Origin of the sequence: Aestuariivivens sp. NBU2969 (assembly GCF_019931125.1) — a bacterium.
Taxonomy (GTDB): Bacteria; Bacteroidota; Bacteroidia; order Flavobacteriales; family Flavobacteriaceae; genus Aestuariivivens; species Aestuariivivens marinum.
The window spans coordinates 230,687-288,357 of sequence record NZ_JAIOUU010000001.1 but is presented as its reverse complement, the minus strand read 5'-3'; the positions used below and the strand labels follow the sequence as shown (position 1 = coordinate 288,357).

Here is a 57,671-nt window from a genome sequence, read left to right as displayed (position 1 = left end):
AAATTTTTGCCAATTGTTCTCCTTCTGCCCATCTATGATGATCTTTTGTTGCCCCTTCCACACCACCTTCCAAAGCAATTCTGGTAGGAAAACCAGCCAATGTACCTTTTGTTCCTTGAATTAAGTTGTGACGTGAATATGGTCTTGGACTAGTTTCGTCCCATTGTACCATAATGGTTCTTCCCAAATTGGTCTTTACAATAGACGTATTTAAATCTCCGCCTTTGTAATCTAACTGGTTCCATTTATGATCAGCTGGATAATTTTTTTCAGCATAAGCTTTCCTTCCTAAAGCTGGGGTAGAAAAAGACACTATACTATTAAAGTTATCTTCTCCCCTAGCTAAATTCATATATTGGGCAACAGGACCTAAACCATGTGTTGGATACAGATTTCCGTTTCTCTTTGCATAATGATATGTCCTCCATGAACCCGTGCCTCTTTTTTGCTCTTCCATTTGAAAACGCAATTCGTGAATATATGCTGCTTCAGCATGTAATAATTCACCTATCACGCCTTGACGACACATGTTTAAATATAAAAGCTCTTCTCTTCCATAATTCACATTCTCCATCATCATACAATGCTTCTGTGTTTGTTCTGATGTAAAGACAATATCCCACATTTCATCTAGAGTAAGCGCTAAAGGTACTTCAACAAAAGCATGAGCACCTTGCTTCATAGCCTCAATTGCCATAGGGGCATGGTTTTTCCAATTGGTAGAAATAAAGACTGCATCTGGTCTTACTTCTTGAAGCATCTGTTTCCATTTATTTTCACCACCATGGTATACAGCTATATTCATATGCCTAGAACCTTTTCCTATTTTAGAGCATCTATCGGCAGATCTTTTGGCTAAATCCTCGTACAAATCACTTATAGCGACTATTTCAGTGCCTTCAATAGTAGCCAGTTGCGTAGCGTGACCACTACCACGGGCTCCCACTCCAATCATAGCGATGCGTACTTTATCTAGTTTAGGGGCTTTAAAATCTCCCATATATTTATCGTTATTTTCAAAAAAAGGAATGGTTTTAGTTTGGGAAGATAATAAACCACTACTAAGCGAAACCGCTACACCAGAAAGTGTGGTTTTCTTTATAAAGTCCCTGCGATCAAATTTTTTCATACGCTAATATTTTATAGTTACCTGAAAATTTATACACATTCAGAATAGGCAAAAAAAATAAATTATAGTCTTATTTCCAAACTTTAAATTTATTACTTTTTAAGTATAACCTATAATACATTTTTGATAAATACACATAAGTTAAATGCTTATTTTCTTTTGAAAGCTAATAGGTTATTTTTTTATGTGTTATTATAAATTACTAAACAACTGATAATCATTTGTTAAAAAGAAATATTTGCTTTTGGCACGTTGTTTGTATTTGGAAAACTGTATTCACAAATTAAAGCTTAGATTATGAAAAAATTAGCATTTCTTTTAGCGGGTTTATTATTAACAGGTTTTACTGTTAATGCTATAAATACAAATGACATAAACGACAATATTTTAAAAACAATCTATAGAGGTTATGGTAATTCTTTCATATTTATTGAAGGTGGTATCGAATTCTCTGTTTTTCCTGATGGGCAATTTGATTTTAATATTTTAAGAAACAATTCACACTTAGGTGTGTCTATAGGTACCCCTAATGTTAGCATAAGCTTTAATTCTGGTTACGATTATAATGCTTTTGTACAGTACGATGAATTTGGTGCCGTAATTCAAATAGAAAATGTACCTATTTATTATGATTTTTATGGCCGTATAAGTCAAGCTGGCAATGTGAATATTTACTATAACAATTATGGATATGTTTCCCGTTTAGGTGGTCTGTACGTACACTATAACCGTCGCCATGTTTTTAGTCACTGTACGGGATTTATAAATATTTACAATAGACATTATGTGTATAGACCATGGCATCGATACTATAGCATTCCAGCCTTCGACTATTGCGTAGTATACAATAGACCATACAGACAATATTATACGCCTGTTCGATATGTTTACAGCAGTCCTTTTTACAACAATTATAGGCCAAGAACATCTGTTGCCACCAGAAGAGGAAGTATAATTACAAGAAACAGAAACTTTGCCACTGCTAATAGAAGCTCTAGAAACATTACTTCAGTAAATAGAAGTACAACCAACAGAAGAGATTACAGTAACAGTAAAGTACGTAGAGGCAATAACAAAGATATAGCTTCCAGAAGAAACTATACGGATACCAAAGCCCGAAGAAATAATGATCGTGATATAACTTCCAATAACAGGAATTATAATGATAGTCGTGTTACCTCACTTTTAAATAGAAGCAGTACACAATCGACAAGGCGTGATGTTCAACGAAATAATGGGCAAACCACACATACTAAACGAAACGAAAATAACGTTACAAGAACAACAAGAACTAGTGTAAATAACAGGTCTAGAACTAACGTAGAAAGTAGAGCAAGAAAAAATTCGGTTGCCCGAAAACCACAGAGCTATAATTCTCGTACATATACTAGTAATAGGTCAACAAAACGGCCTCAAGTTGCGAATAGTACGCCACAAAGTAAATCTAGAACTGTAAGACAAACAGCCTCTAGAACAGATAGAATTAATGCTTCTAGAGCGACTCAAAATATTAGAAGTTCAAGCTCTAAAAACAAAGATACAAGATCTACCAGAAGAAGATCTTAACCGTTTTGGTTGGTTAGTTGGAAAGCCCTGCGATAAGTTTGCCTCAAAGCAACATCGTGGGGTTTTCTCTTTTTAAAACTTTACAAACCTTTTAATAATTGAAGTTACATCATCTGAAAGTTTAAAATAATATACCCAAAAAAGATAAAGGACACATATAATAGTAGACTTTAAAAAAATGTTAATAATTGGATGCAGTGGAAAATCCCAAAAATAAAACAAACAAAACAAGAGGATTATAAGAATACTAACTTTAAGCGTATTGGTAGTAAATGGTAAAATGTTAAACCAGTACTTTACAAAAATTATTTTACAGCTATTATAAAGTAATATGGAAATAAATGTGGCGTAAGCAGCACCAATAGTTCCGTATTTGGGTATAAATATGGCGTTTAAGATTATGGTAATAATAACCAATCCAAAACCCAACACTAAAACCATTCTGTAATGGTCACTATTGAACAATATAGCATTGTTATTTCCCAGTACATTATCAAAAAGTTTTGCCAATCCTATTAGAAACACAACGACAATGCCTCCACTATACTTTTCAGGTATTAACTCATAGAGCTCACTAATATTCAATATAATTAATAAGAATATTAAACCGCTAACCACAAAAAGCGTAAGGGAACTTTTTTGATACAACAGTTTCAATTCCTCCTTGTTTTTTTCATTAAGTAATTTAGCTGTTAAAGGACTTGTGATTTGGTGCATGGCTCGAGAGGGAACTCCAATAACACTTGCTATGTATATAGCTACTGCATAATAGGCTACATTTTCAATTTTTACATAATGTCCTATCATAAATTTATCAATTTCTAAAATGACATTAGCTATTGAACCTGCAATTATGATTAGAGCAGAATATTTTAAAATTGAAGAAGTGTTAGGCAATTTACTAAGATTTATTATTGGTAACTTTAAACTAAAAGCATACAGCGCCATAATCACCACTCGTATTAAATATACCAAAACCAAGGCATAAATCAATTCTGCAGGAGTAAGTAAATCATAATATAAAGCAAATAATAAAATAGTTGAACAAATTCTATGGAAAACCTCCTTCATAAAATTACCAAACACACTTCGCATTTGTACTTTACTCCAAGCATAAAACACTTCAAAATAGGCAAAAAAGACCGCCGAAATATAAATTATCCATATATAATCCTTAATGATCTCATTTTCGGAAGTTAACCAGGAACTAATAGCATCAAAGCATAAATACCCTATTAATCCAATGGGTATAGCCATGAGCATCGGCATAATCAACATTAATGTTAAAAAACTATTCTGTGACTGACGTGTTTTAAATAATGAATAAAACTTAACCAAGGTGTTATGCACTCCAAAGGCCATCAGTGGCATCATAACGGCTGCTGTTGAAAAAATATATTGAATAAGTCCAAAATAGGCATCACTTAAAAAGTTGGTATATAAAAACAAAATGTTAACCCCTCCTATTATAAAGCCCACATAGGTGGCTAATGTGTTTTTAATAGATTGTGACACAACTATACCCATTATATTATTTTAAATAACGATTCGGTTAATGATTTTCTACTGTATTTTTTCAAACCTATGGCATATGCTTGTAGATTCCCTTTTTTATAGGCTTCATAGTGACTAAAAATAATTTTTTTAAGAGCTTCATAATCCGAATATAAAAAATAATAGCCCGTATTCGTTTCCTTAATGATTTGTTTAACATCCGAATCTTTTGGCCCCAAGGCTATTATGGGTCTATTTGAAACTATGTATTCAAATAATTTTCCTGGTATAATACATTTTGTTTCTTGGGAATCTATTTCTACCAATAACAATATTTGTGATTGTTTTTGAATCTTAACTGATTCTTTATGTGCAACATAACCTACCTTATTTACATATTCACTTAACCCATGCCTTTTTATCGATACCAACACTTCATCACTTACAGCACCAACCAAATTCAGCTGAAAATCCTTAGCAAACGATTCATTTTCCTTAATTAAGTCATTTAGCACTTGCCAAAGCACTTTTGGATTTCGCCTCGACAATAGAGAACCTATATGCGATAAGGTAAACTTAGTATCCAAAGTAAAATCAGTTATAGGTTCATAATCATAGCCATTGGTAATAACTTCAACTGGTTTCTTGGTTAAGTTTTTAAATTCAGTCTTAGTTGTATTGCTGGTAACTATAATTTGATCGGCTGTATTTAGAACTTCATTTTCAAATTGTTTGTGCTTTTCCAGAGATGTTTTAGTAAGCTTTAACTGCTTATGGTAACCTATAGAGGTCCACGGATCCCTAAAATCAGCCAACCACTTCAGTTCTAACTTTTTTTTAAGCTGAAGACCAATAAGATGCATGCTGTGCGGTGGCCCTGTGGTAATAACCGTTTCAATGTTGTTTTCTTTTATGAAATTTAAAAGAAACTTCACTGATGGTTTAACCCAACCTACCCTAGCATCTGGAACAAAATAGTTACCACGAATATAGAGCATCAAACGTTCTATGAGGCTTTGTTTTTTCTTTTCAGAAATAATACCCCTACTAACCATTTTTGAAGTTTTTCTAGAAAAAACATTAGCTAATTTATAAGGCTCCTTAATGGGCTGTTTTAATATGGTCAAATCTTTTGAAACTTCTGCACTTAAGCTTTCATCAATTAAAGGATAACTAGGGTTTTCGGGAATATAAACAATAGGTTCAATATTAAAATCTGGCAGATATTTTACAAACTTTAACCAACGCTGCACCCCTGGCCCTCCAGCCGGTGGCCAATAATAAGTGATAATTAATACTTTTTTTTTGCTCATTCCAGTTATTCTTGCAAAGACAGAATTTCACTTAAATATTTTATATTTGAATAATGTTTTTCCTACTTGAGCAGGAATGAGGCCTAATGTTTTCTAAATAGATAAAACAATCCGCCTAAAAGCAATAATCCAAACACTATAGAACTTCCCAAAGTGATTTTAGCACCCGTTTTCACTACTTCAGGATCGAACTTAATCTCAATGGTATGGGTTCCTGCAGGAATTTCCATACCACGCAACGTATAGTTCACACGAATATGATGGCTTGGTTCGCCATCGATAAAGGTTTTCCACCCATTACCATAATACACTTCAGAAAACACAGCAAAACCGTCATGGTTATTATTGGATTGGTATTTTAGATAGTTTGGCTTATGTTTAATTAAATCAATGGAAGCAGTCGATTCCTTTTCAAACGATTTAAAGCCCCTACTTTCCTTTAATAAATATTTAGGCTTCTTGATGTAAGTATAAACTGCATTATTCTTTGTATCCAAACTATCCAAAGCTAAAATTTCATCATTTGCTGAATCCAATCGCTCTAAAGACTCAACAAACCATGCATTACCATTGGCCTCATCATTTAAATAACTTACCACAGCTCCTTTTTCATCTTGTGCAATGATGTATTTGGTATTTAACATGTTTAAAACATTCATGTTGTTTTGGGTTACATAGAAATCAAAAACATCTTCATAACGTCTTAGTTTAGCCGCATGATAACCATTTAATGAATTATGGAAATAGGAAGCTCTAGCCCCAGAGGAAGTCACATCAAAAACTCTAAAATGCGTCGTGTCCCTAACAATATCTTTATCAGCTTCATTCATTTGGTATGGGTTGTTCACTTGATAAGACGACACAAAATCATCATTATTCACATAACGCCTGTCTACGCCAACCAAGTCAAATAAAATAAGAGCGCCAAAACCAATAAATACCCATTTTTCCTTTACTTTATTTTTCAAAAAGCCGTAAATAAGTCCTGCAGAAATTAAAACCAAAATAAGCGAACGCAAAATATCTGTAGTGAAAACAGCTTTTCTATCAGCTTTAATCGCATCAATAAAGCCTTGTCCATAATTTTGACGATAAAACCCATCATTGACACTAGTAAAACTAAATGACGATTTAAATAACAATAATAAAACAGCTACACCAACGGTAATAACAGTAGCGTACTTTAACGCTTTCCATTTTTCATCTTTATTTTCACATCCACTTAACAACTTAATCAAGGCAAAAATCCCTAACACAGGAACGCATAATTCCAAAATAACCTGAATAGAGCTAACCGCTCTAAATTTATTGTACAGCGGCACATAATCAATAAAGAAATCGGTTAAAAAACCTAGGTTTTTTCCGTAAGAAAGCAAAAGCGAAAGTATTGTACCCCCTACTAGCCACCATTTCAAGCGCCCTTTAACCAAAAACAACCCTAACACAAATATAAAGACTATAACTGCTCCTACATAAGCGGGCGCTTCTACAATGGGTTGATCTCCCCAATACAAAGGTGCGTGTTTCGATGCCTCCAAAGCCTGACTTGGTGACGCCCCCAACTTTCGATAAGCATCGTAGGTATTGGATTCCTTGCCCAAATTTTCGCCATTTCCTCCACCTGTAAGCCTAGGAACAAATAGATTTAACGACTCAAAAATTCCATAACTAAATTGGGTAATATATTCTTTGTCTAATCCACTAGACCCCTGTTTTGGCGAACCATCTGGGTTTATGGTTAATTCACTTTTACCTCTTGTGCTTTCTTTTACATACTCTTGGGTTGCCAAAATCCCCGTAGCATTTAAGGCAATTGAAAGCAAAACAGCCAAAATCAACACCCCAATCGATTTAAAATAATGAGGCAATACTTGTTTTTTGTAGGCGTCCACCAAATAGGCAATTCCCAAAACGATAACCAACAGCAACAAATAATAGGTCATTTGAAAGTGGTTGGCCACCAATTCCAATCCCATGGCTACTGCTGTTAGCAAAAAACCTAAAATGTATTTTCTTTGAAAGGTTAATATAATACCACTTAATACCAACGGCATATAGGCTATGGCATGGGCCTTACTGTTATGACCTACACCCAGAATAATGATTAAATAGGTTGAAAAACCAAAGGCCAATGCCCCAAGTATGGCGAACTTATAATTGACTTTAAGCACCAACATAAGTACATAGAAACCTAAGAGATAAAGAAATAGATAATCGGCTGGGCGCGGTAAAAAACGGAGTGCCAGATCCAGTTTTTTAATGTAATTATGTGGATATTTTGCTCCGAGTTGATAGGTGGGCATACCTCCAAAAGCACTATTCGTCCAATAGGTTTCTTCGCCTGTTGCTTCCCTAAAGTCATTTTGCTGTTTAGACATCCCAATATATTGCATGATGTCGCTTTGAAAAATGGCTTTTCCTTTTAAAACTGGACTAAAATAAGCTAGAGAAATAACAACGAAACCTATTATCACTAATAGGTGCGGCACAATTTTTTTAAAAGAAAATGGCATAAACAGGTTTTAAAAACTATGAGGTTTGAAAATTAATCAATTTCTTCGTAATCCACATAGTCGCCAACATCTTTATTGGATGTTTTCATATTGGGCATTTTATCAATAGTCACATCACCTTCCTTTTTAGGTTTTTCTTGGGGAGCGCGTCTTTGAAATTGTCCAAATTGCTTACCAAATCGTTGTTCAGCTTTTTTAGAAACATACTTTATTAAAAAAGGAGTAAGTAAACGTGATATTATTTTTATTCCGAAATAGATTAATAGAATAATAAGTATCATTCTAACCAATCCAGTTGCAGAAGCGAGTTGAAGCATAAACTTGATTTTTAGCAAAAATACAATTCTAAGGACTTAAAAAGCGTTTATAAATGATAAAAAAACTATAAAATATCTATATTTGAGAACCTTTTACATAAAAAAATCAACCTATTTACCACTGGTTTTAATCTAATTAATAAGCTATGAAGTCTGTCCGATCTACCATAACTCTAATATGTTTAACCTTAAGCACATTAGCTTTTGCCCAATATACTGAAGTAATAAATTCTAATAGACCAGGCGTTTCGAGAAGTGCTTTTTCTGTTGGAACGAACGTTTTACAATTTGAAGTTGGACCTTATATAACAAACGAAGAACGAACTCCGGCTTTAGGAAATAAAGTGTCTGGCTTTGGGGTTGATTTTGCTGCTCGCTATGGTTTGCTGTGGGAAGAATTGGAATTTAATGTCGAAGGCACCTATCAGAATGACACAAAAACCTATTATTCCAGTGTTCCATTTGAGGAAGACCGATCTAACTTTAAATATGTTTCAGTTGGCGCTAAATATTTAGTATATGATCCTTATAAAAATGCAGACAATAAGCCAAATCTTTATAGTTGGAAGGCTAATCACCGTTTTAAATGGAGCTCTTTAATACCTGCCGTATCGGTTTATGCTGGAGTTAATTATGACACTAAAAACAATCCCTACACAGCTGCAGACATCTCTGGGTTTAGTCCTAAAATTATGATAGCCACACAAAATAATTTTGCTGGTGGATGGGTGTTTGTTATGAATTTAATTAAGGATAGGATTGGTACAGATCAATCCGATTTTCAATACATCCTTACCTTAACACATTCGTTTAATCCTCAATGGGTTATATTTGGTGAAACCCAAGGTATTAAAAGTGATTTTTATGCTGATAATTTATTCCGGTTTGGCGGAGCCTATCTTTGGAACCAAAACTTTCAATTGGATACTGCCCTAACGTTCAACACCAAGGATACCCCAGCTGTTTTTGGTGTTAATTTTGGTGCTTCATATCGTTTTGATTTTCATAAAGACAAAGAAATAGATATAGATAATGGTGGATCTGCAAAAGAAGAAGGCAAACGACAAGCAAGACGTAATAAAACAAAAGGCTCCAGTTCAAAAACAAGAAAGCAAAAAAGAAACATGATTGATTTTAATTAATATGGTTACACTGAAAGAAGTAAAAACTAAAGCAGACTTAAAAACATTTGTAAAGTTTCCTTTTAAACTCTACAAAGACTCAAAATATTGGGTACCACCAATTATAAGTCAGGAATTAAAGACTTTCGACAAAATGGAAAATCCTGTTTTTAATGATGCTGAGGCGGTTTTGTATCTAGCCTATAAGGATGGTGAAATTGTAGGAAGAATAGCGGCTATTATTAATTGGATTGAGGTAAAAGGACAAAATCAAAGAAAAATGCGTTTTGGCTGGTTTGATTTTATAAACGACCTAAACGTATCCCAAACCCTTTTAAACAAGGTAGAAGAAATAGGAAAAGCTCACAATCTCGAATATGTAGAAGGTCCGGTTGGGTTTTCAAATTTAGATAAAGTAGGCGTCCTTACAGAAGGATTTGATTCCATAGGCTCCATGATTACATGGTATAACCATCCCTATTATGTCAAACATTATGAAGCGGCTAATTACAAGATCGAGAAAGGATATATAGAAAGTAGATTTGATTTTAAAAATGTAAACCCGGACACCTTTTCCAAAGCTAATGAGCTTATAAAAAGACGCTATCAACTTAAGGCGTTAAACTTTACAAAAACTAATGAAGTTATGCCTTATGCTGATAAGATGTTCGACCTATTTAATGAATCCTATGCTGCTTTATCGTCCTTTGTGGCCATTAACGATATACAAAAGGCTTATTTTAAGAAGAAATTTATAAGTTTTGTAAATCCAGAATACATCAAGTTTATTACAGACAAAGAAGACAACTTAATAGGTTTTGCTATCGTTATGCCTTCTTTTGCTAAAACCTTACAAAAGATAAAAGGTAAATTATTTCCTTTTGGATTTACTAAAATTCTAAAAGCAAAAAAGTATAGTAAAGATGTTGTTTTTTATTTGATTGGTATTCGCCCGGATTACCAACACAAAGGTGTACATGCTGTTATTTTTAATGAGTATTATAAAGTATTTACAGAAAAAGGTATTCAAACCTGTTACAGAACCCCAGAGCTTGAAGATAATATTGCAATACAACAAATATGGAAGCATTTCAGACCCGAAATATACAAGCGCCGAAAAACATTTAGAAAAGATATTGTTTAAAAAGAAAACCGATTCAATATTGAATCGGTTTTTATATTAAAAAACTTATAAATTAATTATTCCCCCATCGAGGCCATAACGGCTGCAGACAAACGCTTATAAGTACCATTATCTAAACGTTCCCGTATAGCATCAAAAGCATCTAAGGTTTCCTCAACATCCTGTAAGGTATGGGTAGCCGTTGGAATCATTCTTAGTAAAATTAATCCTTTAGGTATAACAGGGTAAACTACTATGGAACAGAATATTCCATAATTTTCTCTTAAGTCTTTTACTAGAGCCATAGCTTCCGGTATACTACCTTTTAAGTATACAGGGGTGACACAACTTTGTGTGGTACCAATATCAAAACCACGAGTCTTTAACCCAGATTGTAAAGCATTAACAATAGCCCATAAGTTTTGCTTTAACTCTGGCATATTTCTAAGCATATCTAAACGCTTTAATGCGCCAACAACCAATTGCATTTGTAAAGATTTGGCAAACATTTGAGATCGTAAGTTGTATTTCAAGTAGTCAATGATTTCTTGATCACCCGCAATAAAAGCACCTGTACTTGCCATAGATTTAGCAAAAGTGGCAAAATAAACGTCAATATCGTCTTGAACCCCTTGCTCCTCACCTGCTCCAGCTCCTGTGGCCCCTAGGGTGCCAAATCCATGTGCATCATCAACAAACAATCTAAACTTGTATTTATTTTTTAAGGCTGCAATTTCTTTTAAACGGCCTTGCTCGCCACGCATACCAAAAACACCTTCAGAAATCACCAAAATGCCACCACCAGTCTGTTCTGCCATTTTTGTAGCGCGTTCTAGGTTTTTCTCTAAACTTTCCACATCGTTGTGCTTATAGGTAAACCGTTTACCCATGTGCAGTCGAACTCCATCTATAATACAGGCATGCGCATCAACATCATATACTATGATATCATCTTTAGACACTAAAGCGTCAATGGTAGATACCATACCTTGATATCCAAAATTTAAAAGATAAGATGCTTCTTTCTTAACGAAGGCCGCTAATTCATCCTGAAGTTTTTCGTGTAAATCGGTATGACCAGACATCATTCTTGCTCCCATGGGATAAGCCGAACCGTATTGAGCTGCTGCCTCTGCATCTACTTTTCTAACTTCAGGGTGATTGGCCAATCCTAGATAGTCATTGATACTCCATGTTATGACATCCTTTCCTTGAAACTTCATGCGATTTGATATTTCACCTTCCAATTTTGGAAACACAAAATACCCTTCTGCCTGTGAAGCCCATTTCCCTAATGGTCCTTTATCCTTATAAATCTTATCAAATAAATCTTTCATTTATTCCAACTATTAGTGCTATTAATTTAAGGCAAAGCTAATCATACTTTATAGTATGAAATAATAAAACTTAAAACCTTAGTTCAATCTGCAAAATTAAATATTTAAATGGTTTGAGCATAATTTTTTAATAGACAATTACGAACAGAACAAAAAAAGAGGCAACCTATTGCAAATACAATAAAGTTGCCTCTTTTAAGGTTAAAAAACTTTGACTATTTTATGTATTGAATGTTTTCGGCAGCTTCATTGACATTATCAAAAAAGCCTTGCTCATTCATCCACTTGTCACTATATATTTTGCTCATGTAACGTGAACCATGATCTGGAAAAATCACAACAACACAGTCTCCTTTTTTAAATTTTCCTTGCTCGTTCAATTGTTTAACCGCCTGCATAACAGCTCCCGACGTATATCCAACAAACAAACCTTCTGTTTTAGCAATTGCCCGAGCTGTATGGGCGCTATCTTCATCGGTAACTTTAATAAATTCATTAATAATATCGAAATCCGTAGCCGATGGTATTAAATTCTTTCCTAAACCTTCAATTCGGTAGGGATAAATCTCTTTTTCATCAAACTCTTTGGTTTCATGGTATTTTTTTATCACCGAACCAAAGGCATCAACTCCAAAAACTTTGATGTTAGGATTTTGCTCTTTTAAATATCTTGCTGTACCAGAAATGGTTCCTCCAGTTCCACTACAGGCAACCAAATGTGTAATTTCACCTTGAGTTTGTTCCCAAATTTCAGGGCCTGTGCTCTGATAATGTGCATCAATATTTAATTCATTAAAATACTGATTAATGTATACCGAACCTTTTATCTCCTCATGTAGACGTTGGGCTACCTGATAATAAGATCTAGGGTCATCGGCACTAACATGGGCAGGACACACATAAACTTTTGCTCCCATGGTCTTTAGCATATCAATCTTATCGGCCGAAGATTTTGAACTTACAGCTAAAACACATTCGTAACCTTTGATAATACTAACCATAGCAATACTAAAACCAGTGTTTCCAGAAGTGGTCTCAATAATGGTATCACCAGGTTTTAAAATACCTTGCTTTTCAGCTTGTTCAATAATATAAAGTGCTATTCTGTCTTTTGATGAGTTCCCGGGGTTGAAAGATTCAACTTTAGCGAAGTAACTCCCTTTGAAGTTCGTCGTAAATTTATTAAGTCTTACAAGAGGTGTTTGACCTACTAAATCTAAGACGCTATCAAAAACTTGGTTGTTATGTTTCATAAACGCTTTTTAAGAGCCAATTTATTTATAGGAAATAAATATAACCTAAAACCTTGCAAAAATAGTATATTTTTTTTTATTAGTTATGAATTCCTTCTAAATCCAGCAAAAAAGCATATTCCAATGCCACCTCCTTTAAACTTTCAAATCGTCCTGAAGCCCCACCATGGCCTGAGTCCATATCAGTATGCAACAACAATATATTGCTGTCGGTTTTAAGCTCCCTTAATTTTGCTACCCATTTGGCAGGCTCCCAATACTGCACCTGCGAATCGTGCAGTCCAGTTGTAACCAACATATTCGGATAATCCTTGGCTTCAACATTATCATAAGGGGAATAGGATTTCATATAATGATAAAATTCCTCTTCATTAGGATTGCCCCATTCGTCATATTCACCCGTGGTCAACGGGATAGAATCATCTAACATAGTTGTTACCACATCCACAAAAGGAACAGCCGCCAAAACACCATTGTATAATTCTGGGTTCATATTAATAACTACTCCTATAAGCAAACCGCCAGCTGAACCACCATAGGCGTATAAATGCTTTGCTGAAGTGTACTTTTGCTCAATTAAATATTTGGAGCAATCAATAAAATCATTAAAAGTATTTTTCTTGATTAATAATTTTCCGTTTTCATACCATTCCCTTCCTAAATATTCCCCACCACGAATATGTGCTATGGCATAAATAAATCCTCGATCCAATAGGCTTAATCTAATACTTGAAAACGAAGGGTCGATAGTAGAACCATAAGAGCCATAAGCATATTGCAATAATGGTGTCTGACCGTTTAGTTTGGTTCCTCTATTATAAACCAGGGATATTGGTATTTTTACTCCATCTCTTGCTGTTGCCCAAACACGTTTGGACTCGTAATTTTCCTTTTTAAATTTCCCTCCTAAAACTTGTTGCTCTTTTTTAATATCGCTTTGCTTGGTCTTTAGGTTATAATCAATAACTGTACTTGGAGAGGTTAAAGAGTTGAACCCATAACGCAACATATCACTATCAAAATCGGGATTGTTACCTATGTAGGCTGTATAAGTTTCACTATTAAATGGCAAATAGTAATCTTCTTTACCTTTCCAACTTATAATACGCAAACGGTTAAGCCCATTTTCACGTTCATTCACTACCAAATAGTTTTTAAAAATTTCAATATCTTCAATCAAAACAGCTTCTCTATGTGGCAAAACCTCTTGCCAATGCTCTATTTCAGTATGTAGTTCACTGGTTTTTAAAAGCTTAAAATTGGTAGCGTCATCGCAATTGGCAATAATATAGAAGCTGTCATCATAATGTGAGATACTATAATCCAGTTCCTTGGTTCGTTTTTGAAAAACTTTAAATTCCTCATGAGGGGTGTTGGCATTCAAAAATCTATATTCTGTTGTTAATGTACTTGATGAGCCTATAACAATATACTTTCTAGATTTAGTCTTGTACACAAACGTATTATAGGTTTCATCTTCTTCATGGTAAACCACAAGATCTTTATCTTCAATGGTATTTAATATATGCTTATAAATTTTGAACGAACGAAGTGTTATTTCATCTTTACGAGAATAAAACAGGGTTCTATTATCATTAGCCCATGTAGCACTTCCCGTTGTATTGGTAATTTTATCGGGATAGATTTCCCCCGTTATTAAATTTTTAATTTGAATGACGTACTGTCTTCTGCTAACAACATCAGTAGAAAAAGCAGCCATGGTGTTATCCGGACTTATGGAAATACCTCCCAGGTTGAAATAGGCAAGGTCTTTGGCCATAGCATTACAATCAAACAGGATTTCCTCTGGAGCTTTTAAGGTTCCCTTTTTTCTAACATATATTGGGTAGTCCTTTCCTTTTTCATAGCGTGTTAAATACCAATAGCCATTTAATTTATAAGGCACAGTGGTATCGTCCTCCTTAATCCTACCCTTCATTTCTTCGAAGAGCACCTTTTGAAACGCTTCTGTATGCTTCATCATACACTTGGTATAATCATTCTCTGCGTTCAAATAGTCTATTACATCATTATTTTCCCTATCATTTAACCAATAATAATTATCTATCCTAACATCATCATGAATCATTAATTGTTTTGGTTTCTTAGGGGCGGTCGGTGTTTTGGCTTCAATCATTTGTTGGCTTATAGATTTGTCCTTTTTACAAGAAACGGCAAAAATAAAACTTAGAGATATAATAATTAAGCTGTTTTTCAATTTTCCTTGTAAATTACAATCAATTTCCCCTTAAATTGTAATAAATTTGCCCTTTTAACACTTAAAAAAAGGAATATGTTTGGAGATATGATGAACATGATGGGGAAACTTAAGGAAACCCAAAAAAAAGTTGAAGACACAAAAAAAAGATTGGATACGGTTTTAATTGACGAGTCAAGTAATGACAATAAACTAAAAATAACGTTAACGGCCAATAGAACCATTAAAGCTATTACAATTGATGACGAACTCTTAGATAATAAAGAACAGCTTGAAGATTATTTAATTCTTACCCTAAATAAAGCCATAGAAAAAGCAACTGGCGTAAATGAAGCCGAACTTTCTGCTGTTGCTAAAGAAGGCTTACCCAACATACCAGGAATGGATATGTTTAAATAGTTTTAGTTGTTAGTCAAATTTTGTTTCTTTTAACACCTGCATTAGCCTTTCATGCATTTCATTGTTATAATCCATATGAGTGACCATACGCAACTTTCTACCACCCATGCCAATGATTTGAATGTTTTTATTTGCTAATTTTTTAACAAATCCTATTTCATTTATATCGGTATTCAATTCAAAAATAACAATGTTAGTTTCAATAGGTTCAATGGTTCTGATAATTGATAGTTTTGCTAAGGTCTCACCTATTTCTTTTGCTTTTTTATGATCTTCAGCCAATCTTTCAATATTGTTATCCAAAGCATATAAAGCTGCTGCTGCCAAATAACCTGCTTGTCTCATATTGCCTCCAAAAATCTTACGAATTCTAATGGCATTTTTCATAATAGCCCCGTCTCCAACCAACACCGAACCAACAGGACAACCCAAACCTTTACTCAAACATACAGAGATAGTATCAAAAACCTCACCATACTGTTTGGTAGTTTCATTTTTGGCCACTATAGCATTCCATATACGAGCACCATCCAAATGAAATCCTAGCTCATGGTTAACACATACTTTCCTTATTTTTAAAATTTCATTGAAGTCCCAACAAGAACCACCTCCTTTGTTAGTAGTATTCTCAATCTCTACCAAACTCGTTTTGGCATACCAGTAGTCAGGAGGATTTATGGATTCCAACACCTGTTCAGCTGTAAACATTCCTTTATTGCCATCAATCAATTTGCATGAAACCCCACTATTAAATGAAGCCCCACCAGATTCATAATTGTAGATATGTGCAAATTTATCACATATAACCTGTTCTCCAGGAATGGTGTGCAACTTAATGGCTGTTTGGTTTGCCATAGTGCCGCTCGGAAAAAACAAGGCTTTTTCTTTACCAAACATGGTTGCTATACGCTGTTCCAATTGTTTTACCATTGGGTCTTCTCCAAACACATCATCACCTACCCGAGCCTGCATCATGGCATCCAACATTTGAGGACAAGGTTTAGTTACTGTATCACTTCTAAGATCTATTATCATGGTTGAAAATTTGATGGTTAAAGCTATAAAATTATGTTCATATTATTTTCTGCTGAATGAAGAAATTCTATTTTTGTGCTACAATATATTAAAGAGGTTATTGATCTTTTTTATAAGAATTATGCGTAATGAATTAATTAACTTCAATAACTTTATAACCCTATAACTAATAACTTAGTATGATTACTTCCGATCAAATTAAAGATCTTAATACCCGCCTTGATAAACTAAGGCACTATCTTTGACATAGATACCAAGCTTATAGAAATACAAAACGAAGAAGAACAAACTTTCGACCCCAAATTCTGGAACGACCCAAAGGTTGCCGAAGCCGTAATGAAATCTCTTCGGGTCAAAAAAAAATGGGTAGAAGATTACAATACTGTTAAAGCCCTTATTGAAGATTTAGATGTGCTTTTCCAGTTTTTCAAAGAAGGCGAATCTACCCTTGAAGAAGTAGAAAACCAGCATAAAAAAGCTGAAACCTTAATTGAAGATATAGAATTTAAAAACATGCTCTCTGATGAAGGAGATGGTCTTAGTGCTGTACTTCAAATCACTGCTGGTGCTGGCGGTACCGAAAGCTGTGATTGGGCCAGTATGCTCATGCGCATGTACTTAATGTATGCCGAAAAAAGTGGGTTTAAGGTTAAAGAACTTAACTTTCAAGAAGGCGATGTAGCTGGTATAAAAACCGTCACGCTTGAAATTGAAGGCGACTTTGCTTTTGGTTGGTTAAAAGGAGAGAATGGTGTTCATAGGTTAGTGCGCATCTCCCCTTTTGACAGCAATGCCAAACGCCATACCAGCTTTGCATCAGTTTATGTGTATCCCCTGGTTGATGATACCATTGAAATAGAAATCAATCCAGCTGATATTGAAATTACCACAGCACGCTCCAGTGGCGCTGGTGGTCAAAACGTTAACAAGGTTGAAACCAAAGTGCAGTTAACACATAAACCTACTGGAATTCAAATATCTTGTTCAGAAACTCGTTCACAGCATGATAACCGAGCACGTGCATTGCAAATGTTAAAATCACAATTGTATGAAATTGAGTTACAGAAACAAATGGAACAACGTGACGATATTGAAGCAAGTAAAATGAAAATTGAATGGGGAAGCCAAATACGCAACTATGTGATGCATCCTTATAAATTAGTAAAAGATGTTAGAACAAGTTATGAAACGGGGAATGTAGATGCGGTTATGAATGGCGACATCAACCCATTTTTAAAGGCGTATTTAATGATGATGGGACAAAAACAAGAGGATAATGGCTCACTATAGATGACAAAAATAAACGCTATTATATTTGACCTTGGTGGGGTTTTGATCGATTGGAATCCTGAGTATGTATTTCTTGATGTTTTTAATCACGATAGGGATAAAATGAAGTGGTTTTTCGATCATGTTTGTACCAGTGATTGGAATGAAAATCAAGATGCTGGCTATCCTATTGCAAAAGCCACTGAAGAAAGGGTGGCTTTGTTTCCTGAATACGAAAATGAAATACGAATGTTCTATGGCAAATGGGTAGATATGCTGGGTGATGCCATTGAGGGAACAGTTGAAATTTTAAAACAATTATTGGATTCAGGGAAATATAAAGTAATTGCCTTAACCAATTGGAGTTCAGAAACTTTCCCAATTGCCCTTGAAAAATTTGATTTTCTCCATTGGTTTGAAGGAATTATCGTTTCGGGGAAGGAAAACACTAGAAAACCTTTTAAGGCTATTTATGATATAACTTTAAACCGCTTTAACCTAACCCCTGAAAATTCAGTGTTCATAGATGATAATTTAAGGAACATTGAAGCGGCAAAAGCATTGGGCATCAATAGCATTCACTTTAAAAGCCCCGAGCAATTAAAACAAATATTAACGCAATATAATATTCAGTTGCCATGATAACCATTTATCACAATCCGCGATGCACAAAATCCAGACAGGGTTTGGAAATAGTAGAAAACTCAGATAAACCTTTTCAAATTATAAAATACCTTGACGAAAAACTTTCGACTAAACAATTAAACATAATTGTTAAAGCTCTAGGTATTAAACCAATAGAATTAGTTAGGAAAAACGAAACGATTTGGAAAGAAAATTTTAAAGGAAAAGATTTATCCGATATTGAGATTATTAATGCCATGGTGGCAAACCCTAAACTCATTGAACGTCCCATTGTTATTAATGGCAACAAAGCAGTGATTGGCAGGCCACCTGAACGTATATTTTCCATTATTTAATTTTAAAAATAGTATTTCTTTTAACAAATTATTAACCAATACCCCTTAAACCATAGTCTATTTTTGTGGTCAAATTTGTTAAAAACTATATATGTATAGATTGTCCTTGGCCATGATAGTACTATTAGCCTTTTCGGTAGTATTATATGCCCAACATAAAAACCCAGTAGAAACTACATATAATATAAAAAAAGTAGAAGTATCCGGTAAAGTTATCGAAGATGAAACCAAGCAACCACTTGAATATGCTACAGTTTCTTTTTATAGCCATAAAGAAAAAAAGATTATTGATGGCACAATTACGGATATTAATGGTGATTTTCAAATAAAAATTTCAGACGGTATTTATGATATTAAAATCGAATACATTTCATATAAATCCCACGAATTAAAAAACCAGAACATTCAATCCGACATAAATTTAGGAACCATTTCTTTAGAATTGGATATAGCAGCTTTGGATGCCGTGGAGGTTATTGCCGAAAAAACGACTGTAGAAATACGATTAGACAAAAAAATCTATAATGTTGGTAAAGACCTTACCGTAAGTGGAGGAACTGTAAGTGATGTACTGGATAATGTACCATCGGTCTCAGTTGATATTGAGGGTAACGTAGCTCTAAGAGGCAATAATAATGTCCGTATATTAATTAACGGTAAACCTTCAGGGTTAGTTGGCCTAAACTCTACAGACGCTCTAAGACAACTTCCCGCTGAAGCTATTGAAAAAGTAGAGGTGATTACTTCTCCCTCTGCGAGATATGAAGCACAAGGAACTGCTGGAATATTAAATATCATTTTACGAAGGAGCAAACTACAGGGGTTTAATGGAGCAATAACCGCTAATGGTGGCCATCCAACTTCTGGTGGTATTTCAGGAAATACCAACTTTAGGACAAAAGATCTAAACTTTTTCAATACTTCAGCATATAATTACAATACATCCATAGGCCATTCCTATAATTATACCAGATATAATAACACAGGAAATTATGCAGATGAAATAAGGGATTGGGAAAACACAAGAAAAGGTTTGACTACAAATTTTGGCATAGAATGGTATATCAATGATTCTGCTTCTTTAACAACTTCTGTGGTTTATCGTGATAGTGATAATGAGCAAAATTCAACAAATGTATTAACACAGTTTGATGAAAACAGGGATTTAATAGGTGAAACTATTCGTTTAGATCCCGAATTTAGTGGTTCGAAAACCATACAATATGCAACAAATTTTACAAAAAACTTTGAAGAGGAAGGACATAAATTTACACTTGATTTTCAATATGAAGAAAACAACAACGATAAGTTATCATTGATTTTGACTGATGGTCTTAACACAGATAATCTTTCCACCATAGAAGATCAATCATCTATTTTATTACAAACCGATTATGTATTACCCATTGGTGAGAACAGTCAATTCGAATTGGGATACAGAGGGGATTTCAGTACAAAATCGACGGACTATGAAGTGGAAATACTCAATAACCAAGGACAATTCGAAATAGATAACAACCTATCCAATTTGTTCAACTTTAAACTTTATATTAATGCATTATATGCACAATATGGAAGCAAAATTGATAAATTCTCCTATTTATTGGGGTTGAGAATGGAGAACACTCAAACAACGATAGACCAACCTACGACAGGTGATTTTAAGAAGAAAAATATCACTGGATTATTTCCTACAATAAATTTAAGCTACGAATTTAGTGAAAAAGAAAGTTTAACACTTGGCTACAGTAGGCGTATTGAAAGACCACGTTCTTATCATTTAAATCCATTCCCATCCAGGACTAGTTTAACTAATATATTTCAAGGTAATCCAGATTTGGATCCTAGTTATTCATCTCTATACGATTTAGGTTATTTAAATCGACTTGACAAATTAACTCTTAGTTCCTCTATATATTTACAGCGTGAAAAAAATGAAAGCAATTGGATAAGCTATGAAACTGGAGAAATTGTAAATGTTAACGGACAAGATTTACCTGTGATTGCAAGATCTCCAGTAAATTTTGCAACAGAAAAAAGATATGGCTTTGAATTTAATGTAAGCTATACCCCTAACCGAAAATGGCGCATTAATACAGATTTCAACCTTTATAATAACATTTTGAAAGGCGAATTTAATGGTGTGAATTTTGATAATGAAAACTTAACTTGGAGAACAAGGTTAACCAATAAATATACTTTGCCAGGGAACATCGATTGGCAAACAAACCTTAATTATAGAGGTCCAAGCCAGGATAGCCAAAACAAAAGAGACGCTATTTTTTCGGCAGATTTGGCTTTTAGTAAGGATTTATTTAAGGAAAAAGCATCTGTTGTTGTTAATATAAGCGACATATTAAACAGTAGAAGATATAAAGGAGATATAAATACCGAAACTTTTTCAAGTAAAAGAGATTTGCAGTTTAGAGGTGGTAGAATTTTAAAAGTATCGTTTACTTATAGGTTCAATCAAAAAAAGAAACCGGAAAGATCTGGAGATGGTTTTGGTGGTGTAGACATGGAAATGTAACATAAAATCGTTTAGTAAAAATCATAAAAAAAGGGGGCTAAATTTTTTAGTCCCCTTTTTATATAATTAAAATACGTTTAAGAATTTAATCTCTTTGCTTTCTTTTCCTCCCTTATTTCCTTTAATCTTTCAATTAATGAACCTCCAATCCAGTAAGGAATTACAAAGGTTAATAAAAATATCATCAACCAAAAACCAATAGTTAATATGGTTAAAAATGCTAAAAAGCCTAAATATTGATCAAATTCGAACATAACTGTTAATATCTTTTTAATATGCCGCAAAGATAACGCAAAGCAATGTGTTTTACAATATCAAACTAAAATTTATTAACAGAGTTTTTCACTAGTTTAAATTAGGCTGTGGTGTTAATCGCAAATAAGGTTTAACTTCTTTAAAGCCTTTTGGAAATAAATCGGGTATGTCTTCTGTAGCCACGGCAGGCACAACAACACAATCATCACCATTATTCCAATTGGCTGGTGTCGCAACCTTATGGTATGCAGTTAATTGCAATGAGTCAATGACTCTCAATAATTCATCAAAATTCCTTCCAGTTGATGCTGGATAAGTAATAATTAACTTAACGGTTTTGTCAGGAGCTATAACAAACACCGAACGTACAGTTAATTGACTATCTGCATTTGGATGGATCATATCATACAACACAGACACCTTTCTATCCTCATCCGCTATGATTGGAAAATTTACAGTTGTTCCCTGTGTCTCATTAATATCATTTATCCAACCGTTATGAGATTCTATGCCATCAACACTTAAGGCCACAACCTTAACATTTCTTTTATCGAACTCTGTTTTGTACTTTGCTACAGTACCTAGTTCTGTGGTGCAAACAGGTGTATAATCTGCTGGATGCGAAAATAAAACACCCCAGCTGTTACCAAGCCAATCATGGAAATTAATATTCCCTTCTGTAGATTTTGCATCAAAATTCGGTGCTACATCCCCTAATCTAATTGTTGCCATAACGTAAATATTTATGCTAATTTTTATTCCTACTAAATTAGTATATTTTAAAAGATTGACAAAAATATTGTTGTTATATATGTGTTAAAACTCAACTAAAAAAACTAACAGATATCATAAAACAAAACGCATTAAAACAATTAACTTTGCAATTCAAAACTTAATCATTTTAACAATGAATTATAGAATAGAAAAAGACACAATGGGTGAGGTAAAAGTGCCTGCAGATAAACTTTGGGGAGCTCAAACAGAACGCTCTAGGAATAACTTTAAAATTGGAGCTTCAGCTTCAATGCCGTTAGAAATAATTTATGGCTTTGCCTATCTTAAAAAGGCAGCGGCATTTACTAATTGTGAGTTAGGTGTTTTACCAATTGAAAAACGCGATTTAATTGCTAAAGTCTGTGATGAAATATTAGCTGGCAAACACGATGACCAATTTCCATTGGTCATATGGCAGACTGGTTCTGGCACCCAAAGTAATATGAATGTAAATGAAGTAATAGCCAATAGGGCCCAACAACTAGCAGGTAAAGTAATTGGTGAAGGTGAAAAAGTAATACAGCCCAACGACGATGTTAATAAGTCACAGTCATCAAACGACACGTTCCCTACAGGAATGCATATTGCAGCCTATAAAAAAATAGTTGAAACTACCATTCCGGGTGTAAAACAATTGCGAGACACCTTAATGAAAAAATCAGAATCCTTTAATAATGTAGTTAAGATTGGACGCACTCATTTAATGGATGCTACCCCTTTAACTTTAGGACAAGAACTTTCTGGATATGTAGCCCAATTAGATCATGGCTTAAAAGCTTTACATAATACCTTGCCTCATTTAAGTGAGTTAGCTTTAGGTGGCACAGCTGTTGGCACAGGTTTAAATACCCCTAAGGGTTACAGCAAGCGAGTTGCTGAATATATTGCAAAATTTACAGCACTACCTTTTGTAACAGCCCCTAATAAATTTGAAGCTTTAGCTGCCCATGATGCTTTGGTTGAAACACATGGTGCATTAAAGCAATTAGCAGTTTCCTTAAATAAAATAGCCAACGACATTCGCTTAATGGCTTCTGGACCACGTTCTGGCATTGGGGAAATTATTATTCCTGCTAATGAACCAGGAAGTTCCATTATGCCTGGAAAAGTCAATCCCACCCAATGTGAAGCCTTAACTATGGTTTGCGCCCAGATTATGGGTAACGATGTTGCTGTGTCTGTAGGGGGGTTACAAGGTCATTACGAACTCAATGTCTTTAAACCTGTAATGGCCGCAAATGTTTTACAATCTGCACAGTTATTAGGAGACGCATGTGTTAGTTTTGATGTTAATTGTGCGATAGGTATAGAGCCAAATTATGATATGATTAAAAAGCTAGTTAATAATTCCTTAATGTTGGTAACTGCATTAAATACCAAGATTGGATACTATAAAGCTGCTGAAATTGCCAATACAGCCCATAAAAATGGTACTACACTTAAAGAGGAAGCCATTAATTTAGGTTACGTCACAGAGGAAGAATATGATGCTTGGGTTAAACCCGAAGACATGGTTGGTAGTTTAAAATAATTTTGTGTGAAAAATAAAAAACAGGCATTACTCAAGTCGATATTGCCTGTTTTTTTTGGTTGGTTAGCTATCAATCCTTTTAATCATAAAAAGAAATCGGGTTAAATTTATAGTTTAAAAAACACATTCTTGTTAACAAATGTTAATCCGTGTCAATTTTTTTTCTAATTCTGCTCAACTGTACTGGTGTAATCCCAAGGAAAGAAGCGATATGGTACTGAGGAATAATAGTATCTAAATTGGGTATTTGTTTACGCAACGCCAAATAGCGGCCTTTGGCATCCAATGAAATAAGTTCAACCAAACGTTTTTCATATTTTGTATAAACAACTTCCAAAACTTTTGCATAAAGTGCAGTGAGTTGAATGTTGTTTTTACATAATGTCATTAGTTTAGCATATTCTATTTCATATATTTTGCAATCTCCAAGGGTTTCAAAAACAAATAAGGAAGGTTTTTTTTTGATTAGGGCTGTTAATGAAGCGACAAAACATATTGGTAAATAAAAACTCTTATTATACTCTTTACCTTCTTCAGTTATTAAATAACATCGAATTAAACCAGAAACTAACATGTATATTTTAGTAGGAACTTCACTAAGTTTTACTAGCTGTGTGCCTCCAGAAACCTCCCTAAACTCAGAAATACTTTTTAGTTCTTCAAAAATATCTTCAGAAATATCAGTAATGGAATTTAAAAAGTCAAAGTTTTTGTTACTCATGAGTCCTGTTGAAAGTATTAAAACAACCTTTTAGATATTTATCTATACATTAGTTAAAGTTAGTGAAATTATTATATTGTTCCTAAATTTGAACTATTATTGATAGTTTTAAAATTAAAACATATAACACTATAAAATAACTACTCTAAATATCAATTAATGAAATTACTTATTGCTAATATAAAAGAACTTCTACAAGTTAGGGATAAATCCATAGAAATTTTATGTGGAAAAGATATGGGTATACTTCCTACAATAAAAAATGCCTATATATTAATTGTAAACGATCGTATTGTAAAATATGGTCCTATGTCTGAATGCCATAACATAGAAACAGACAAAACAATTGATGCAACTGGTAAACTTGTTCTGCCAACATGGTGCGATTCACATAGCCATATCGTTTATGCTGGTAATCGTGAACAGGAATTTGTAGACAGGATTAATGGATTAAGTTATGAAGAAATTGCAAATCGTGGTGGTGGTATCCTAAATTCTGCCAAAATATTAGGAAACACTAGCGAAAATGATTTGTTCGAGCAATCCATAAAAAGGGTAAATCAGGTTATTAAAATGGGAACGGGAGCCTTGGAAATTAAATCTGGCTATGGACTTTCTTTGGAATCCGAATTAAAAATGCTTAGGGTTATTAGAAAAATAAAGGATAGTGTTCCCATAAAAATAAAAGCTACTTTTTTAGGAGCTCACGCCCTTCCAAAAAAATTCAAGAATGATAAAAAAGGTTATCTACAACATATTGTAAGTGATATGCTTCCTGTGGTTAAGGAAGAAGGCTTAGCAGATTATATTGATGCTTTTTGTGAAAAGGGCTATTTTTCTTTGGAAGATACAGAACAAATAATGGTCGCGGGAAAAAATTACGAACTCATTCCTAAAATACATGTTAACCAATTTAACGCTTTTGGTGGTGTAGCACTTGCTGTTAAATACGGGGCACTTAGTGTTGACCATCTTGAAGAATTGAATGATGAAGATATTGAAGCCTTGAAAGGTTCAAAAACCATGCCTGTAGCATTACCTTCCTGCTCTTATTTCTTAAGCATTCCATACACTCCTGCAAGAAAAATAATTGATGCTGGTTTACCTTTGGCTTTAGCAACCGATTACAATCCAGGATCTACTCCAAGCGGTAATATGAATTTTGTAGTTAGCACTGCTTGTATTAAAATGAAAATGACCCCAGAGGAAGCTATTAATGCTGCCACAATTAATGGAGCCTATGCTATGGGATGTTCAACAGATTATGGTAGTATTAGCATTGGAAAAAAAGCCAACATAATAATCACCAAAGAAGTACCTAGCTATAACTATTTACCTTATGCATTTGGTGAAAACCATATTGATAAAGTTATTATTAACGGAATAGTTATGTAAAACCAAATTGTGTAACCACTTTAAATAAATAATACCCAAATTAAATAATATCGCTTATTAATATCATTTTACACTTAAAATAAAACTTACTAGTAAAATATGAGAAAAGAACAACGTCGAAAAGGCTGGAACGAAATCAAAACAAATGATTCTTGGGCTATTTTTAAAATTATGGGAGAATTTGTAAATGGTTTTGAAAAAATGAGTCAAATAGGTCCTTGCATTTCTATTTTTGGTTCTGCTCGCACAAAACCTGAACATAAATACTACAAATTAGCTGAGAAAGTGGCTAGAAAAATTGTAGAGTCTGGCTATGGAATCATTACCGGAGGTGGTCCCGGTATTATGGAAGCTGGAAACAAAGGAGCTCATTTAGGAGAAGGTACATCAGTTGGATTAAACATTGAATTACCTTTTGAACAGCATAATAACGCTTATATAGATCATGACAAAAGTCTGGATTTCGATTATTTTTTTGTTAGAAAAGTAATGTTTGTTAAATACTCGCAAGGGTTTGTGGTTATGCCTGGTGGTTTTGGCACATTAGACGAATTGTTTGAAGCTATGACGCTTATTCAAACTAAAAAAATTGAAAAGTTTCCAATAATATTGGTTGGCTCTGAATTTTGGGAAGGTCTAATACAATGGATCAAAGAAACATTACTTTTAAAATTTTCAAATATAAGTGTTACAGATTTGGATTTAATACACCTTGTGGACAATGAAAATGAAGTTATTGAAATATTGGATTCATTCTACAAAGAGTATCGCTTGAGTCCAAACTTCTAAGGTTTCAATTCTCTATAGTTTTATTGAATTAATAACACTAGAAGATATATTTCGCTATATTGCAATGCCTTGAAACAAATCGTTTACAGCCCAAATTTTAAAAAAAATTGAAACAAGATTTTCCTAGAATACTATTATTGTTTTTGCTTCCCTTTTTAGCGCTTTGTCAAAACAAAATTGATATAAAGGCTAAATTTGATGTTGAAAACAGACAAATATCCATAAAGCAACAAATTACCTATACCAACACTTCAAAAGACACTCTAAAGACCATTTTTTTAAATGATTGGAACAATAGTTATGCCACAAAAAAAACAGCCCTAGCGACAAGAATAGCAGATGAATATATAAATGATTTTCATTTGGCAAAAAATGAAGATCGAGGTTATTCTGTAATAACTTCTATAAAACAAAACAATCAAAACATAACCTATCAACAGTTAAAAGGACAAATAGATGTCGTTAAAGTAGATCTTAAAAAACCTTTATATCCACAGACATCCTATACTATAACCCTGCAATATCTAGTAAGAATTCCAAATGATAAATTTACTAATTACGGTATAACACCAGAAGGCGACATAAACCTAAAGTATTGGTATATCACACCTGCAATTTACGATGGAAAATGGCACTATTTTAGCAATAAGAACCTGGATGATTTATACATTCCAAAATCTAATCTCAGTTTAGAGATAGAATTCCCAAAAGCATATTATTTAACATCAGAACTAAATATTGACAATATACTGGAAGACACTGAGAAGAACCGTATAGTCAAGCTAAGCGGAAGTGATAGAATAAACACAAGGCTTTATTTAAATAAGACTAAAATTTTTGACAAAATTGAATCTAATGGGTTTTCACTAATTTCCAGTATTGATGATGAAGGTCTTGAATCTATAGATAAAGCAATTATAACAGATAAAGTTACCGAGTTTATCATCAAAAATTTAGGGGATTATCCACACGAGAAACTAATTGTTTCACAAATCGACTTTATAAAAGATCCTATTTACGGCCTAAACTTTTTACCAAAATTCATAAAACCCTATCCCAATCATTTTCAATATGAATTAAACCTATTAAAAATAGCTTTACATAATTATTTAGAAAACACATTACTTGTAAATCCTAGAAAAGATCAATGGCTATTGGACGCTATACAGATTTATTATTTAATGAAATATGTTGATGACCATTATCCCAACATGAAGTTTTTGGGCTCAATTTCAGGTTTTTGGGGTATCCGATCGTTTCATGCAGCTAATATGAAATTTAATGAAAAATATATGTTTGCATATATGCTTATGGCTAGAACCAATAGAGATCAGCCGTTAACAATGGCAAAAGATTCATTATTAAAATTCAATAAAAATATTGCTAATAAATATAAAGCAGGGGTTGGCTTAAAGTATTTAGATGATTTCATAAATTCCAATATAGTAGAAGAAGGCTTAACCGCTTTTTTAAATGAAACGAAACTAAAACCAACAACAACAAAGGCCTTTGAAACGCACATAAGATCTAGAACTACAAAAGATATCGATTGGTTTTTTACAGACTATTTAAATACACGAAAAAAAATAGATTTTAGAATTAAGAATGTCAAAAATAGTGATGATTCGATAACTCTTACTATTAAGAACAAACGTCATAACAGTATGCCTGTATCACTTTACTCGCTTAATAACGACAGTATTATTTCTAAAATATGGGTTGAAAACATTAGTGAAAGTAAAACCATTTCAATACCCAAACAAAACGTCAACAAATTGGTCTTAAACTATGAAAAAACTATCCCTGAAATTAATTTAAGAGATAATTGGAAATCATTGAAGGGGTTTTTCTTCAACAATAAACCGCTTCAGTTTAGATTAATTAAGGATGTTGAAGACCCACATTACAACCAAGTATTTCTACTACCACTTGCCGAGTTTAATAATATATACGACGGAATTACATTAGGTATGCGATTCTACAATACTGCATTATTAAGAAAGCGTTTTAATTATAAGATCGCGCCTAAATATTCATTTAGATCAAAATCTCTTACTGGAGCTGCCGCCATATCTATGGAACATTATTTTGAGAATAATAATTTATATTTATTAAACTACGGTGTTAGAAGTGGTTACACTTCTTATGCTGAAGACTTATTTGTTAGACAATTTATTCCCTCGGTTACACTAATGTTTAGGCAAAAAAACGATTTTAGGTCAAATAAAAGACAAGCTCTAATCTTTAGGTATGTAGATATAAACAGGGACAATGATCCAAATAACACATTAAGTTCATCAGAGCCAAATTACAGTATCTTTAATACAAAATACATCCATTCAAACGATAATTTAGTTCATTTCAACAAATGGTTTGTCGATTTTCAGGCTGCAAAGCACTTTAGCAAGCTATCTTTTAATTATGAATACAGGAAGCTGTTTGAGAGCAATAGGCAATTAAATTTGAATTTTTTTGCAGGAACTTTTATAACTAACAATAACGACCCCTCATCAGACTATTTTAGTTTTGCACTTGACAGGCCAACAGATTATTTGTTTGATTATGCATACTTGGGTAGGTCTGAAAGTTCAGGGATTTTTAGTCAACAGTACATTGATGCAGAAGGAAGGTTTAAATCGAAATTGGACACTCCTTTTGCTAACCAATGGATTACAACATTAAATTCCAGTACTACATTGTGGAATTATATTTTGGCTTATGGCGACATTGGGTTAGTAAAAAATAAGGGAAATACCCCAAAATTTGTTTACGATTCGGGTATTAGAGTCAATCTTGTAACCGATTATTTTGAAGTTTATTTTCCAATATACTCCAATTTGGGTTGGGAAATTGGACAACCTAACTATGATCAAAGAATAAGGTTTAAGTTTACTGTGGATCCGCAGGTCTTATTAGGTTTGTTTAGAAGACGGTGGTATTAGAATCTTTCAAAAATTGAATTATTATCTTTATTAATGATATTTTTTTAATAATTTTAAAAATAATAAGTAAAAATATTTAATTTTTTTATTATATTGATAATTATTTAACATGTCCAATAATTGCAAAAACAACAAACTTTAACTACATTTGCAACGCACTAGAACCAATATCTATGGACATCATTCCTGATTTAAAAAGCAACATTACTTTTGATGATTTTAAAGCTGAAGTTTTAAGTGATTATGCCATTGCTCTTAGAAGTAGAGAATGTAGTTTATTAGGTCGTCGAGAGGTTTTAACTGGTAAGGCAAAGTTTGGAATTTTTGGTGATGGAAAGGAAGTGCCTCAATTAGCAATGGCCAAGGCCTTCGAGAAAGGGGATTGGCGTTCGGGGTATTACAGAGATCAAACTTTTATGATGGCTATTGGTGAATTTACGGTAGAGCATTTCTTTGCCGGATTATATGCCAATACAGACCTAAACCTTGAACCCATGTCTGCAGGTCGGCAAATGGGGGGCCACTTTGTAACCCATAGTCTGGATGAAAATGGACAATGGAAAGACCTAACCAAACAATACAATTCTAGTGCCGATATATCCCCTACTGCTGGACAAATGCCTAGGTTATTGGGTTTGGCACAAGCTTCAAAAATCTATAAAGCCCTTACGGATATTGATACCTGCAAATTTTCAAATAACGGCAGGGAGGTCGCTTGGGGTACTATAGGTAATGCTAGTACTAGTGAAGGTTTATTTTTTGAAACCATCAATGCTGCAGGTGTATTACAAGTTCCAATGGTTATTAGTATTTGGGATGATGAATTTGGTATTTCGGTTCCTGCAAAATATCAAACTACTAAAGAGAATATTTCGGAAATACTTAAAGGGTTTCAACGTGATAAGAACAACAAAGGTTACGAGATTTTACGTGTAAAGGGATGGGACTACCCCAACCTTATTGAGACCTATCAAGAAGCGGCCAATATAGCACGAGAAGAACACGTACCTGTTATTGTTCATGTACAGGAATTAACACAACCTCAAGGACATTCTACTTCTGGTTCCCATGAGCGATACAAAACCAAAGAGCGATTGGAATGGGAAGTTGCATATGATTGTAACAGTAAAATGCGTGAGTGGATTATTGAAAGTGGTATTGCTACAAACGAAGCCCTTCTGGAATTGGAAAGAAGTATAAAAAAAGATGTAAGGGAAATTAAAAAAACGACTTGGGAAGTTTTTTTAGAACCTATACGCAAAGACCAAAAAGATCTTATTTTCCTACTAAAAAGTTTAGTTGAAGTTAGTGCCAACGGTGTGTTCATTTCAAAATTAATGGAAGAGTTGTCCAAAATCCATGAACCTTCTAGAAAGGACGTCATGTCTATTGCCAGAAAGGCACTCCGCTATACACTTGGTGAAACCTCAAAAGAGAAAAACAATCTGGCTAATTGGATTGATGGTGTTTTAGACGAAACCCAACCAAAGTTTAGCTCACACTTATACTCTGAAGCCAAGACTTCTGCTGTATTAGTTAAGGAAGTTAAACCCGTTTACACTGCTGATGAGGTAAAAAATGTAGACGGTAGAATTATTATTAGAGATAATTTTGATGCTATTTTTGAAAACCATCCTGAAGCTTTAATCTTTGGTGAAGATACGGGTAATATTGGGGATGTTAACCAAGGTTTGGAAGGATTGCAAGCTAAACATGGTGAACTGCGCATAGCCGATGCTGGGATTCGTGAAGCTACCATTGTAGGTCAAGGAATAGGCATGGCACTAAGAGGCTTACGCCCCATCGCAGAAATACAATATTTGGACTATGTATTATACGCCCTTCAAATTATAAGTGATGATTTGGCAACCTTGCAATACCGTACAAAAGGAATGCAAAAAGCCCCGTTAATCGTGCGTACTAGAGGTCATAGATTGGAAGGTATCTGGCACTCGGGATCGCCTATGGGAGGCATTTTAAATTTAATTCGTGGGGTATTTGTTCTGGTTCCAAGAAACATGACCAAAGCGGCAGGTTTCTATAACACCCTTCTTGAAGGTGACGACCCTGCTCTAATAATTGAATGTTTAAACGGTTATCGATTAAAAGAACGCATGCCAAGTAACTTAGCCGAAATAAGAACACCGATTGGCATCGTTGAAACGGTTAAAGAAGGCAAGGACATCACCTTGGTTTCTTATGGTTCAACACTTCGCATTGTTATGGAAACCGCCAAAGACTTACTAAGTGTTGGTATAGATGCAGAGGTCATAGATGTTCAATCTTTATTGCCCTTCGATTTAAACCATGATATTGTAAAAAGTCTTGAAAAGACAAACCGACTCATGATTATAGACGAAGATGTTCCTGGTGGTGCTTCGGCTTATATTTTGAATGAAGTATTGAATATTCAAAACGGATTTCAGTTTTTAGATAGCGAACCTAAAACGCTAACTGCAAAAGCGCATAGACCAGCCTATGGAAACGATGGCGATTATTTCTCTAAACCTTCAGCTGAAGATATTTTTGAAGCGGTTTACGACGTGATGCACGAATGCAATCCGACCCATTTTCCAAAGCTGCGATAGACAATTGTAATATAAATAAGATATACCATCACAACAGTGATGGTTTTTTTATATTTATCCTTCATACTAAAAATAAAATGAAAGCAGCAACACTTCGGGAAATTAAAAAGGAATTGAGCTTACATTCTCATGAAAATCTACAAGAGCTCTGTTTAAGGCTTACTAGATTTAAAAAAGAGAACAAAGAACTCCTTACTTATTTATTATTTGAATCTACTAACGAAGAAGCCTATATAAATAGTATTAGACGATATGTGGAAAACGAGTTTGAACTCATAAACAGATCTAGCCTGTTCTACATACGGAAAAGTGTTCGCAAAATTTTGCGTAACCTAAAGAAATATATCCGCTATTCCCAAAAGAAAGAAACCGAGGTTGAGCTATTACTTCATTTTTGTGAGCAATTAAAAGCCTTTCGTCCAAATATAAAGCGAAGCCAGCAATTGGTAAATACGTATACCCGACAAATTGCACTGATTAAAAAAACTGTTACTACCTTACACGAGGACCTACAATACGATTATAATTTAAAGTTGGAAGAACTAAACCACTAAATGTTTAAATTTGTTTGCCTTTTTGGGAAACAAGAAACATGTCAAGGCGTAATAACATGAACGGTATTCACAAAAAAACACTAGAAGATTTAGAATTTCCAATGGTACTTCAGCAGGTAAGCGAGCTCTGCATTACCGCATTGGGCAACCATGAAGCACAAAATATTGCGCCAATGCGTTCTAACGAACAACTCATGGTTGCTTTAAACCATACCAATGAATACCTATCGTCATTCTACAACGATAATCGCATTCCTAACCATGGTTTTGATTCCATTGCAAAAGAGCTTAAGCTGCTAAAGATTGAGAATACCTATCTAGACATACATGGCTTAAAAAAGATTGCTTCCATTTCGTTAACAACAAACACGATCATTATATTTCTTAACAAGTTCAAGGAGTATTACCCTACTTTAAATGATTTTGCCTCTAAAATAGAAGTTACCAAAATTCTAATTGAAAAAGTAGATAATATTATAGATCGTTTTGGAGATATAAAGGATAATGCCTCTACGCTACTTTTTGATTTAAGGCAATCTATCAATAAAGTTAAAGGGAAAATAAATCAGAGCTTTGCAACAGCACTCAACGCTTATCATAATCTAGAATATTTAGATGATATTAGAGAATCTGTGGTAGATAACCGTCGTGTTTTAGCAGTAAAAGCCATGTATCGTCGTAAAGTTAAAGGTAGTGTTATGGGTAACAGTAAAACCGGTAGCATTGTTTACATTGAACCCGAAGCGACTTTACAGTATTCTAGAGAACTTAACAACTTAGAATACGAAGAGACGGAAGAAATCATTCGAATATTAAAGGAGGTCACCAATGCCATTCGTCCGTATTTATTATTGCTTCATGACTACCAAGCATTTCTAGTTGATATGGATGTCATTTCTGCAAAAGCGAAATATGCCAAATCATTAAATGCCATTCTCCCCGAGTTTTCAGAAGGAAAAAGGATGTGTTTAAGGGACGCCTATCACCCATTGCTCTATTTAAACAATTTATCGAAACAGAAAGAAACATTTCCCCAATCTATAACACTAAAAGAAGACAGTAGAATTATTGTTATTTCAGGCCCCAATGCTGGAGGAAAAAGTATTACTCTTAAAACTATCGGGTTACTACAAGTTATGTTGCAAAGCGGACTCCTTATTCCGGTACACGAACGCAGCAAAGTATGTTTGTTTGATAGGGTGTTGAGTGATATAGGCGACAATCAATCCATAGAAAACCATTTAAGTACTTACAGTTACCGCTTAAAGCAAATGAATTATTTTCTGAAAAAGTGTAATGCCAATACGCTCTTTCTTATTGATGAGTTTGGTACAGGCAGTGATCCTGAATTGGGTGGCGCTCTGGCTGAAACTTTTTTGGAAGAGTTTTATCACCGTAAGGCCTTTGGTATAATAACAACGCATTACTCCAACCTAAAAATATTGGCTACCGAACTACCCGATATGGTCAACGCCAATATGCTCTTTAACGAACGTACCTTGGAACCCATGTTTAAATTGGTTGTAGGACAGGCTGGTAGCTCCTTTACTTTTGAGGTAGCCCAGAAAAATGGCATTCCATACAGCTTAATTAATCGGGCTAAAAAGAAAATAGAGCGTAGCAAGGTCCGTTTTGATGCTACCATTGCCAAACTCCAAAAAGAACGCTCCAGACTGGAAAAAACAGGGCAATCTCTAAAACTTAACGAAAAAAAGAAAAGTGCCGAAGCCGACAAACTGGAGGAAATAAATGCCAAGATTCAAAAGAAATTAGAGAGCTATCAGGAATTGTACGACAGTAACCAACGACTTATCTATTTAGGTCAAAAAGTAAATGATTTGGCTGAAAAATATTTTGAAAATAAGCGTAAACGTGACCTCATGGCCGAATTATTTAAGGTTGTTCAAATAGAAAATTCTAAACGAAAAAAAATATCTGCTAAACAAAAGCAAGTTGAAAAGGCCAAGGAAAAAAAGGTTAAGCAAGAAGTTGAAAAGAAAGTAGAGGTTATAAGGAAAAAGAAAAAAACAGAAAAACTAATTGCCAAACAAAAAGAAGCCGAAAAGCCAAAACCTGTTTTAAAAATTGGGGACCGTGTACGTATGGAAGATGGCCGCGCTGTTGGCAGCATAGATAAAATTGAAAAAAACAAAGCCGTTGTTAACTACGGTATGTTTACCACAAATGTTAGCTTAGAACAATTGGAATTAGTAGAGACTAAAAAATGATCTCCCAAATACCGAATCATAAACAACTTATCCTTTTCGATGGGATATGTAACTTATGCAATGGTGCTGTACAATACGTTATTAAGTACGATAAAAGAAACCGATTTATATTTGCGCCATTACAGGGCAAAACAGGACAACAAATAATTGAACATTTCAATATAGACACTAATGCATTAGATTCTATTTTACTTTACACTCCTGATAACAGGTTGAGTTATAAAAGTTCCGCAGTACTAAAAATAGCTTCAAGATTAGGTTTTCCAAGAAACCTACTCGCTATCTTTTTTATTGTTCCTCCTGTTATTCGTAATTGGATATATGATTATATTGCCATAAACCGCTATAACTGGTTTGGAAAAAAAGAAGATTGTATGATACCTACACCTGAATTTAAGCGTAGGTTTTTGGATTGATATTTATTGGTTATTTCAAACTACTTAAAATAAAATCTATGGTTTTGTTGGTGTTTTTGTTTTGGGCATAAGCATCGGTAATGTGTTTTGAAGGCACTGCTAATTTTTTATCGATTAATGACTGAATTTCATCAACATATTCCAAAGACACCTTTCCCGTTAAAAGCAGGCTTAAATCCTTCCCTTCATGGTAATAGTTATAGATTTTTTTAAGTCCTGTTAAATACAAGTAATCCTTAGTAAATCCTCCTCCACGATGAGCACGTACTGTTATATAAAAGGCATTTTCCTTATCCAAATCATATTGATTGTGCAACAACCTAAATGTTCTTGAAAAACAATACCCTTTGGCTAAACTATCAACAGCTATTACCCGGTACGCCAATTCCTTCAAGCGCTTTACAGTAAGATTATTGCTCATATATTCAGCAAAAACAGCCAGCCCTTCCTGAGTCTCTTCATAATTTGGGAATCCGTGTGAAAATATTTTTAACGGATGTAATATTCCGTTCATAGTGGTAACCATGTGTACCCCTATTTCGTGATTGGTTAATACTGCGATTTCGTTATCTGAAAAGGTATAATTGCTATTTAATACTAATGTTCTTACATTATTTAAAACCATAGCAATAGCCGAAATTTTATCGGAATGTTTAACCTCATAGCTAAAATCATATCTTTTAGAGAATTCCTTAAAAAACACCTCTGCTTCTTCGGCAGAATATTTAGGAACAAAAGGCTCTGTTTTTATATCTTCATCTTCAAAATGAAGAATAAACTTTGCATTTTCTACATCTGTTTCAGTAGGCGTGCCGAAACAATGTAGACAGTTATAATAGAATTTTTTACCATTTCCAATGGTTTCAATGCATTGAATTAATCCAGAATAGCTGTATATAATATCCTCGTATAAATTTTTAATAGCTGTATCTTCAATTTGCTCTAAGGGCTGTATAAACAACTCCCTGTGCAATTTAAACCTGTCAAAATTTATTTCAGGATATTTAAAAACAGGATCGGTTAAATACTTTGATGAAAAAAAACGATTCTTTTCGGTTTCAATATTTATGGGATTAACATAAGCCAGTAACTCTATTTGCTTAACTAAAGCATCAATTTTAGTATCAATTGCAAAGAGTGTTTTATAATCTACATGCTTATCCAATAACATTAAGCTTAAGGTTTAAAAATATTATACGTTTCCAGTGCGTGCTTGGGAATACGTTCCTTCAATTCCCTTTCTCCCATCGAAACCACTTCGGGGAATATAATTTGTTCATATTCATCGCAGTACACCTTGGCTATTTCGGTTGCCAAAACTAAGGTATTTTTAAAATTTTGGGTAATAAATTTTAAAAAATAACCATTGCCTTGAAAGGTATCGTTTATCTTTGAAGTGGATTTAATCCCATTGGGAAATTGTATTTCCGATAGGCTTTGCCGCCATTTCTCAATGGCATTTCCAAATCGTTGATTATCAATATTGCTAGTACCCAAATTCCAAGTAGGTACTTCTCTATCCCATCGTTTCCAATTATAGCTATGCATATCGTAAACCGTACAAAACCCAAATTTAGATTCCAAAGTTTCAATTAGGGCATGCACTACTTTATAAAAATTTGCATGCTTCTCAAGGCTTTTAGAAATGATTGCTTCTGTTAGCGGATATTTCCATAATTGTTTGCCCCAAGCCGTTACAAAAACAGCCTCATCTGGCGCTCGGTTTAAATCGTATTCAAATCGCGAATCACACCCAGCAATAACTATGGGGTGAGATTGTACCATATTCTTAGTTTCTGGGTCTTCCTCATACCACCGCTCATATTCAGTATGCAAACAAGGTTCCCATAGCTCTTTTCTAAATTGATGTCCATCGTGTATTGCACCACAAGCATAAGGGACATAGGCTGAAATCTTTATAGTAAATGAATAATCCGAAGCAATAGCTTCAAAAATTATTTCGTCCTTTATATTTTGAATAATTTGTTGTACTGAAAGTTTTTCCATACTTATTCTTTAACCAAAGTTCCCCATTCTGTCCAAGACCCATCATACACAGAAATATTATTATAACCAGAAATTTCGGCACCTAATGCCAATACACAAGCCGTTATTCCTGAACCACAAGAAAACACTAGTGGATCATCTGTATCGGCAAATTGGTCAAATTTTTGCTTTAAGAGGTTTTCGTCCTTTAACATACCATCTTCCAACAAATCTGTGTAGGGTAAATTAACTGAATTAGGAATAGTTCCCATTCTTAACCCAGCTCTGGGTTCGGGTTCTATACAATTAAACCGACCTGCAGAACGAGCATCAATTATTTGATGACTCTTATTTTTCGAAATGCCTTTTATGTCGTTAAAAAACTTCATCAGGTTAGGCTGAAGATTAGGTGTAAAATCACCTGTTTCACCATTATATAACTGCATGGGTTCTGTCCTATAACCAGCCTTTGTCCAAGCAGGAAAACCACCATTTAAAACAGCTACATTATCATACCCAAAAGCCTTAAATAGCCACCAAACACGGGCACTGGAATAAATGCCTTTGTCATCATAAACCACAATAGCACTATCATTACAAATTCCTGATAGCCTAGACTCTTCCTGAAATAACTGAGTTGACGGAAAAGCGTTTGGAAAAGGATCAGTGGTATTACTAAATCTGTTTTTTATATCAAAATAACGTGCGTTAGGAATCTGTTTTTGGGAAGCGTCTAATGGCTTGTTCATAGTTGCATCCAAAACAACCAAATTACCGACATTAATGCTGTCATTAAGCCAATCTACAGAAACTAATGGGTGGGTGATTGTTATTTTTGAACTCATTTTTTAGGTTATTGGGTTATTATGAATTCTATACGTAATACTATTTCTCAATCTTCATTTTCAATTTTGTTCATTACTTTAATTTTATCCATTGCAAATGAAACTGCAAACTGCAAACAGCCTATTAATACTATGCGTCCTCTACAGTTTTTCGCAATCGCGCACGTCTATCGAAGGCTTGAAGTTTATCCAATACTTTACTTTCTAAAAAGTCAATCACTTTTTCCTCAATCTTAACTTTTGGTTTGTAAACTTTATTAATATAGGTAATTCCTCCCGGTGACATCACATTAACTTCAACTAATTTACCTCCAATTACATCGATACCAACAAAATAGAGTCCATCATTCACTAACTTAGGACCAATCTGTTTACATAAGGCTTTTTCAGTTTTCGTTAAATTATGCCTTTGCACACTACCTCCCGCTGAAACATTTGAACGGTGGTCATCTGAACCCGGAACCCGCCTCATAGCACCAATGGGTTCTCCATTTAATAAAAGAATACGTATATCACCTTGATCGGCACCTTCAATATAATCCTGCAAAATAACGTAATTGGAATCACCATCACCACTATTAATATAAAAGTCTAATAACGAATTAATATTGCTCATCGCAGACTTTTCAATTAAAATAACTCCCGATCCTCCAAAACCATTCAATGGCTTTAAAATCATTTTATCGGCTTTAGATTCTTTAATCTGCTTAATTAAATATTTTTTGTTCTTTGATACATGAGTCGCTGGTATAATATTACTATGGGCATCGCCAAAAGCAGCAGTATATAATTTATTATTGGCCTCTCGCATACCTTCTAAAGAATTAATAATGAAAACATCATCTTTTACCGAATCCAAGAAATTCAACATAATGGGATCCAAAGGTGGATTGGCTCTAAAAAAAATGGCGTCAAATCCAGCTAAGGGAAGCATTTCCTCTCTCAAATCGGCTTTGTTGTAAAAGGCTTTTAAGCTACTGGGCACCTTTTCCATTCTATTAATTACCGTACAAAATGCATTGGTTACACTATTGCGAATGGTTAAATTGGCTGGGGTACACATGGCCAAACCGTGTCCCCTTTTAGCACATTCTTTTATTAAAGCCAGTGTTGAATCATTTTCTGGGTCGATATCTCCCCAGGGGTACATTATAAAACAAACATTCATTTAGTGTTTTGGTTTTTAATTAAATTACTTCACTTCATCGTAATGATCATCCCATTCTTTAGGCTTCGGTTCATGTATCTTATCTAAAGATTTGGCAACCAACATGGAAACTGTAGCATCTCCTGTAACGTTTACTACAGTCCTGCACATATCCAACGGTCTATCTACTGCAAAAATAAGTGCTAAACCAATGGGCAACAATTCAGCTGGAAATCCAATGGATTCCAGTACTATAACCAACATGACCATACCTGCACTTGGTACCGCAGCACTTCCAATAGATGCCAATAAGGCGGTTAAAACAATTACCATTTGGTTGGTAAAGGTCAATCCCTCAGGCCAAATAACCTGCATGATAAAAACGGCAGCTATACCTTGATATAGACTGGTGCCATCCATATTAACAGTAGCTCCAACTGGCAAAACAAAACCCGAAACTTCTTTATCAACTCCCAAGTGTTCTTCGACACGTTCCATTGTTACAGGTAATGTAGCAGCACTACTACTAGTAGAAAATGCCAATAACTGTGCGGGACTAATCTCTTTAATAAACCACAGAGGTGATTTCTTCACAAATACCCCAACTAAAATAAGATAAAATAGTATCATTAATATCAACCCTCCAACAACGCACAGAGCATAATATAAAAGTTTTACTAATATTTCGGTATCATCAAAAGCTATAATAACATTTGCCAGTAAGGCAAAAACCGCATAAGGGGCAAATAGCATGATTAAATCCACCATTTTCATTACTACTTCGTTAAGGGAATCGAAAAAATCTATCAGGGGTTTGGCTTTTCGTTCACCTATTAACAACAAGCAAATACCAACAAACAAAGCAAAAAAGATAATCTGCAACATAGAAGCTTCTGCAAAAGACTTAAATATATTACTTGGAAAAATATCAACTAATGCACGTAATGGTCCAGCATCTTTTTGAGCAGATGCTTCCAATAGCTTGCCCGTTACTCCTTCATCATTTTCATATTTTAATTTAATTTTTTCTATGGTATCCTGTGGCATACCATTACCTGGCTTAACAGTATTTACAATACCCAGACCTATAATAATTGCGACCAAGGTTGTAGTAATATAAATGCTTATGGTTCGTAAACCCATTGATTTTATCTTGGAAATATCCTTTAAATCTGAAATACCCTTAATTAATGATGCCAAGATTAAAGGCACTGCAATGAGTTTTAAAAGATTAATGAATATTGTTCCAAACGGTGCTATCCAATCGGCTACAAATCCTTTCCCACCTTCTACGGTATTCATAATAAAGCCAAAAATGATCCCCAGAACCATTCCAATAATAATCTTCCAGTGTAGTGCTAGTTTTTTCAAAGTTTATTTTTTGTATTATTTGTTTTAAAAATTATTTCTGAAGCAATATAATTATTTTTGATGGTTTTGTGTCTAAACCTAAATTACTTTGACTTTTAAAAAAGTAAAATAATCTTTACATATCCCAGTTTTCTATAATCTTGCTAGTCATCTCTCCATTACTAACATTAAAAAGATTTATTAGTTCATGTTTTTTTCGGGGTACTTTACTGGAATCTATCTCTAAAGCTTCAATGATTTTTGAAGTAGCTATTGTCTCCCTGCCCCGTTTGGCCAAACCATTGGCTAAACAAGCTGCTACGGGTTTCCCTTTTCTCATGATTTTTTGTTCAAAATAGAACCATGAATCATCGACAAAAGACATTCTAGTGTAAACCTCAGCCCTTTGAAACATTTTAAGTGGCCTGTAAAACTGCACATGAATAGCTTGATTGGGAAAAAACCATTTATTTTTAGTAGCCACTTTAAAAAAGTTGGTTCGTACCATAAAATCTGCTCGTCCCATTTCAAAAACGGTCATAATGGCAGCATGATTCATCACCGATACATCAATATCGGTTACCCAAACCCTAAAATTTACACGTGTGGTTTCTGAACCATTAACCTTTGGTCTAAATCTAGCTTTAACTATTATTTGAAGAAGCTTAATCCATCTCATCACAACGGTATTACGCTCTAAGTTCAAATAAGATATCCATCACTTCAATGGTAGGAGGCTCTATAACCTGATAAGCATAAGGGATGGAGGCAGCTAAATCTGAAGCCCTGTATGTTTCTAGCGATTCTATAGAATCCCAAACATAAACACCGCCATATTCATGATCTCCTAATTTGAGATAATATTTCTGTAAGATTCCAGAAATGGCTTTAAAATGAGGTTCACGCTCCTTGGCGACTTTAAGAAGTTGTTCTTCTGACAATCTGGTTTTAAACCGAACCATTTGCATGATGGTTCCTGCTTTCTTATCTCCCATAGTATAATTTAATTGTTACGTATAGAAAGATAAGGAATTATTTTTAGTCAAATTACTTTATGTATTCAACTATAGGTAATAAGTAAAATATGCGTTAATACATCTTATTGATCAAGTAAAAGTCTGCTAAAACCAATGCAGCCATGGCCTCCACTATAGGCACGGCACGAGGTACAACACAAGGATCGTGGCGTCCTTTGCCTTGCATTTCTACAATGTTACCATCCTTATCGATAGTATCGTATTTCTGTATTAAGGTTGCCACAGGCTTAAAGGCTACATTAAAATAAATGTCCATACCATTGCTTATCCCCCCTTGTATACCTCCAGAATAATTGGTTTTTGTAGAACCATCTATATTAAATGCATCATTATGGGCACTACCGTACATAGTACTTCCATGAAAACCACTACCATATTCAAAACCTTTAACCGCATTAATGGATAGCATGGCCTTACCAAGTTCGGCATGTAATTTATCAAAAACAGGTTCGCCTAAACCAACTGGTACATTTTTAATCACACAACTTACAATACCTCCAACCGTATCGCCTTTGCTGCGCACTTCTTTTATATAGGTTTCCATATTGGCGGCCATAGTTTGATCTGGGCAACGTACGGCGTTAGATTCCGTTTGGGTTAAATCTAATTCGGTATATGGCTTCTCTAGTTTCATAGTGCCAACGGCAGATACATAAGCAGTTATTTCAACATCCTTTAGCACTTGCTTTGCAATCGCCCCAGCAACTACACGACATGCAGTCTCACGAGCTGAACTACGACCTCCACCACGATAATCCCGTAAACCATATTTTTGATCATAGGTATAATCAGCATGGCTTGGTCTGTAACTATCTTTGATATGGCTATAGTCGTGTGATTTTTGATTTGTATTTTCAATAACAAAACCAATGGGAGTACCTGTTGTTTTTCCTTCAAAAATACCAGAGTGGAATTTCACGGTATCAGGTTCTTTACGCTGGGTGACAATGGCAGACTGACCAGGTTTGCGTCTGTTCAATTCATTTTGAATAGCTTCAAAATCTAAAGTTACCCCTGGTGGACAACCATCAATAACACCGCCCAATGCAGGACCGTGGGACTCTCCATAAGTTGTTAAATTAAACAGTTTTCCAAAGGAATTACCAGCCATGATTTTATTTTTTTGCTAAAGTAAATCTATTCTTAGAAATACACAATGTACTGTTTCTAAAAAGTGATCGTTTCGATTAACAAATTACAATTTCAGCTCTCAGTGACACGTTATAACCAATGATAAAGAAAACAATCTGTACTATAACGTACTTAATAACTATTAACCAATAATTCAATATCTAAGTTAAACAAGGGCTTCCCTTAAAATGCTAATAGGATGCATGGCTTCTCGCTTGGTACCATCCTTTATTTGATGCCTACAGCTTGTGCCATTGGCAGCAATAATAACATCATTAGGAGCTTTACGCAGTGCTGGAAACAAAGTTTGTTCTCCAACCTGCATACTTACCTCGTAATGTTCTTTTTCATAGCCAAAACTACCCGCCATACCACAACAGCCACTTGGAATTATAGTAACTTTGTAATTTTTAGGCAAGTTTAAAACCGTAAAACTAGAAAACTGATTTCCTAATGATTTTTGATGGCAATGCCCGTGAAATTTAATCGTTTTTTCCTCCAATGTAAACCTATCCGAGGTTATATTCCCTAACTCGATTTCCTTTTGAAGAAACTCTTCAATTAAAAAGGTATGTTTCGCAATGTGCTCGGCAGCAATCTTATCGTCAGCAAGTTTTAAATATTCATCCTTAAATGTAAAAATCGCCGAAGGCTCAATACCTATTAAAGGCGTTTCTGCCGAAATTCTATCCTTAAAAAGTTCAATATTTTTATTAGCACAAACTTTAGCTTGTTCAAGGAATCCGTTTGATAGGAAAGTACGACCAGATTCTTCATGATCAATTATTTCAACGAAGTAATTCAAGCTTTTTAATAATTCAAGAGCGTCTATTCCAATGGATGTGTCCAAAAAATTGGTAAACTCATCATTAAACAAATACACCTTTTTAATATAGCTTTCGCTTCTCTCTACCGCTTTAAAATTTAAATAGTATTTATCTAAACTTTTATGGTATATAACGGGCAAACTCCGTTCCTTGGCTATTCCTAAAAATCGTTTTAATATTGAAGCCGTAAATCGGTTTAAAAAAACGGCATTTGAAATTCTTGGTAAACGGCTTGCCAGCTTATTTAATTGGTTGTTATACGCAAACAACATAGTTCGCCATGATACACCATTCACTTTTTGGTATTGGTATAAAAATTCGGCTTTTAAACTCGCAACATCCACACTACTGGGGCATTCACTGGCGCAAGCTTTACAGCTTAAACATAAATCAAAAACCTCTTTAAGTTCTTTATGGTCAAATCGGTTGTCTTTATTGGAATTGGTTAAAAATTCGCGTAACGCGTTTGCCCTAGCTCGTGTAGTGTCTTTTTCATTTCGTGTCGCACGATAACTCGGGCACATCACACCACCAAAATCGGGGAGCTTTCTACAATCACCTGAGCCATTACACTTTTCGGCCTCACGAAGAATACCCTGCGATTTAGAAAAATCGAGCAGGGTTTCAATTTTGGGTTCTACCCTATCAATTTCGTAACGCAAGGATTGGTCCATAGGAAAGGCATCGACAATCTTCCCTGCATTAAAAACATTATCAATATCAAAGGCTTGTTTTATACGTTTTAAAATTTCATAATTCTCCTTACCTATCATCATGGGGATAAATTCAGCTCGAACAATACCATCCCCATGTTCTCCACTCATAGAGCCGTTATATTTTTTAACCAAATGTGCTACATCTGTGGTTATTTTTCTAAATAAGCTAACATCCTCTTTTTGCTTCAAGTCCAAAATAGGACGCAAATGGAGCTCACCAGCACCGGCATGTGCATAATAAACGGCTTTTTGCCTATAAGATTTCATCAGTGCTGTGAATTCAGAAATGTAATTGGCTAAATCGTTCAACACAACGGCCGTATCCTCTATACAGGCTACTGCTTTTTTATCTCCTACAATATTTCCAAGCAACCCCAAACCAGCACTTCTAAGCCCATTGGCTTTATTGACTTCGTCACCAACAAGTTTGGGATTAGCATAACTTAAACCAGTTTTTTCCAGATCCTTTATTAGTGACTCAGCCTGTTCGTTAACCTCTTGTAATGTATTAGCCCTAACCTCACACATTAAAACAGCCATAGGATCTCCTTGTAAAAACTGTCGGTTTTCCTGTTGGGTTTTGTTATTCTTTGTACAATCCAAAATGGTCTTGTCCATCATTTCACAGGCATATAAGCTGTGTTTCATTAAGGGAGCTACAGCATATAAACAGTTTTCTATACTGTTAAAATGTGCTGCTACCATAATGGTTTCAGAAGGTGGTAACTTATCTAGTTTTAATGTAATTTGTGTCGTAAAAGCTAAAGTTCCCTCACTGCCTGAAAGCAATTTGCACATATTAAACGATTCTTTGGAGGAAGAAAAGACTTCAGATTTTATCAATTCATCAATGGCATAACCTGTATTTCTACGATGGATTTCTGGTTTTGGGAAATTTTCAATTATTTGATTTTGTACTACTCTTGGTTTTAACTCCTTATAAATGGTATTATAGATTTGCCCTTCTAGAGTAACTTCTTTTGTTTTATTTAGAAACTGCCCAGTACTTACTTCTCCAAAAATGGCCTCACTACCATCACTCAATATGGTATGCATCTGTAAAACTTTATCTCTTGTTACACCATACTTAATAGAAGTAGAACCTGAGGAATTATTGCCTACCATACCACCTATCATACATCGATTGGATGTTGATGTATTAGGGCCAAAAAACAAACCATGAGGCTTTAAAAAAAGATTTAGCGCATCACGCACTACCCCTGGTTGTACTGTTATGGTTTGTGTTTCCTTATCGAAACTTAAAATTTTCGTGAAGTGCTTTGACACATCAACTACAATACCATTCCCCACACATTGTCCTGCAAGCGAAGTACCAGCCGTACGTGGAATTAAAGTAGCTTTATGCACTTTAGCAAAATGTATAAGTAGTTTGATGTCCTCATTAGTCATTGGATATGCAACTGCCATAGGCAACATTCTGTATACCGAGGCATCGGTAGCATAAAGTGCTTTTGTTAAATCGTCATAAAATAATTCACCTGTTAGGCTTTTTTTTAAGGCCTGTAAATGTGACGCTAAGCCCATGTTTGAACAAAATTTTGTTTAAAATTTAATTTTCCGTTAAAGATAATTACATTTTTGGCGTTATTTTTGTAAAAGTACATCAATGTTGAGAATGATCTATTTTTAACAATTGACCGTATATTAATAATAAAACAAAAAACTTTAAAACTTATGAAGAAAGTATTTTTATTAGCAATTGCACTTATTGGATTTGTAGTGACATCGAATGCTCAAGCTATTGCAGACAATGCCTTAGGGTTAAGACTTGGTGACAGTGATGGTTTTGGTGCTGAAGTATCTTACCAACGTGCTTTAGGAGACAATAACCGTTTAGAGTTTGATCTAGGATGGCGAGATGGCAACAATTATTCTGCATTTAAGCTTACAGGACTATATCAATGGGTATGGGTTTTAGATGGTAGTTTTAATTGGTATGCAGGTGTTGGTGCAGGCTTAGCATCATTTTCTGGAAGAGATAATTTAGACGGTAATGATAGTACTGGGTTTTTTGCAGCTGGAAATGTGGGTATAGAATACAGCTTTGATATTCCTTTGCTAATTTCATTAGATTTCAGACCTGAATTTGGCAATAATGATTTTACTGATAGTACCGTTTTTGATATCGCCCTTGGATTACGTTATCAATTCTAATTCTAAAGATATACCTCATAAAAAAAAACACCGTTTTGGTGTTTTTTTTATGAGGTTATTTTACAAAACTAAACACTTAGCTAAAGTATCCTCATAAATCGTTTCGTATTGTGGTACAATGGCATGTAAATCGAATTTTAAGGATTCTTTTCTAGCGTTTTCCTTAAATGTTTTTAATCGATTGTTATCACTTAAAATGTACAAGGCATTTTTGCTCATATCATCCACATCACCAACATTACTCAAATATCCAGAAACACCATGAACATTCACCTCAGGAATACCACCAGTATTACTTGAAATAATAGGAACCCCAGAGGCCATAGCCTCTAATGCTGCCAATCCAAAACTTTCAGTTTCCGACGGTAATAAAAACAAGTCACTAAAACACAATATTTTATCAATTTCATTACTTCTTCCAAAGAAAATAACTTTATCAAGTATACCCAATTTTTGACAGTCGTACTCAATTCTTTCCCGTTCTGGTCCCTCACCAATTACCATTAACTTTGCAGGCATATTATGCTGAATGTTATAAAACACTTTTATAACATCCTGAACCCGCTTAACAGGTCTTAGATTACTAATATGTGTAATAATTTTTTCATCTTCATTCGCCATCATACTTCGTTGGCAATCTGTAAAATTGAAATTATGCTTATCTAAGTCAATAAAATTAGGTACTACATGAATTTCATTTTTAATATCGAATAACCTAAGTGTGTCTTCCTTTAAACTTTTTGAAACTGCCGTAACCGCATCTGATTTATTGATACTAAAAGTAACAGCCGACCTATAAAATGGATGACTACCTACCAAAGTTATATCTGTACCATGAAGCGTAGTTACAATAGGAACATAAATACCTTCCTCCTGAAGCATTTGTTTTGCCATATAGGCTGCATAAGCATGTGGAATGGCATAATGAACATGTAAAATTTCAATCTTATGAAGTTTTACCATGTCCACTAATTTACTGGAAAGAGCCAGCTCATAGGGTTGATAATGGAATAACGGATACTCTGGTACCGTCACTTCATGATAATGTACATTATTGCTCAACAACTCCAGTCTTACAGGTTGGTTGTAGGTAATAAAATGAATTTCATGACCACGTTTAGACAATTCTAAACCCAGTTCGGTAGCCACTACCCCACTTCCTCCAAAGGTTGGATAACAAACGATTCCTATTTTCATATATTACTATTTTTTATGTTCATATGGAACATCCAAATTATCATTCCGTTGTATGATTAAAAATTAATCATGGCTGTTTATGTTTTAAAATTTAAGTAACAAAAGATATAGATGGCCAAAACCATTAAATAATTCAACTTTTACACTTTACATTATAATTATAGGTGCTTTAATCATCTATAGCTTCATAAATTAATCGCTGAATTTTGGTTCTTATATTTTCTCTTAACAATATATTGTTTTCAGCTTTTGGGTAGGTTCTATTGGCTAAAAACACATACACAATTTCTTCTTCTGGGTCTGCCCACGTATAAGAACCTGTAAAGCCCGAATGACCAAAACTAGTCATCGATACACAACCACAGGTAGGTCCTTCATCACCTAACTGGGGCTTATCAAAACCAACACCCCGTCGGTTATCATTTTCACAATAATAACAGGTATTGAACTTATTGATGGTTTCTGGTTTAAAATAGCGTTTACCACCATAAAACCCCTTTTGTAAATACATTTGCATAATTTTTGCAACATCATTGGCATTACTGAAAACACCTGCATGACCACCTACTCCATTTTGCATAGCCGCTCCCATGTCATGAACATAACCATGTATTTTTTGATATCGATAATAATCATCAATCTCTGTTGGCACAATTTTTTTACTACTAATGGTATGATACGGATTGTACATCGTATAATTGGCACCCATTGATTCATAAAAATGATTTTGAGCTAACTCGTCTAATCTTCTGTCGTAATGGTACTCAATAAATTTCTTTAATATGTAATAAGGAAAATCACTGTATCGATACCGTTTTCTATCGAGCAACTCAGAATCCTTAATAATACTTTGAATGGAATCTTCATAATCACTCCTTAAATACAGTTCTTTTGCTACCTCTATATTAAACTCCTTACTTTTTTCGCTTCTGTAATAGGTTTCACTAGGTTTTTTGGATACCGAATCTAAGGTCTTGTAATAAAAAGGTTCCCAGGGACGCAATTGAGCATAGTGGGACAACATGCTTTTTAAAGTAATCTGAGCTTTATTGGAGTTATTGTATTCAGGTAAAATTTCAGGTAATTTTGTATCTAACGAAACTATTCCCTCTTCTTCCAACTCCATTAGAAGAGGCAGTGTCGCCAGTATTTTGGTTAAGGAGGCTACATCATAAATATCATCAAAGTGAACTTTTTCCTTTCCTTCATAGGTGTGCTTTCCAAAATTCTTATTGTAAATAACCTTACCTTTTCTAGCAACTAGTAATTGAATACCAGGAGTCATTTTTTCTTTCACTGCAAGTTTTGCAACAGAATCCAACTTGTTTAATTTTTTAGAATCCATGCCTACATGTTCTGGTAAGCCATAGCTTAAGCGCTCTATTGAATTGTTAAAGATTCCATCTCCTACCTTAAAATGACTACCTATAGATACAGGCAAAACACCTTTTGAAGGAATGGCACCAAATAATAATTGTGCGGATTTTTCCTGAGCGACAATACTGTTTTGATAGCTTATTACGATACTTTCTATATCATCGATATTTTCTAAATCCATTAAGGCATAAGGTTTTACAAAAATATCAAGAACCACATTATGGGTTTTTGATATTTGGCTTATCCAACGCTGTTCTTCTTCACTAAACTTATAAGCTTTCCATGGACTGTCATTAGAGCGATGAAAGCCTATAATTACTGTGTTATAGGCTTGTAATTTATTAGTTAAATCACTAAAACCATCAGCCTCTATCTTATGGATTTTGGTGTATTTTTTAAGTTCCTCGAAAAATGGTGTACCACTATCATCCCCTAGTTCAACATAAGCAAATGACTTAGTTTCCAGCTTTTGAAAAGGAATTAAATCATTGTCATTCTTGACAACTGTTATGGCATTTTCCATTAGTTCTTCATATAACAAGTTATCTTCAATCCTGTTTAAATCATTGACCAGGTTGTTTAAACCAACTGGTTGGTAATCGTGTAGTCCTACTTTGTATTTAGCACGGAGCACCTTTTTGACCGAATGGGCCAAACGTGCTTCAGTAATTTCTCCAGTATTATAGGCCTCGGCTATTTTTGAAATCCCCGCAGGCACATCCTCTGAAATGAGCAAAACATCATTACCTGCTTTAAAAGCCTCAAGGTCTATAGTTCCACTAGTTAAAAATGTACTTGAGGTATTACCATCGACACTAGGCTGAACCATATCTGCCACACCCCTCATATTCAAAGCATCGGTAAAAATAAGACCGTTAAACCCCAAGCGTTCCTTTAAAATATCAGTAACAATATGCTTAGACAATGATGACGGATAACCCAAGCGCGATTCCAAGCTAGGTACATTTAAATGCGCCACCATCACACTTGAAAGCCCTTCCCGTATAAGTTTTTTATAAGGGTACAATTCAACAGAATCAATGCGCTTTTCACTAAATCCTACTGTAGGCAAAGTTTTATGGGAATCTTGATCGGTGTCACCATGCCCCGGAAAATGCTTGGCATTCGCTAAAACACCTGCCCCCTGCATCCCTTTCATAAACGCCAAAGCTTTTTCGGTAACAATATCGCGGTTTTCACCAAACGAGCGATTTCCTATTATAGGGTTTTTGGGATTGGTGTTGATATCTGTTACCGGAGCAAAATTAAAATGTATACCCATTCGCTTACAATGCTCTCCAATTTGTTGTCCAGTGCGTTCAATTAGGGCGTTATCTTTTATAGCTCCTAATGTCATGTTCCAAGGAAAAGAGTATGTGGAATCCAAACGCATACCCAAACCCCATTCGGCATCCATTCCAACAAGTAACGGCACCTTCGATATCGCTTGAAGGGAATTGTTAATTTTAGCTTGCCTTACCGGACCCCCTAACGAATAGATAACTCCTCCTAATTTATGGTCTCGTATTAGTTTTATATTATCGAGTTTAGTTTTTTCATCTTGATTGGAAAAAACCATAATCATATACAGTTGACCAATTTTTTCCCTTAAGGACAATGAATCATATATACTATCTACCCACTTCTGTTGAGCAATGGTATCATCAGCTATAAGAGGACTTTGCTCGTTCTGGCTAAAAGTAAAATTTGATGAACAAAAAAATACATACAATAAAAAGAAATGGCGCATAAGTAATGTGTTTTAAAGTATTTAGAGAACAAATACTAATAACTATGCCAAAATACTATTTTTACAAGGAAGATAAAAAGACTTTAAGATAGAATTATAAAGAAATCATTAACCAAGTATAGCCATAACTAATGCAATAAATCAATGTGCCTGTCATGATAGCCTAATAGATATAATACGCCATCTAATCCTATACTGGAAATAGAGCTTTGCGCGTTATTTTTTACTTTAGGCTTAGCATGAAACGCGATACCCAAACCCGCTAGGTTTAACATAGGCAAATCGTTAGCGCCATCTCCTACAGCAATAGTTTGATTGATATGAATGCCTTCTTTATTGGCTATTTCCTGAAGGTATTCTGCCTTTTTTTCACCATTTACAATATCACCCAAGTAATTACCCGTTAAAACACCATCTTTTATCTCCAATTGATTGGCATAAACATAGTCTATCCCAAATTCTTTTTGTAGATAATGGCCAAAATAGGTGAAACCACCAGATAAAATAGCAGTTTTAAATCCGTAGGATTTTAAAGTGTCTATAAGTCGTTTTGCGCCTTTAGTTATTGGAAGGTTGATGGCCACGTCATGAAGCACGTCTTCGCTCAAGCCTTTTAAAAGCTTCATACGCCTAATAAAGCTTTCGTTAAAATCAATTTCACCTTGCATGGCCGTTTCTGTAATAGTTTTTACCTCCTCACCAACACCAGCAAGTTCCGCCAGTTCGTCAATCACTTCGGTTTGTATCAAGGTAGAATCCATATCAAAGCACACCAAGCGTCTATTGCGTCTGTAAATGTTATCTTCTTGGAAGGCTATATCCACATCCAGATCATGTGAAATTTGCATAAATTTTTCGGTAAACTCTGCTTTATCAGTAATTTGACCCCTGATAGATAACTGAATTGAGGCTCTAGGATATTCCTCTTCCTTAACCAACGACAAACGCCCTGTAAGGCGTTTAATGGAATCGATGTTTAGATTTTTTTCTGAAATAACCTTTGTAACTTTAGAAATTTGTTCAGCTGCCAAGCGTTCTCCTAAAATGGTAACAATATAACGGTTCTTGCCTTGCAAACTTACCCAATGCTCATAATCACCTAACGAAATGGGTGTGAACTTAGCTTTTATGCCAAGTTCATAGGCCTTAAAAAGCAAGTCTTTTAAAACAGCAGCCGATTTTTTTCCAGATTCGATCTTAAATAAAATACCCAAAGAAAGTGTTTCATGGATGTTGGCCTGTCCTATATCTAATACTTTAGCATCGTATTCCGCTAAAACACCTGTTAAACTTGATGTTAATCCGGGTTTATCCTGTCCCGAAATATTTAATAAAAAAATCTCACTGGCCATAATGCACTATTTATTTTTTACAAGCTATAAAATTGGGTATTCTATTTAACTTATGAAAGTTTTTTAGACTTATAATAACACTACATTTTAATTTTTAATAATCGATTAATTTTTAGAGTAAAACATTGAAAAGTTGATAACCATTGGGTTATAAATAAATTAGTATGTAGAAAATCAGGAAACTTTTAAGTCTATCATTTACCTGAGCTATTTAATTAGTCTAGGTGTGCCAAGCCAAATTTACTTTATTTCAGTTAGGTTTTCTTATTGACATTTGCTATTCTCTTAGATTTTTAATATTTCAGAAAATAATGTCTTATATTCTTGAATATTCCTTTCATGTTTTTTCTGAATACTTATCCATAATATAACACCAACCAAAAAAAATATTGATCCAATAATAAACATAAAAACATTAAAATCTTCTTGTAAAATAAATGTGATTAGAATACCAAAACCCACAAATATATCCGAAAATATTACTGATTTCCACAAAAAATGTTGATTAAAAGAAACTTCAACTAGAGTTTCATTCTCCCTTTTTGTTTTTAATAATTTTCCGTTTACAACAATACTATTAAAAAAGAACAAGTACCATGGATATAGTATCCTTTTACGCACCATAAATGTTGTTAGGTCATTTTTATTATAATTCATATTAAAAACTAACCCCTTAACAGATTCAAGTGCGGATTCTATTTTTTTACTAATGTCTTTAGGATTGCTTTTTGCTTTAAAATGCCATTTTTCCATAATATCACTTATCATTTAGCAACTAAAAGTTACAAACTAAAACAATCTATTTAAGAAACCGACTATGCCAACTCTCACTGGCAGTCACTTCCCAGTTGTCTCTAAATTCTGCTATGTTAGTAACCAAATTGTTAAATACAATGGTATTTTTTGAAACCGCTTTGTCCTTTGCCATTTTTTTAAAATCTGCCAATGGTTTGTAGGCAATAAATTCCCCTTGCTTGTAAGACACATTCATTTTATCCATTAAATCCACATTATATTCTTTTTCTAATTGCTGAATAAAATGTACCGAAGCGTCTATAGAACACCCAGTAGCTTTATTTAAGTTTTGATTTAAACCTATAACTATAAAACGCTTATATTTAATTAAATATCCAGATTGAAGATCACTACCATGTGCTGTCCAATTATTTATAAAAGTATTTAATTTAAGTTTGATTTCTTCTATTTCCTGTTCTGTAAATGAACGATTTGCTTGGTATATCCAAACTCGGGATTCTTCTGGTAATGTATTGAAATCTACTAACATTTAAGTTATTGGTAATTGAGTTAATCGTTATTAGTTTTTTCTTTGTATAGGCTATTGCCTTTTCTTGATTTCTCTTTCCTTTTACATATATCAATTCTAGCTACTATTAGGAACTGGAGACTGAAAATCTATTTTAAACTCACAAATCCTGTGCGCTGGCAATAAGTTCTGCAATATCCATAACCGAAATATCGCTTACCTTCTCTTTAGCTTTGACACCATCGGTCATCATAGTGTTACAAAACGGACAACCAGCAGCTATAATTTCAGGTTTTGTTTCCAAAGCCTGTTCTGTACGTTCTATATTAACATCTTTATGGCCTTTTTCTGATTCCTTAAACATTTGCGCCCCTCCTGCCCCGCAACACAAACCATTTTGTCTGCAATTTTTCATCTCAATCAACTCAGCTTCTAATTTCTGTATTAAATTCCGTGGTGCTTCAAAAACATTATTGGCACGCCCTAGATAACAAGGGTCATGGAACGTAATGCGCTTGCCTTTAAATTGTCCCCCTTCTATACTTAAACGGCCTTCTTCAAATAAAGCTTTTAAAAACTGAGTGTGGTGCATAACTTCATAATTCCCACCTAACCCAGGATATTCATTTTTAATTGTATTAAAGCAATGTGGACAAGCAGTTACAATTTTTTTTATTTCGTAAGCATTCATAACCTCTATATTGGTTACTGCCTGCATTTGGAACAAAAACTCATTTCCCGCCCGTTTGGCAGGGTCTCCGGTACAACTTTCCTCAGTTCCCAAAACGGCAAATTCAACATTGGCTTTATTCAATAATTTGACAAATGCTTTGGTTATTTTTTTTGCCCTATCATCGAAACTTCCAGCACAACCCACCCAAAACAAGATTTCAGGCTGCTTTCCCTGAGCTATAAATTCTGCCATCGTTGGTACTTTTAGTCCTTCGTTCATCTTGTTTAGTTTATTCGTTTTTCCAGTTTAATCGATCCATTTGATTATAAGGCCATGGCGCACCATTATTTTCCATGTTGGTCATCATATTGTTTAACTCCACTGGAGCTGCACTTTGCTCCATAACCAAATAGCGACGCATGTCCAAAATAATGGATAAAGGGTCTATACTTACTGGGCAAGCCTCTACACAGGCACTACATGTGGTACAAGCCCATAACTCTTCACGGGAAATATAATCGTCTAATAACTGTTTGCCATCTTCTTTAAAAGTTCCTTTATTGGTATCAATGTTCTTACTGACTTCCTCCAGACGGTCCCGAGTATCCATCATTATTTTTCTTGGCGACAATTTTTTACCTGTTTGGTTCGCAGGACATTCACTCGTACAGCGACCACATTCAGTACAGGTGTAGGCGTTCAAGAGTTGCACCCAACTTAAATCCTGTACATCACTGGCTCCAAATTTGGCAGGCATATCTGTTTCTGTTCCTTCAGATGGTACTGCAAATGGATCGATATTGGGATCCATCATCAATTTAACTTCTTTTGTAACGGCCTCAAGATTATTGAATTGTCCCTTAGGCGTTAACTTTGCATAGAATGTGTTTGGGAAGGCCAACAAGATATGTAAGTGTTTTGAAAAGTATAAATAATTTAAAAACACCAAAATACCTAAAATATGGAACCACCAAGCTGTTCTCTCTACAAAATGTAAAGTGCTTTCTGATAATCCCGAAAACCATGGTGCTATATATTGACTAATAACATTTCCTGTTTGTGTGGCCTGAAAATCAACATCGGCAGCATTCATCATCAAAAACAGTGTCATAAGAATCATCTCGAAATATAATATATAATTGGCGTCACTTTTAGGCCAACTGGTCATTTCGCTTTTCCAAAAACGTTGTAGTTTAATAACATTTCGTCTTACCCAAAATAGAATAACTGCGGCAAATACTAAAACAGCCAGTACTTCAAAAGTTCCAATTAAAAAACCATAAATTAAAGTGGGAAATACCTTTAGACCAATTCTATGTGTTCCAAATAGACCATCAACGATAATTTCTAAAATCTCTATGTTAATGATAACAAAACCAATATAAACTATAATATGAAGTAGGCCTGAAACAGGTCGGTTTACCATTTTACTTTGCCCTAGGGCAATCTTGAACATGTTTTTCCAACGTCGGGGTTTCTTATCGCTAACATCAACATCTTGCCCTAATTTAATATTGCGGATTAACTTTTTTACATTTTTTGTAAAATATCCAATTCCTAAAATAAGGACAACAGCAAAACATATGTTTGGCAAATATTCCATAGTGTAGTTTAATTGGTTTGGCTATCTCCGCTATAAGGAATTTCTTTTTTAGACAAAATTCTAAAATAGCGTTTAGGATGCAGCTTTATATCCCTTAAAAGTTCCTCTAACTCTTTAGTTGTACCTTCAAGGTTATTGTAAAGCGCTTCATCTTTAAGTAGTTTACCCATAGAGCCTTTACCTTGTTCCATCTCGTCTAAAATAAGGTTAAAAGAATCCAACATTTTGTCTAAAGCAGAAACAGTTTTACTAATTTCAATATTTTTGATGTCATTGGATAAAGTGGCTAAATTTTCACTTGTAGTATTGAAATTATCAATTAGCTTTTCTAATTTATCATCATTGTTATTGACCATAACTTGTGCAGAAATTGCTAAATTCTTAACAGCACGCAATGTACTGTTCAATTCAGCTATAGTTGCATTAAGTCCGTTTTGCGATTTATCTGTAATCAATGTGTTTAAACTAACCAGTAAAGTATCGGCAGACCGCAACGTACTATCCAAATTCGTACTAAGTCCTGAAAAATTTTGTTTTAGGCTTGATATAAGCCCAGGCTGTATTTCTGACTCAATATAATCACCATTTTTAGCCAATTCATCGTCATTCGCCTGAATAATGGCCAAAGCATTACCTCCCATGATACCTGTTTCGTACAATCTTATCTTACTATTCTTTGATAGTTTTAATTCTGGATTGACCGTAAAAAACACCTTGGTTTTCCCTGTCTTAAAATCATACGTGATATCGCTTACTTTGCCAACGGCATTTCCCTTAATGGTAACTAGTGAAGATGTGCTTAAGGCATTGTAATCGAACTCGGTGTAGTATTTGGATTCCTTAGAGAAAAGGGCTTCCCCTTTTAAATAATTAAAACCATAAATAAGAAGGATGATTCCAGAAATAACTAATAAGGCAGTTTTAACTTCTTTTGATAGCTTCAAAATATTTGTTTTTAGAAAAACAAATTTAAGATAAATTTGAAAAGAATGAATTTAATTAGTACTTGTTTTTAAAGCTTCGTCCAAGGTAATTTTTTTACCGTCTTTAAACGGCACTACAAAGCTTGATGGATAACCACTACGATTAGCCTGTTCTACCAGCGCCTTGGCAGCCTTGTAACTCGAAGTTTGTCCATAAAAATATTTATATAGTTTTTCTTCTTTGAGCATGGTTATGTTATCCAACCCTTTAAAGTTATAAGGTTTAGTATCTATTGCACTAGAGCTGGCCGCTATTTGAACTTTATACACTATATTGCTTGAAACGTCTTCAGCAACTGCAATAGTGTTGCTATTATCGTCACCGTAATAATCAAGATTATCACCAATATTATTTTTATATTCCAATATTGCAGTAACTATAGCTTGCGACATATCTTGTTGTCCTTTTTTCGAATTTAGGTAAGTACCTTCACTTTTATAGGTTAAAAAGCCTGTTTCCACCAATAC

General features: G+C 34.3%; 46 protein-coding genes (2 of these 46 running past the window's edge). 17 read left to right on the top strand and 29 right to left on the bottom strand.

What is annotated here, in order from left to right; genetic code table 11:
• Positions 1-1,129, bottom strand: partial view of a Gfo/Idh/MocA family protein gene (locus tag K7G79_RS01185; protein ID WP_223548363.1) — the 5' portion only. 275 nt of this gene lie to the left of the window's left edge; the window shows 1,129 of its 1,404 coding nt (coding positions 1-1,129); its start codon is at positions 1,127-1,129; its stop codon lies beyond the left edge, outside the window.
• Between the two features lie 297 nt (positions 1,130-1,426).
• Between K7G79_RS01185 and K7G79_RS01180 the strand changes: the two genes are divergently transcribed.
• On the top strand, positions 1,427-2,695 hold the full coding sequence (locus K7G79_RS01180; RefSeq protein WP_223548361.1) for a hypothetical protein: 1,269 nt from the start codon (positions 1,427-1,429) through the stop codon (positions 2,693-2,695).
• Positions 2,696-2,767: 72 nt separating this feature from the next.
• Here the strand turns inward: K7G79_RS01180 and K7G79_RS01175 are convergent, their stop codons facing one another.
• The 4 genes from K7G79_RS01175 to K7G79_RS01160 all read right to left on the bottom strand — a co-directional run bounded on the left by K7G79_RS01175 (position 2,768) and on the right by K7G79_RS01160 (position 8,332).
• Positions 2,768-4,222, bottom strand: coding sequence for a lipopolysaccharide biosynthesis protein (locus K7G79_RS01175; protein ID WP_223548359.1), 1,455 nt, complete (start codon positions 4,220-4,222; stop codon positions 2,768-2,770).
• Positions 4,222-5,502 (bottom strand): glycosyl transferase family 1, encoded by a 1,281-nt coding sequence (locus K7G79_RS01170; RefSeq protein ID WP_223548357.1) that lies wholly within the window; start codon positions 5,500-5,502, stop codon positions 4,222-4,224. The genes K7G79_RS01175 and K7G79_RS01170 overlap by 1 nt, the downstream gene beginning before the upstream one ends.
• 83 nt (positions 5,503-5,585) lie before the next feature.
• Positions 5,586-8,015 (bottom strand): YfhO family protein, encoded by a 2,430-nt coding sequence (locus K7G79_RS01165; protein WP_223548355.1) that lies wholly within the window; start codon positions 8,013-8,015, stop codon positions 5,586-5,588.
• 32 nt (positions 8,016-8,047) lie between these two features.
• The gene (locus tag K7G79_RS01160; RefSeq protein ID WP_223548353.1) at positions 8,048-8,332 is read right to left on the bottom strand and encodes a DUF4834 family protein; all 285 of its coding nucleotides are present in this window, start codon (positions 8,330-8,332) and stop codon (positions 8,048-8,050) included.
• Between the two features lie 146 nt (positions 8,333-8,478).
• On the opposite strand from K7G79_RS01160, the gene K7G79_RS01155 reads away from it, so the two are divergent.
• Together K7G79_RS01155 and K7G79_RS01150 are read left to right on the top strand one after the other, a co-directional pair.
• Positions 8,479-9,474: a transporter gene (locus K7G79_RS01155; RefSeq protein ID WP_223548352.1), complete on the top strand. Its 996-nt coding sequence runs from the start codon at positions 8,479-8,481 to the stop codon at positions 9,472-9,474.
• Position 9,475: 1 nt separating this feature from the next.
• Entirely contained in the window at positions 9,476-10,597 is a 1,122-nt protein-coding gene (locus tag K7G79_RS01150; RefSeq protein WP_223548350.1) for a GTP cyclohydrolase, read from the top strand.
• A gap of 56 nt (positions 10,598-10,653) precedes the next feature.
• Here the strand turns inward: K7G79_RS01150 and K7G79_RS01145 are convergent, their stop codons facing one another.
• The 3 genes from K7G79_RS01145 to K7G79_RS01135 form a co-directional block, all read right to left on the bottom strand.
• Positions 10,654-11,913 (bottom strand): aminotransferase class I/II-fold pyridoxal phosphate-dependent enzyme, encoded by a 1,260-nt coding sequence (locus K7G79_RS01145; protein WP_223548349.1) that lies wholly within the window; start codon positions 11,911-11,913, stop codon positions 10,654-10,656.
• Between the two features lie 215 nt (positions 11,914-12,128).
• Positions 12,129-13,166 (bottom strand): PLP-dependent cysteine synthase family protein, encoded by a 1,038-nt coding sequence (locus K7G79_RS01140; RefSeq protein ID WP_223548347.1) that lies wholly within the window; start codon positions 13,164-13,166, stop codon positions 12,129-12,131.
• 79 nt (positions 13,167-13,245) lie between these two features.
• Complete coding sequence (locus tag K7G79_RS01135) at positions 13,246-15,384, bottom strand: S9 family peptidase (RefSeq protein ID WP_370634176.1); 2,139 nt, start codon at positions 15,382-15,384, stop codon at positions 13,246-13,248.
• Positions 15,385-15,459: 75 nt separating this feature from the next.
• Between K7G79_RS01135 and K7G79_RS01130 the strand changes: the two genes are divergently transcribed.
• Positions 15,460-15,783, top strand: coding sequence for a YbaB/EbfC family nucleoid-associated protein (locus K7G79_RS01130; RefSeq protein WP_223548345.1), 324 nt, complete (start codon positions 15,460-15,462; stop codon positions 15,781-15,783).
• 9 nt (positions 15,784-15,792) lie between these two features.
• On the opposite strand, the gene K7G79_RS01125 is transcribed toward K7G79_RS01130, so the two are convergent.
• Positions 15,793-16,818 carry a low specificity L-threonine aldolase gene (locus K7G79_RS01125; RefSeq protein ID WP_223548343.1) on the bottom strand — a complete coding sequence of 342 codons (1,026 nt, stop codon included), beginning with the start codon at positions 16,816-16,818 and terminating at the stop codon, positions 15,793-15,795.
• 179 nt (positions 16,819-16,997) lie between these two features.
• Here K7G79_RS01125 and prfB point away from each other — a divergent pair.
• The 4 genes from prfB to K7G79_RS01105 all read left to right on the top strand — a co-directional run bounded on the left by prfB (position 16,998) and on the right by K7G79_RS01105 (position 21,597).
• Positions 16,998-18,108 (top strand): peptide chain release factor 2 gene (gene prfB / locus K7G79_RS01120; RefSeq protein WP_223548341.1). Its coding sequence is split into 2 segments (ribosomal slippage): positions 16,998-17,060 and positions 17,062-18,108, totalling 1,110 coding nucleotides; the frame shifts between segments, so codons are not numbered across the junction.
• A complete protein-coding gene (locus K7G79_RS01115) occupies positions 18,109-18,729 on the top strand; it encodes an HAD family phosphatase (RefSeq protein WP_223548339.1) in 621 nt (206 codons plus the stop codon).
• Positions 18,726-19,067, top strand: a complete 342-nt coding sequence (gene arsC / locus K7G79_RS01110; RefSeq protein ID WP_223548337.1) for an arsenate reductase (glutaredoxin) — start codon at positions 18,726-18,728, stop codon at positions 19,065-19,067. The genes K7G79_RS01115 and arsC overlap by 4 nt, the downstream gene beginning before the upstream one ends.
• 112 nt (positions 19,068-19,179) lie before the next feature.
• Positions 19,180-21,597, top strand: a complete 2,418-nt coding sequence (locus K7G79_RS01105) for a TonB-dependent receptor domain-containing protein (RefSeq protein ID WP_223548335.1) — start codon at positions 19,180-19,182, stop codon at positions 21,595-21,597.
• A 345-nt stretch (positions 21,598-21,942) separates the two neighbouring features.
• Here K7G79_RS01105 and K7G79_RS01100 read toward each other — a convergent pair whose 3' ends face one another.
• Entirely contained in the window at positions 21,943-22,584 is a 642-nt protein-coding gene (locus tag K7G79_RS01100; protein ID WP_223548333.1) for a peroxiredoxin, read from the bottom strand.
• Between the two features lie 175 nt (positions 22,585-22,759).
• Between K7G79_RS01100 and fumC the strand changes: the two genes are divergently transcribed.
• Positions 22,760-24,157: a class II fumarate hydratase gene (fumC, locus tag K7G79_RS01095; RefSeq protein WP_223548331.1), complete on the top strand. Its 1,398-nt coding sequence runs from the start codon at positions 22,760-22,762 to the stop codon at positions 24,155-24,157.
• Between the two features lie 142 nt (positions 24,158-24,299).
• Here fumC and K7G79_RS01090 read toward each other — a convergent pair whose 3' ends face one another.
• Positions 24,300-24,878: a Crp/Fnr family transcriptional regulator gene (locus tag K7G79_RS01090; protein ID WP_223548329.1), complete on the bottom strand. Its 579-nt coding sequence runs from the start codon at positions 24,876-24,878 to the stop codon at positions 24,300-24,302.
• A gap of 159 nt (positions 24,879-25,037) precedes the next feature.
• Between K7G79_RS01090 and hutI the strand changes: the two genes are divergently transcribed.
• The 7 genes from hutI (at position 25,038) to K7G79_RS01055 (ending at position 35,790) form a co-directional block, all read left to right on the top strand.
• Positions 25,038-26,273, top strand: coding sequence for an imidazolonepropionase (gene hutI, locus K7G79_RS01085; protein ID WP_223548328.1), 1,236 nt, complete (start codon positions 25,038-25,040; stop codon positions 26,271-26,273).
• 99 nt (positions 26,274-26,372) lie between these two features.
• The gene (locus K7G79_RS01080; protein ID WP_223548326.1) at positions 26,373-27,062 is read left to right on the top strand and encodes a TIGR00730 family Rossman fold protein; all 690 of its coding nucleotides are present in this window, start codon (positions 26,373-26,375) and stop codon (positions 27,060-27,062) included.
• Between the two features lie 107 nt (positions 27,063-27,169).
• Positions 27,170-30,004 (top strand): metalloprotease, encoded by a 2,835-nt coding sequence (locus K7G79_RS01075; protein WP_223548324.1) that lies wholly within the window; start codon positions 27,170-27,172, stop codon positions 30,002-30,004.
• Positions 30,005-30,177: 173 nt separating this feature from the next.
• The gene (locus K7G79_RS01070; RefSeq protein WP_223548323.1) at positions 30,178-32,592 is read left to right on the top strand and encodes a thiamine pyrophosphate-dependent enzyme; all 2,415 of its coding nucleotides are present in this window, start codon (positions 30,178-30,180) and stop codon (positions 32,590-32,592) included.
• A gap of 77 nt (positions 32,593-32,669) precedes the next feature.
• A complete protein-coding gene (locus tag K7G79_RS01065; RefSeq protein ID WP_223548321.1) occupies positions 32,670-33,146 on the top strand; it encodes a hypothetical protein in 477 nt (158 codons plus the stop codon).
• Between the two features lie 56 nt (positions 33,147-33,202).
• Positions 33,203-35,374 carry a DNA mismatch repair protein MutS gene (locus tag K7G79_RS01060; RefSeq protein WP_223548319.1) on the top strand — a complete coding sequence of 724 codons (2,172 nt, stop codon included), beginning with the start codon at positions 33,203-33,205 and terminating at the stop codon, positions 35,372-35,374.
• Positions 35,371-35,790: a thiol-disulfide oxidoreductase DCC family protein gene (locus K7G79_RS01055; RefSeq protein WP_223548317.1), complete on the top strand. Its 420-nt coding sequence runs from the start codon at positions 35,371-35,373 to the stop codon at positions 35,788-35,790. The genes K7G79_RS01060 and K7G79_RS01055 overlap by 4 nt, the downstream gene beginning before the upstream one ends.
• A 10-nt stretch (positions 35,791-35,800) precedes the next feature.
• Here K7G79_RS01055 and K7G79_RS01050 read toward each other — a convergent pair whose 3' ends face one another.
• From K7G79_RS01050 to K7G79_RS01010, 9 genes are all read right to left on the bottom strand, one after another.
• A complete protein-coding gene (locus K7G79_RS01050) occupies positions 35,801-36,961 on the bottom strand; it encodes a flavohemoglobin expression-modulating QEGLA motif protein (RefSeq protein WP_223548315.1) in 1,161 nt (386 codons plus the stop codon).
• 5 nt (positions 36,962-36,966) lie between these two features.
• On the bottom strand, positions 36,967-37,797 hold the full coding sequence (locus K7G79_RS01045) for an N-formylglutamate amidohydrolase (protein ID WP_223548313.1): 831 nt from the start codon (positions 37,795-37,797) through the stop codon (positions 36,967-36,969).
• Between the two features lie 2 nt (positions 37,798-37,799).
• Positions 37,800-38,621 (bottom strand): sulfurtransferase, encoded by an 822-nt coding sequence (locus K7G79_RS01040; RefSeq protein ID WP_223548312.1) that lies wholly within the window; start codon positions 38,619-38,621, stop codon positions 37,800-37,802.
• A 130-nt stretch (positions 38,622-38,751) separates the two neighbouring features.
• On the bottom strand, positions 38,752-39,789 hold the full coding sequence (gene gshB, locus K7G79_RS01035) for a glutathione synthase (protein ID WP_223548310.1): 1,038 nt from the start codon (positions 39,787-39,789) through the stop codon (positions 38,752-38,754).
• Between the two features lie 24 nt (positions 39,790-39,813).
• Positions 39,814-41,139, bottom strand: coding sequence for a dicarboxylate/amino acid:cation symporter (locus tag K7G79_RS01030; RefSeq protein WP_223548308.1), 1,326 nt, complete (start codon positions 41,137-41,139; stop codon positions 39,814-39,816).
• Positions 41,140-41,254: 115 nt separating this feature from the next.
• Positions 41,255-41,797, bottom strand: a complete 543-nt coding sequence (locus K7G79_RS01025) for an acyl-CoA thioesterase (RefSeq protein ID WP_223548307.1) — start codon at positions 41,795-41,797, stop codon at positions 41,255-41,257.
• Between the two features lie 10 nt (positions 41,798-41,807).
• Entirely contained in the window at positions 41,808-42,113 is a 306-nt protein-coding gene (locus tag K7G79_RS01020) for a hypothetical protein (protein WP_223548305.1), read from the bottom strand.
• Between the two features lie 94 nt (positions 42,114-42,207).
• On the bottom strand, positions 42,208-43,266 hold the full coding sequence (gene aroC, locus K7G79_RS01015) for a chorismate synthase (protein ID WP_223548302.1): 1,059 nt from the start codon (positions 43,264-43,266) through the stop codon (positions 42,208-42,210).
• A gap of 186 nt (positions 43,267-43,452) precedes the next feature.
• Complete coding sequence (locus K7G79_RS01010; protein ID WP_223548300.1) at positions 43,453-46,374, bottom strand: FAD-binding and (Fe-S)-binding domain-containing protein; 2,922 nt, start codon at positions 46,372-46,374, stop codon at positions 43,453-43,455.
• A gap of 150 nt (positions 46,375-46,524) precedes the next feature.
• Between K7G79_RS01010 and K7G79_RS01005 the strand changes: the two genes are divergently transcribed.
• Positions 46,525-47,004, top strand: coding sequence for a hypothetical protein (locus K7G79_RS01005; protein ID WP_223548298.1), 480 nt, complete (start codon positions 46,525-46,527; stop codon positions 47,002-47,004).
• Between the two features lie 60 nt (positions 47,005-47,064).
• Here K7G79_RS01005 and bshA read toward each other — a convergent pair whose 3' ends face one another.
• The 9 genes from bshA to K7G79_RS00960 form a co-directional block, all read right to left on the bottom strand.
• Complete coding sequence (gene bshA, locus K7G79_RS01000) at positions 47,065-48,201, bottom strand: N-acetyl-alpha-D-glucosaminyl L-malate synthase BshA (RefSeq protein WP_223548296.1); 1,137 nt, start codon at positions 48,199-48,201, stop codon at positions 47,065-47,067.
• Between the two features lie 169 nt (positions 48,202-48,370).
• The gene (locus tag K7G79_RS00995) at positions 48,371-51,328 is read right to left on the bottom strand and encodes a glycoside hydrolase family 3 N-terminal domain-containing protein (RefSeq protein WP_223548295.1); all 2,958 of its coding nucleotides are present in this window, start codon (positions 51,326-51,328) and stop codon (positions 48,371-48,373) included.
• 128 nt (positions 51,329-51,456) lie between these two features.
• A complete protein-coding gene (serB, locus tag K7G79_RS00990; protein ID WP_223548293.1) occupies positions 51,457-52,680 on the bottom strand; it encodes a phosphoserine phosphatase SerB in 1,224 nt (407 codons plus the stop codon).
• A gap of 285 nt (positions 52,681-52,965) precedes the next feature.
• Positions 52,966-53,448 (bottom strand): DUF423 domain-containing protein, encoded by a 483-nt coding sequence (locus tag K7G79_RS00985; RefSeq protein WP_223548291.1) that lies wholly within the window; start codon positions 53,446-53,448, stop codon positions 52,966-52,968.
• A gap of 31 nt (positions 53,449-53,479) precedes the next feature.
• The gene (locus tag K7G79_RS00980) at positions 53,480-53,965 is read right to left on the bottom strand and encodes an ABC transporter ATPase (RefSeq protein WP_223548289.1); all 486 of its coding nucleotides are present in this window, start codon (positions 53,963-53,965) and stop codon (positions 53,480-53,482) included.
• 139 nt (positions 53,966-54,104) lie between these two features.
• Entirely contained in the window at positions 54,105-54,896 is a 792-nt protein-coding gene (locus K7G79_RS00975) for a (Fe-S)-binding protein (protein WP_223548287.1), read from the bottom strand.
• 10 nt (positions 54,897-54,906) lie between these two features.
• Complete coding sequence (locus tag K7G79_RS00970) at positions 54,907-56,220, bottom strand: (Fe-S)-binding protein (protein ID WP_223548286.1); 1,314 nt, start codon at positions 56,218-56,220, stop codon at positions 54,907-54,909.
• Between the two features lie 8 nt (positions 56,221-56,228).
• On the bottom strand, positions 56,229-57,164 hold the full coding sequence (locus tag K7G79_RS00965; RefSeq protein ID WP_223548284.1) for an MlaD family protein: 936 nt from the start codon (positions 57,162-57,164) through the stop codon (positions 56,229-56,231).
• A 51-nt stretch (positions 57,165-57,215) separates the two neighbouring features.
• A protein-coding gene (locus K7G79_RS00960; protein ID WP_223548282.1) for an N-acetylmuramoyl-L-alanine amidase crosses the window boundary here: on the bottom strand, positions 57,216-57,671 show its final stretch. Its footprint extends 648 nt past the window's final position; the window shows 456 of its 1,104 coding nt (coding positions 649-1,104); its start codon lies beyond the right edge, outside the window — the gene reads right to left on this strand; the stop codon is at positions 57,216-57,218.

What these genes read in the sequence shown, in the direction of transcription:
- K7G79_RS01180 (WP_223548361.1), top strand. Translation starts at nt 1,427, where the DNA reads ATGAAAAAATTAGCATTTCTTTTAGCGGGTTTATTATTAACAGGTTTT.
- K7G79_RS01175 (WP_223548359.1), bottom strand. Translation starts at nt 4,222, where the DNA reads ATGGGTATAGTTGTGTCACAATCTATTAAAAACACATTAGCCACCTAT.
- K7G79_RS01170 (WP_223548357.1), bottom strand. Translation starts at nt 5,502, where the DNA reads ATGAGCAAAAAAAAAGTATTAATTATCACTTATTATTGGCCACCGGCT.
- K7G79_RS01165 (WP_223548355.1), bottom strand. Translation starts at nt 8,015, where the DNA reads ATGCCATTTTCTTTTAAAAAAATTGTGCCGCACCTATTAGTGATAATA.
- K7G79_RS01160 (WP_223548353.1), bottom strand. Translation starts at nt 8,332, where the DNA reads ATGCTTCAACTCGCTTCTGCAACTGGATTGGTTAGAATGATACTTATT.
- K7G79_RS01155 (WP_223548352.1), top strand. Translation starts at nt 8,479, where the DNA reads ATGAAGTCTGTCCGATCTACCATAACTCTAATATGTTTAACCTTAAGC.
- K7G79_RS01150 (WP_223548350.1), top strand. Translation starts at nt 9,476, where the DNA reads ATGGTTACACTGAAAGAAGTAAAAACTAAAGCAGACTTAAAAACATTT.
- K7G79_RS01145 (WP_223548349.1), bottom strand. Translation starts at nt 11,913, where the DNA reads ATGAAAGATTTATTTGATAAGATTTATAAGGATAAAGGACCATTAGGG.
- K7G79_RS01140 (WP_223548347.1), bottom strand. Translation starts at nt 13,166, where the DNA reads ATGAAACATAACAACCAAGTTTTTGATAGCGTCTTAGATTTAGTAGGT.
- K7G79_RS01130 (WP_223548345.1), top strand. Translation starts at nt 15,460, where the DNA reads ATGTTTGGAGATATGATGAACATGATGGGGAAACTTAAGGAAACCCAA.
- K7G79_RS01125 (WP_223548343.1), bottom strand. Translation starts at nt 16,818, where the DNA reads ATGATAATAGATCTTAGAAGTGATACAGTAACTAAACCTTGTCCTCAA.
- K7G79_RS01115 (WP_223548339.1), top strand. Translation starts at nt 18,109, where the DNA reads ATGACAAAAATAAACGCTATTATATTTGACCTTGGTGGGGTTTTGATC.
- arsC (WP_223548337.1), top strand. Translation starts at nt 18,726, where the DNA reads ATGATAACCATTTATCACAATCCGCGATGCACAAAATCCAGACAGGGT.
- K7G79_RS01105 (WP_223548335.1), top strand. Translation starts at nt 19,180, where the DNA reads ATGATAGTACTATTAGCCTTTTCGGTAGTATTATATGCCCAACATAAA.
- K7G79_RS01100 (WP_223548333.1), bottom strand. Translation starts at nt 22,584, where the DNA reads ATGGCAACAATTAGATTAGGGGATGTAGCACCGAATTTTGATGCAAAA.
- fumC (WP_223548331.1), top strand. Translation starts at nt 22,760, where the DNA reads ATGAATTATAGAATAGAAAAAGACACAATGGGTGAGGTAAAAGTGCCT.
- K7G79_RS01090 (WP_223548329.1), bottom strand. Translation starts at nt 24,878, where the DNA reads ATGAGTAACAAAAACTTTGACTTTTTAAATTCCATTACTGATATTTCT.
- hutI (WP_223548328.1), top strand. Translation starts at nt 25,038, where the DNA reads ATGAAATTACTTATTGCTAATATAAAAGAACTTCTACAAGTTAGGGAT.
- K7G79_RS01080 (WP_223548326.1), top strand. Translation starts at nt 26,373, where the DNA reads ATGAGAAAAGAACAACGTCGAAAAGGCTGGAACGAAATCAAAACAAAT.
- K7G79_RS01070 (WP_223548323.1), top strand. Translation starts at nt 30,178, where the DNA reads ATGGACATCATTCCTGATTTAAAAAGCAACATTACTTTTGATGATTTT.
- K7G79_RS01065 (WP_223548321.1), top strand. Translation starts at nt 32,670, where the DNA reads ATGAAAGCAGCAACACTTCGGGAAATTAAAAAGGAATTGAGCTTACAT.
- K7G79_RS01060 (WP_223548319.1), top strand. Translation starts at nt 33,203, where the DNA reads ATGAACGGTATTCACAAAAAAACACTAGAAGATTTAGAATTTCCAATG.
- K7G79_RS01055 (WP_223548317.1), top strand. Translation starts at nt 35,371, where the DNA reads ATGATCTCCCAAATACCGAATCATAAACAACTTATCCTTTTCGATGGG.
- K7G79_RS01050 (WP_223548315.1), bottom strand. Translation starts at nt 36,961, where the DNA reads ATGTTATTGGATAAGCATGTAGATTATAAAACACTCTTTGCAATTGAT.
- K7G79_RS01045 (WP_223548313.1), bottom strand. Translation starts at nt 37,797, where the DNA reads ATGGAAAAACTTTCAGTACAACAAATTATTCAAAATATAAAGGACGAA.
- K7G79_RS01040 (WP_223548312.1), bottom strand. Translation starts at nt 38,621, where the DNA reads ATGAGTTCAAAAATAACAATCACCCACCCATTAGTTTCTGTAGATTGG.
- gshB (WP_223548310.1), bottom strand. Translation starts at nt 39,789, where the DNA reads ATGAATGTTTGTTTTATAATGTACCCCTGGGGAGATATCGACCCAGAA.
- K7G79_RS01025 (WP_223548307.1), bottom strand. Translation starts at nt 41,797, where the DNA reads ATGAGATGGATTAAGCTTCTTCAAATAATAGTTAAAGCTAGATTTAGA.
- K7G79_RS01020 (WP_223548305.1), bottom strand. Translation starts at nt 42,113, where the DNA reads ATGGGAGATAAGAAAGCAGGAACCATCATGCAAATGGTTCGGTTTAAA.
- aroC (WP_223548302.1), bottom strand. Translation starts at nt 43,266, where the DNA reads ATGGCTGGTAATTCCTTTGGAAAACTGTTTAATTTAACAACTTATGGA.
- K7G79_RS01010 (WP_223548300.1), bottom strand. Translation starts at nt 46,374, where the DNA reads ATGGGCTTAGCGTCACATTTACAGGCCTTAAAAAAAAGCCTAACAGGT.
- K7G79_RS01005 (WP_223548298.1), top strand. Translation starts at nt 46,525, where the DNA reads ATGAAGAAAGTATTTTTATTAGCAATTGCACTTATTGGATTTGTAGTG.
- bshA (WP_223548296.1), bottom strand. Translation starts at nt 48,201, where the DNA reads ATGAAAATAGGAATCGTTTGTTATCCAACCTTTGGAGGAAGTGGGGTA.
- K7G79_RS00995 (WP_223548295.1), bottom strand. Translation starts at nt 51,328, where the DNA reads ATGCGCCATTTCTTTTTATTGTATGTATTTTTTTGTTCATCAAATTTT.
- serB (WP_223548293.1), bottom strand. Translation starts at nt 52,680, where the DNA reads ATGGCCAGTGAGATTTTTTTATTAAATATTTCGGGACAGGATAAACCC.
- K7G79_RS00985 (WP_223548291.1), bottom strand. Translation starts at nt 53,448, where the DNA reads ATGATAAGTGATATTATGGAAAAATGGCATTTTAAAGCAAAAAGCAAT.
- K7G79_RS00980 (WP_223548289.1), bottom strand. Translation starts at nt 53,965, where the DNA reads ATGTTAGTAGATTTCAATACATTACCAGAAGAATCCCGAGTTTGGATA.
- K7G79_RS00975 (WP_223548287.1), bottom strand. Translation starts at nt 54,896, where the DNA reads ATGAACGAAGGACTAAAAGTACCAACGATGGCAGAATTTATAGCTCAG.
- K7G79_RS00970 (WP_223548286.1), bottom strand. Translation starts at nt 56,220, where the DNA reads ATGGAATATTTGCCAAACATATGTTTTGCTGTTGTCCTTATTTTAGGA.